This window comes from Paenibacillus sp. FSL M8-0228, assembly GCF_038007385.1.
Lineage (GTDB): Bacteria > Bacillota > Bacilli > Paenibacillales > Paenibacillaceae > Paenibacillus > Paenibacillus polymyxa_D.
Genome location: NZ_JBBOXA010000001.1, coordinates 2,305,932 through 2,363,602 on the forward strand (window position 1 = coordinate 2,305,932; position 57,671 = coordinate 2,363,602).

Genomic DNA, 57,671 nt, shown 5'->3' on the forward strand with positions numbered 1-57,671 from the left:
ACGATAAAACACGGGTCCAACAAAAAGGAACCTGTGTTTTTCTTTATGTTACGTGGGCAATGTGTAAGGTTGGAAAATAGAAGACTTCGGAAAATGGCGCTGTACATTTTTCAAATCTTTTATACATAAATGGATTATTATGGAGGTACTAAATGGCTTTTCTAGAGAATAGTTCTAAAAAAGAAGAAATTCAAGAACGCTATGAGCAATTATGGAGTGAACTTTTAGTTAGAGATGAGGAAGAAGCAGAACATGTTATAAAGAAATTAGAATATGAGTTGTTGCCTACCCGTCAGAGAATCCTAAGACGATGCGGGGAAATCCTGTCTCCATTAAAAAAACGTTTTATCTGGATTATCCTTTTTAGTGTGATTGGGTTCTTCCTTTTAGCTTACGTATTATTTATATATGTATCTTTGTGGGTTGAAGATTATTAAGGACGTTTCTGTGAAACCGGAAGAGTCTTTTTTTATGAGCCTGTTGAAACCCTAAATGCTGGTTTTAACCAGCCGGGATATCTGTAAAAAATAGACTCGCTGATCGGCAAGTAAGGGAGCGAGCAGGACAAGAGTGGGGGAAACAGGCTCATGCTACTGGCTCTAAGGCGGCAAGAGCGGCCACCTAAGAGCCAGTACGCACCGCTGGGCCGCTACTCACGCCGATAACTAGAGCGCCTACGCCGGGAGAAAGCGTCCGGCCAAGGCGCTCTACTTTCCTGGCGCTCGCTTAACGCAACCCACGGAGCGAAGGACCTTGAAAAGGGATTAGGGAGGGCAAAAAACACCATGAACGCTACATTTCGCTCATCATCTCAAAACATATGAATTTTTTGGTATAGATTAGAAACTTTCGAATTATTTCATACGTCTTATGTAAGGGTGCTTATTGAAAAAGGAGGTAATTTATCTTGAAAAAGGTTATTGTGTTTGTGTTTTTCTTCGTACTTATGTTTCAATCCTGGGCGATTGCTGATGCTGCCAATCCGATATCCGTTAACGCGGTGAATGTGAATGGAAAGTTTATAGCAACTGATGTTTCACCTATTATTAAGGACGGGCGTGTTTTGGTCCCTATACGCACGCTTGCTTCACTGGGGGTAACCTATCAATGGGATAGTAAAAGCCAATCTGCTCTCATCACAAAAGGCAAAGATCAAATTAAGTTGACGGCCAACAAAAAAGAAGCATTTAAAAATAACAAAACGGTTCAGGTAGATGTTCCTGTCCAAGTAACTCAGGGAAGGATATTAGTTCCTATTCGTTTTGTGTCGGAGAATTTTGGCTATAAGGCAAGCTATGAGAAGCTTCGGTCTATTCTATTTATTCAAGACGGTAATTATAAGGTAGACCAAGAGAACTTACAGGCAGAAGATTTACAAACCGCTCGTCAGGCTGCTATATCGTTGCCGGTTCAATCCTCCTTCAAATCGCTTTCTTCATTAGAAAAACCCAGTGCTAATAAAGACTATGGTTACGCCTTCCCGAGAGGGGATTCGTCCAGATACATGTATTCAAACAATGTTGGACACACGGTAGTCGAAATAAAAAATGGAATAGCCAAAGCAGTTTGGCAATTTACAGAAGGAAATGGTCTGGATGATATTGTATCTAGTGCTGGCCAAAGACCAAGTTATAATTACGTCGGATGGGTAACAGACATTACAATGGGTAATGATAGAGATGGAAATTTCAAGATTATATACAAAGATGATAAAGGTCAACAGAAAGATTTCACTGTAAAAGCTGAATCCTATAAAGATGTTATCCAACCTATTCCTAATGAGACGAGAAAACAATAGTAACTGAACCAGTTTATTAAGGACGTCCTTAGCAAGGGATGTTCTTTATTTTGCTTATGAATTCAAATTATAAGCAGCAATGGATTTTTAGTGAATTACAAATTATTGGAGGTTAGTTGGGTATGAAAAAAATCTTTCTTTCATCTATGCTTACTTTAGGTATGCTTTTAACATTTGCTATTCCGCTTTCTGCTGCACCATCCATTCAATTGGTGATCAATAGTGAGGTCGCTAATTCAGATGCTCCACCTGTTTCCGTTGCAGGAAGGACTATGGTTTCTTTAGCTTCCTTAAAGCCGCTAAAGCTTAATCTAGTCTGGAACGCGGACAAGAAGACGGTGACTGTCAATGCTCCTGGGGTAAAAGAAAAACTTGTACTTACGATCGGCAAAAAAGAAGCTTTTTATGGAGAAAAAACACTTACTTTGGATGTGCCTGCTCAATTAAACAAGAATCGCGTAGTTGTACCATTGCGCTTCATCAGCGAAGCCTTTAAAGCAGAGGTAAAATGGAAAGCGGACAAAAATACTGTCATTATTCGGAGTGCTGACCAAGCAGAAAAATATAAGAAGTTGTATCAAGGTACGGATTTGGTGGCGGCACGTAAAATCGCTGTAAATCTTCCTTCTAAGGATGAAAATGCGCTTCATAATACCGAGGAGGGTGTTTATTATCAGTATATCTTTCCTGAAGGAGAAGCATTGAGATATTATTATGTTGTTGGGAATTTATATACTTACTATGAAATTAAGGATGATGTTAAACATATAGTTTGGGAAGGTGTAGAAGAAGATTCGAGGAAGAAAATGAAAGAAAAAGGAAAGCGTCCATCGGAAGACAAAACACAATATTATTTTTTACAAGAACGTGTGGATCATAGTGTCACATATGGTAAAGTGGGGACCGAGAAGCCAGTAACGCAAGCTTTGCCTAAAAATACTACAGGATTAGCAGATATTATTGTACCTATTTCCGGCGAAGTAAGGAAAGATCAAATAAAATAGATTTTTCACTTCATTTTGGACGTTCTGAGCAATAAGGGACGTCCTTTATCTATGCTTTCCTTTTAAGTTTTCTGATCCGAGCTTCAGGAAGTCGATAGGCTAAAAAAAACAATTAGTAGGGGGCTAGAGAAATCTAGGAGCACCCCTTTTTTCTGATTTTGATAAGATTAACGCACACACCAATAAGTAAATATAGCTCTGCAAGCAGAAAAATTAATTGATCTGACCATAAAAAGTCTTTAGTTGAAAATATGGATATGATAACTCCGAATGAAATGAGAAGCATAAATAATTCTACAACCCAATCAGTTATCCTACTGGTCTTCCCATTTTTCTGATATGTTGCATGAATAGCGCGTACAATTAAACGGATTATTAATGATGCTAACAACCAGTTATAAAGAGTGTTCGGATAATTATATGAAATTCGCAAAACTAGACTAGCTATGAGCCATACCAAAAGAACAAAAGTTAAATAATAAGGATTTTTTAGCATCGTTCTCTCCCCTCACCTAGTTTACAGTTATACAATTATTATACAGTTTTTGCGTGCAAGTTTACAAAAATGAGCATAATTCGTAAAGGAAAGTAATTTCGGAAAAGGTCATTGTTTAGAAAAGGCGTTTTTGGAGGAATCCAAGAGCGTTCTTTTTTAATGGCCGGTTGTAACCCTAAAGGCTGGTTTGAACCAGCCTGGATACTGTAGCAAGCGGCTGGCTTCCAGATCGGTGAGCAGGAGAGTAGGCAGGATAAGACAGGGAAGCAGGCTCATTGCTACTGGCTCTAAGGTGGCAAGACCCACGGAGCGAATGAAGGACCTTGAAAAGGGATTAGGGAGGGCAAAAAACACCATGAACGCTACATTTCGCTCATCATCTCAAAACATATGAATTTTTTGGTATAGATTAGAAACTTTCGAATTATTTCATACGTCTTATGTAAGGGTGCTTATTGAAAAAGGAGGTAATTTATCTTGAAAAAGGTTATTGTGTTTGTGTTTTTCTTCGTACTTATGTTTCAATCCTGGGCGATTGCTGATGCTGCCAATCCGATATCCGTTAACGCGGTGAATGTGAATGGGAAGTTTATAGCAACCGATGTTTCACCTATTATTAAGGACGGGCGTGTTTTGGTCCCTATACGCACGCTTGCTTCACTGGGGGTAACCTATCAATGGGATAGTAAAAGTCAATCTGCTTTCATCACAAAAGGCACAGATCAAATTAAGCTGACAGCCAACAAAAAAGAAGCATTTAAAAATAACCAAGCAGTTCAGGTAGACGTTCCTGTCCAAATGACTCAAGGAAGGATATTGGTACCTATTCGTTTTGTGTCGGAGAACTTTGGCTACAAGGCAAACTATGAGAAGATTCGGTCTATTTTATTTATTCAAGACGGTAATTATAAGGTAGACCAAGAGAGCTTACAGGCAGAAGATTTACAAGCAGCCCGTCAGGCTGCTATATCGTTGCCGATTCAATTCTCTTACAAATCGCTTTCTTCTCTAGAAAAACCGGGGGCTAATCTAAGCTATACTTACGTTTTCCCGAGAGGGGATTCATCCAGATATATGTATTTAAACAGAGTTGGTAATACGGTAGTCGAAGTTAAAAATGGAGTAGCCAAAGCAGTTTGGCAATTTACGCAAGGAAATGGTATGTCTGATATTGTGTCTAGTGCTGGCCAAAAACCAAGTTATAATTACGTCGGATGGGTGACTGATATCTTGATGTTTAATGATGAGCATGGGAATATCAAAGCTGTATACAAAGATGATAAAGGTCAACAAAAAGATCTCACTGCAAAGGCGAAATCCTATACAGATATTATCCAACCTATTCCTAATGAGACGAGAAAACACTAGCTAATACTGAATCGATGTATTAATACTACTAAGCTCAATTTAGTTTGAAATGCTGACAAGAAGACACTATTGAGGTGAATATAATTATGAATACATTTTTCAAAGCGGCTTTTGCATCAACAATATCTTTTAGTATGCTTGCTAGCGGTGTTTCTGGAGCAGCCTCCAAGTCCATTATTGTGCAAGTGAATAACGTACCCATGCCAGGGGATGTAGACCCCTATGTTCAGAATGGTTCCACATTAGTAGCATTGAATATGATAAGATCGATTCCTGGTGTAACGATCAACTGGAACAATACTTCTAAAACGGTAACTGTAGATAATAACGGAACAAAATCAACACTGGTGGCTGGTAAAAAAGAGACAATGGTAGGTGATAAAAAAGTAACGCTGTCTACCTCTTCTGCAATGAAAAATGGTCGTGTTATGGTACCGCTGCGTTTCATTGCAGATGCGTCCGGTTCTCAAGTGTACTGGGATGCCCCAGATCGTACAGTTTACGTAGCTAAGCCGACAGAAGAGATGCTGAAAGAAATCCAATCTAGCGATATTTCTGTAGCTCGTCATGGTGCATACAGTCTTCCACGTATTGCCAAAGTTAATGTACTGTCAGGTAAAGAAGGGGATAGTATGGCTTATATTCGCTACTTCCCAAAAAACCAATCCAGTGAATTTTTTGAACAACACATGGACAGTGTGAATTACTATCGTATCATTGACACACATGTAGAACTGCTCTGGTCTGCAAGGCTGAACCTGCAACAGGAAGCTAAAAATGCAAGCCTGCCGTTCCTCACCAACAAAATTGTTGAACAAAGCGGCAAAATGCCAACGATCCAAAAGGGCGTAGTTTATTATAATTATAGCGTTCCGGGTGGCACCACGTTCGGGACTATTGATAAAGCTGGCAAAAAAACTCGTCTGGGGGAAGCGACTGAAGATCAGGCGAAGCAAATGTTTTTCTCTATTCCAGAAGAAGAACAACTATAAAAGGGAACGCAGGGATAACGACACATTGTATTGTAAGGAGGAAACTATGAAATTCGTGCAGATTATGTCTGTAGGTGCGATAGTGATGTTAGTGATTTCAGGGTGTAGTGGTAAGGCAAGCTCAAATCATCAACTACCTCAGACCGAAGTGAATAATACCGGGGTAAACAGCACAAAGGAAGGTGTAAAAAAAGTAGACGAAAAAGCAACTGTAGAAACATCTAGAGCAACTGTTAAAAAGGTGAATACCTTAGATTATTCTCAGTATGATAATAACCAAGACAAATCTAAGGTTGTAGTTTCGGGGAAACAGATTGTATGGAAAAATAAAGACGTTACTTTTACAGCAAAATTAACTAACGCTAAAGGGGAAGAAGCCGCCGAAGCCAATGAAGTTGTGAATTCTATGAAAATAAAAGGTAAGCGTGGAGAGCAACTCGTTAAGCTCAACCCACGACCTTTGAGAGTTAACTCACTTTCCTTATCTAAAAGCAACCAGGTAGCTCTTCATGTAAGCGATCACGAGGGGAGTAGACTTATTTTAATTAATTTATCCGATGGGACTCAAACTATTGTAAACATGTTTGAGATGAATAGTGACGGAGCCGGGAGCGAAAAGATTGATGCCTATAACTGGTCGCCTGATGGAAAAAAGATTGCGTTTGGAATCGGTGATCTAGGTTCAAGTTATATCGGACTATACAATGTTGAGCGTAAGAGCTATATGCATGTGTCCGATAAGGACTTTACATTGATTTCATCTATAGTTTGGCATAAAGATGGGAAAAGTTTTGACTTTGTGAGTAAAGGTGACGATTCTCCACAAGCAGTACTCTATACTTACTCAGAAACAAAAAAATCAATTTTAAAGAAGGGTTCTTTAACTAAGAATGATGAGCAGAAGATATCTCAATTAACACCGAAATCTTGATTGACATATACAGAGAGAGTATTTTGAAACCGTATCATCTATATAGTCATAATTTTAAACTCCACTTTTTTCAACTTTAATGCACTCTATCAACATTATAGATTTACTTTTGAATATTTAATGATTGCTTGTGGTCAACAAAGGGCTGAAAAAAGCATATGTGATGGAAATTAGCCGCGCTGATCATGGGACGAAAGTATGTGTGGTTCGCAATGACGCGCAAATACTCGATATCAGCAATGCAATCTGTCTAGAATGAAGAGGCACAAAGTTAGAGAATGCGGTCGGAAGGATATTCACAGCTAGGAGAAACAATTACGGAATTTGTGTTGATAATTGATACCAAACTTTTACAATAATTGAAGTATAAAATTAACCGGGGAGTTGCTTATGAGCATTTTCATGAGTAAGTTTCTAAGGCGTTATGCAGCGATTTTATTGAGCTACGCAATAGGTATAGGCTTATTTTACGCTTTGGGGTATAAGATGAGCGCTATGGGAATCTATGCAATTTTGACAGGAATTGTGACTGGAGAAATAATCAACTTTGCATTATCAAAGCGAGAGAAATGACCTATGTATCCCTTGATTGCATCAACATCAGGGGATTTTTCATGTAATTAAAAGGTCCAACAGAGTTTCTGCATGGGATCTCTATATCATTTACTGGTGAGAATGCACATAGGGAAATGCTATAGTCATGTCAACATTGTGAAACCTTTTACTTGGAACCATCCAATCATTTCAGGATGTCGTTCGTCCAATATGTCTCAATATGTGTAAGTTATGCTGAATTTTCGTTATGAACATTAGTTGCATAATATATTGACAGATGGTTAATTATGGAGAAGAATAGAGGGTGATTTTTAAAATAATGGAATTTTTATGTGAAGGGTGGTTATGACTTGAAGCATACACCTACGATTTCAGCGGAGTTTGAGTATTATCTAAAACAAAATGATATGACGTTGAGTCAATTTGCCGAATATTCAGGGGTACATCAAAGAACGCTTAGTAATTGGATTACTCAGCATCGTCCTGTTTCCGTACAGCAGCTGGACCGAATTACTGTGGCTATGGATTTGCCAGAAGGCTATTTTTATGACCTATACATAGAAAATTACATCATTGATCTTTCCCCGAATTTTAGGCGAATCGAGCCATTATTGTATCGTTGTGCAGAACTGGACAAGCTGGATGCAATCCGTCGAATGGTAGGGCATATCATGGATAATCCGCTGTATGCGTCCAGGCTATTTGATGTTGCAGAAGCATTATTTGAACAGGGACGACATGCTGCTGCGCTGCCTCTCTATGAGAATGTCGCAGAAGTGGAGAAATATCAGCATTCTGAACGCTTGGCCACCTGCCAATATCGTATATTCTCGATTCAAGTTGGAGACGACCAAAGCCGTAATCTCAAGGCAGCAACGCTATTTGAACCCTTCGTGGAACGCCTGGATGAAATAGACCAACTTGATGCGCTAAAAGATTTGGCGAATGTGTATCGTTCTTTGCGTTTATGGGATCGGCTTGATGTGACTGCTCGAAAAATGAGAGATAAAGCGGAAATCCAATATACATTAGAGCATCAGCAGAAAAAACGAAAGCCTGCGGAAATTGAAAAGAGGCTGAGCCGTCCATTATTTGTGTACATTACATATTCTGATTTACTGTGTGCCAGTGTATATGAGGCCAAAGGCGATTATGAGCAGGCATTAGAATATACATACGCCTATGCTAATTTAGATTGGGTCAAAGAGACTGACGAGGATACTCTGCATTGGATTAAACAGTTTCAAGATTGGGCAGAAGGTAATATCTACACCTATAAACTATTATCTGGAGATATAAGTGTACTAAACAATTATGTTGAATATATTGCTGCATCGCCAGATGCTTCTGAAAAAGAAATGGTTACAAAAGTGTTGAATGTTATGTCGGCGGCAAACCAGTATAGTATAGATGTAGATCATATACTTCGAAGGTTTAAAAAGAAAATTGACTTATTTGCCCAACACAATCCGTCATCTGATATGTATACCCAACAAGTGATACCAGAACAGTTTGCACGTCTTGGATACGAGTTAGCTTATTACTATTTGCATCAAGGGAGGTATAACGATGGTTTTAAACACTTGATGTATGCAATGCTAAAGTCACATATAATAAATAATGAAACTTATTTTATAAACTGCATGGGATTATTCTTACATTTCAGAATGAATGCAGCACATGAAACAAAGACGCAGTTTTTAAATTTCATTGAAAAGGTGTGGTTAGACAATGTTAAGAAAAATGGTTCTTCTGATCGTCGCAGCTAGCTTTTTATTTATCGTGGCTGTACCTAATCATGATTATAACCAACACCATATTATTCAGCTTAACGATACTATTGGAGGTGCTTAAAGGTAAAATAAGAATTAACATTCACTAAACTTTTTTGTTAATGGGTGGTGTTGTTGATTGAAACTACCCTGTGAACAACTTGAAACCAACTAAAAATAAACATATACCGACAAAAAGTGCCTCTGGAATATTCCAGAAGCACTTTTTTTTGGTAAGCGTATTTTAAAAAAATCCAAAAATTTACGTTTTGCATTAAGATATGACACAGAAGGGGGAATCATGCTGATGAATCCAGGTGTGACTTTACTTCGTGTCGAACGGGCCAGAAAAAGACTGTACCAAGTCCAGAAGAAATACGGATTTTTAACGCATCCCAAAGTGATTGAACAATCCATGAAACTGGATGAACTATTGAATCAATACCAAATATACAAAATGAAATCCTAACAAATGAGTTCATGCCATATTGCTAAAGGAAGAGCGTGAAATCCAATCTCCAAACCCCAATCAAAATCCTAAATCCTAAATCTTATACTATGAAGAGGTGATAACGTTGTTGAACAAACGAAATCCTGTAACCCCTTTTGGCTGGAAAATCAAAGAAAAGCTAGTCGAGAGGCAAATGGATCAGAGAACATTTTGTGATACCTACCATATTCCTGCTAGCCGCTTGTCTAATCTCATTCATGGAACACGTAAGGCCAAAAAATATAGAGTACAAGTATCTCAATTGCTGGGGATCGAAGAATAACTCCCTTTCTCTTTTATGGATACAAGACATCCTAATGATATGTAAGCTACAGTGGCAAAGAACTCCGGGTTTATTTAATATAGATTATACATAGGATGCTTAATACAAGGAGTGGAAAGGGTCGATGGGAATGTTCTCCAGAATGGCAGAGCAGAAGATTGCGGAGGCGATGGCCAAAGGGGAATTTGATCATTTACCGGGAGAGGGCAAGCCACTGGTGATCGAGGATTTGTCACATGTTCCAGAGGAGCTGCGGATGTCGTACAAGCTGTTGAAGAATGCAGGCATTTTACCGGAAGAGCTTCAGCTGCAAAAGGAATGTGTCCAGCTACGTGATTTGCTTCACGCTTGTCATGAGGCGGGAGAGCAAGAGCGGATCAGTCGCAGGCTGACTGAAAAATCACTTCGTCTCCGTATGCTGCTGGAGGAAAGAGGGCTGAATACGTCGTCTGTATTTTATGAATATGAGTCCGCTATGCGTAAGCGACTGGAGGAATAGAAACAAGAGGAGCGAAGGGCGGAAGGCCCTTGCCCGTACACTTTAATTTCTACGCTTTACCTCATTACTGTTGCAGTGCAGATAATCTCGTGAGGCATTGCTTCGTCAGGATGACGGATTCTTTGGGCAGTTTGTCTAAATGAAAGTCATCGATTAAATCTACTGCCTTCACAGGCTCGGGTGAATCCAGCAGCCCTGAAAAATAGGCGAGCCAGCCAATGACTGCTTCCGGTGAGACCCCTTGTCGACGCATGGCTCGGAGTGCTACGCCACCATGTCGTTTGGCCAGCCTTCGTCCATCAGGGCCTAGGACAAGGGGAACGTGTGCGAAACGTGGCGGCTGCAAGCCCAAAGCTTGGTACAGCAATAGCTGACGGGGCGTTGAATCGAGAAGATCATACCCGCGGAGTACGTCGGTCATATGCATATCCGCATCATCGACAACGACAGCCAGCTGATAGGAAAACATGCCGTCCGCTCGTTTAACGATAAAATCGCCGCCTTCTGCCGCACCGAAGGTCACATGACCTGCTACCTGATCATGAAACGAAATAACGGCATCTGGACTTTGCGGTACTTTAAAGCGAAGTGAAGGGAGTTTATGCTGTGCTTTGGCTACGGCATCTTGAGAGCTAAGATTACGACATGCCCCTGAATATGCGGGTCCTTCACCAGACAGTCCATGTGGAGCATGAGAGGCAGCCAGAATGTCAGCCCGACTGCAAAAACAAGGATATAGCAAATCATGCCCCTGTAGCTTCTCCAATGCAGATTGGAAGCGATCCAGCCGCTGGCTTTGAGTGTAGGGACCGTAGGCACCGCCTACGTCGGGTCCTTCGTCCCAGTTCAGACCGATCCAGCGCAAATCTTCCATTATCCCTTGCGCCAACTGGCTGCGAGCTCGCGTCATATCAATATCTTCCATGCGCAAAATATAGGTTCCGCCCAGGGAACGAACGTGCAGCCAGGATAATAAGGCGGTACGAGCATTTCCTAAGTGTATCCATCCCGATGGTGTTGGGGCAAATCGCCCTCTGATGGGTTGGGCCTGTAATTCCATACGAAAGTGACCTCGATTCTGTGTTCCGTCCTTCAGCAATCCATATCAACTATATTATAAAACGATCTTGCCGTGAGTGCATCCCGATAGGTATAGAAGCTAAAGACGAAGCATACATAGCCGCGATGATCAGACGGGAAATTTAAATATCTGTATAATAGATTTAGAAGAATTATGTATGACAGACCGAGGAGAAGTTCCAGAGGGCAGCTTAACCTTTTCTATTCAATAATTACAGGTAATGAAAAATTCACAATAATAAAAGAACTAAAACTTAGATTCTACGCATCAAGCGTATCATTGGAGAGATTTCATTGACAGATAAACAACTGCCTATTATGCAAGTGATCCCCGAGCTTAAACATACACTGCAATCTCATTCGGCGGCGGTACTGATTGCACAGCCGGGAGCGGGGAAAACGACGGTAACACCGCTGGAGCTACTGCATGAGCCGTGGCTGGTAGGGCAAAAGATAATTATGCTGGAGCCGAGGCGTTTGGCAGCACGTGCAGCAGCAGCACAAATGGCAAAAACGCTGGGAGAGCCCACCGGAAAGACGGTGGGCTACCGGGTTCGCATGGATACAAAAGTAGGGCCAAACACGCGGATTGAGGTGGTTACGGAAGGCGTACTCACCCGGATGTTGCAACATGATCAGGCGTTGGAGGGAGTCGGGCTGATTATGTTTGATGAGTTTCATGAGCGCAGCCTGCATGCAGACTTGGGATTGGCACTTGCCCTGCAAAGCCAGGCGCTGCTGCGACCGGATTTGAAGATATTGATCATGTCTGCCACCTTGGAGGCAGAGCCTGTATGTAGACTATTAGGGGATGCGCCATTACTGAAATGTCCAGGCACCGTATTTCCGGTAGAAACCTTCCATATGTCCAAGCCTTCGTCAACCTCATTAGAGTCCTTTACGGCTGAGACAGTAGAAAAGGCGCTTCATGCTCATGAAGGCGATCTGCTGGTGTTTTTACCAGGGGCCAGAGAAATTCATAGAACGGAACGAGAATTGGCTTCAAAGCATTTACCAGCACACGTCAAAGTAATTCCGCTGTACGGCAGCATGAAGCTGGAGCAGCAGGATGAGGCAATACGACCATCGGCTTCGGGCAGTCGAAAAGTGGTATTGGCCACCTCGATTGCCGAGTCCAGCTTGACCATCGCCGGGATCACGGTGGTGATCGATAGCGGACTGTCGCGGGAATCGTTGTTTTCCGCGCGAACTGGCATGAGCCGTTTGACTACCGTCAAGGTGTCCAAGGCCTCCGCCGACCAGCGGCGCGGACGGGCGGGGCGTCTCCAGCCGGGCGTATGCTACCGGATGTGGAGCGCGCAGGAGCATGCAGCGCTCCCCGAAGCCAGCCGCCCGGAGATCGCGGCGGCGGATCTGGCCCCGCTCGCGCTGGAGCTGGCGGCCTGGGGCGTGCGCGAGCCCGCCGAGCTGGCCTGGCTGGATGCCCCGCCTGAGGCCGCGTACGGCCAGGCCACAGGTCTGCTGCACCAGCTCGGCTGTCTGGATGAAGCAGCCGATGGCACTACAGGCGTCATCACCGCGCATGGGCGCGAGGTGTCCGCCCTGAGCACGCACCCACGCCTCGGGCACATGCTGTTGCGTGCAGCAGCCCTTGGCCTGGCCCTGATTGCCAGCCGTCTGGCTGCGCTGCTGCAAGAGCGGGACCCGTTCCGCGCCCATGGCGGAACGGATTTGCGCCCGCGGCTGGATGCCCTGCGCGAGGCGACCCATGCCCGCAGCACGCACAGCCTGCTGCGGACGGCAGACGATACGGTGATTCGCCGTATCGTGCAAGAGAGCCGGCAGTTGCTAGCCTCGCTGCCGACAGTAGTCGCAGCGCAGGACGAGCCTGACGGCTCCGCGGCTTGCGGGCTGCTATTGGCCTTTGCGTATCCGGATCGGATCGCGCAGGGCCGAGGGGACGGCCGCTTTTTGCTTAGCGGCGGCCGGGGCGCGCGACTCCGACAAGTGGAGTGGATGTCGCGTTCATCCTATCTCGTCGCCGCCGAAGTGGACGACGAGGGAGCAGATGGTGCCATTCAGTTGGCGGCACCGGTTGAACTGCAAGAGCTGACCCAGCATTGCAGCGATTTGTTGCTGGAACAAGCCAGCGTATACTGGGATAGCTCCGCCTCAGCAGTGAGAGCCCGCAAGGTACTGCGACTGGGCTCACTCGTCTTAAAGGAAACGTCCTATGAGCGACCTCCGGCAGAGGAAGTTGCTGCCGCCTTGATGCAGGGTGTCCGTGAACGCGGTCTGAAGCTGTTGTCATGGAATCGGCAAACCCTCCAGTTGCAGGCTCGTTTGATTTTTATGCACTTCTCAGCGCCTGAAGACTGGCCGGACTGCACGGAATTGGCATTGCTGGATTCACTGGAATCGTGGCTGTTGCCTTTTGCTCTAGGAGCCAAAAACGTATCCGATCTGCAACGGCTGGACAGTGCTGCATTGCTGCTTGGCAGGCTGGACTGGGAACAGCGGCAGCAGCTTGATCAGGAAGCGCCGACGCATATCCGTGTACCCAGCGGTTCCCGCATTCCTGTCGATTATTCGAATCCTGAGGCACCAGCGCTGGCCGTACGACTACAAGAATTGTTCGGTATGAGGGATACGCCTCGTATTGGACGCGGACGTGTGCCCATTGTATTGCATTTACTGTCACCTGCCCAGCGACCTGTCCAAGTGACATCCGACTTGTCCAGCTTCTGGAGCGAGGCTTATTTTGAAGTCAAAAAGGACCTGAAAGGCAGATATCCCAAGCATTATTGGCCGGATGATCCACTGGAAGCTGTGGCGACCAACAGAGCAAAGCCAAAGCGTTAAATAGAAGCTGTTTTATGCTAATCGACTTTTTGAATTTTTGTAAAATCGTTTAAACGTCATAATAGCGGGGTAATGAAAAACGAACCACTCAACACTAAAATATTGGGAGGCAACTATCATGGCTAATAACTTAAACGATTATAATGAAAAGAAGATTGTTGGTGTTTTTGATACAGAGCAGGAAGCATCTCGTGCGATAGGACAATTGCAGAGCAAAGGAATCCCAAGCAGTGAAATTTCTGTGATCACCCGTGACCGTGACGAGTTGAGGACGATTAGTGAAGAGACAGGCACCAAAGCACCGGAGGGTGTAGCGACCGGTGCGGCTACCGGCGGCGTTGTAGGCGGCGTTGCTGGGTTGCTGGCGGGCATCGGGGCCTTGGCTATTCCAGGTATCGGACCAATCCTCGCTGCTGGACCTATCGCGGCTACCCTTACCGGAGCAGCTGTCGGAGCGGGAGCAGGTGGCTTGGTCGGTGGACTGGTCGGGCTGGGTATTCCGGAAGATGATGCACGTCAATACGAGACTTACGTCGATCAGGGCAAGATTTTAGTGCTGGTGGACTCCGCTGACCATAACAGGGATGTTTATGATATTTTCCGCACCAACCGTTCGCTGAATGCGGATCGTTACAGAACGTATGATGATACGTTGGCAGACACGCCGCGTACAGATGCATACACAGATACGAGAAGGAACCTGTAAAAACCTAACGGCTAGTTGAGAACGTGATTTAACAGGCTTTCCTATCTCCTTTGTATATGGGTTGTTTCTACAGCAGCAGTCTCCCCGAGAGGGAGGACTGCTGTTTTTACATATTTGTGGATCATAGAATAAATCTGAGATAAATGATGCTAAGCTTGCCGTTGGCACGTTTAACCTTCTATATATTTTTACAGAATTGTCGTTATAATAGATTGAGGATTTTGAAAAAATCCTGGATTTATAAATTGCTAGATGTAACAGGAGAGTGGCATGAGTCAAAAAGAGAGAATTTCCGAAGTCGCTTTGCTGAGAGGGCTGGCTTTTGCGGCCGTTGTTCTTCAGCATTCCGTCGCACACTATGCGGTTGCGCAGGGGGCGCGCGTCCAGGACGGGGTATTGATGACACTTTTACTGCTGTGTTCCAAATTTGCAGTTCCTGTGTTTGTATTTATCACTGGAATGGTGCTATTTTACAATTATGATGGAGCCTTAAAGTACGGAACGTTTTTACGTAAAAGATTCCTGGACATCATCGTTCCTTATATCATATGGTCTCTTTTATACGAATTGGGAAATCAGCTTGCTCAAAGTGGAGGATATATTCACCCGCTGGATTTTTTCCAGAAGCTGTTGAACGGGAAAAGTAGCTATCATCTGTGGTACATCGTAATGATTATTCAATGTTATGTGTTATTTCCTGTGTTTCGTTATGCTGTCCGTCGTTTGTCTGCGCTACTGCCATCAACATGGCGACCCGCTGCATTGGCTGTATTCGGCGTGCTATATATTTTGCTCATGTTCGCCGTTGGACCCGTATACCAAGCGATGGATAAGCTCCAGCTTCCGGTCATTACCTCTTGGTTTACCCTGTATGCTGACCGGAATGTGATCTACTTTTTCTTTTATTTTGTGCTGGGAGCGGCAGCCGGGATGAACGTCAAGCGTTGGAATGCATGGGTAACCAAAGCACAAATGATATACTGGCCGTTGTTTATCGTAATTACTGGCTACTTGCTGTATGAGATGATCGGTCAGTTCCAGACACCGCAAGGTACAGTTCTTTCCTTTAACTATTTGTCTCTGCTGCGTCCGGTCATGGCTGTATATTGCGTCGCGTCTATTTTTGTAGCTTATCGGGTAGCGACGTGGATTGCTCATAAGGGGGGACGTGCGGCGAGTATGCTGACGGCCATCGGAACGTTGTCCTATGGAGCGTATCTCATGCATGCCTTTATGCTGCGTGTGACCTATTATTTTGACGAGACGTTGTTTGCAGACTGGAGCCACGTTCTTCGTATGCTGGCTTCATTCGTTCTCTGTATGATCTTTTCCGTTGCCGGAACATGGCTGCTGGCACGTTTGCCTCTGGGCAAATGGATCGTGGGGCTTCGGGTTCGTCCTCGCCCGACTGGGAGTCCGCCAGCCGTACAAAAGCAAGCTTGATTTGATAATCCAATCACATATGTTCACAAGAGTATCCCAAAGCCAAGAAATAAGGCCAAGGGATACTTTTTTAACTGATATTATATTATTTCAACATATGAAAAGTTCATAATAGTAAACCATAAACTCATTTCTCAGCACTTCGCACACTACTCTATATCGCCTCATTCTATATCTCTCGCCATCTTAAAACAGGTCACAAGGGATGGAGAGTTCTCATAAGCTCTCATATCATCAAAGGAAATAGTCTATGGACGCAGAGTGGTTTATAATGGAAGGTAAGGTGTATGAATAAGGTGTGGAGGAGGCTGTGAAATGGCGTTTATGATATCCCAGCGGGCTTTTATCAAAATTTATCTGATCACAATGGTGGAGAGGCATCGCGGTTATGGATATCAGATGCTCGAATCGATGAAGGATGAGTTTAGTGGGTTTGGATATGTTCCGCCTCAGAGCGAAGTTTACCGGGCGCTGCATGAGCTGGTACAGGAAGGCGTTTTTTACCGTACCAAGCGATTGAAAGGAACAGACCCGCGCGTGGATTTTCAGGAGATTGTACTCTATCACTTTACAGATGATGGGGAGGAGAAAGCCCGACTGTACAAGAAGCAGGTCAAAGCTGATTTGGACCGTTGCTTAGGTATGCTGCACAAAGCGGAACAAGACAACTATTCCTAACCACGAAAGGATGAGAATGATGGGTAGAAAGCTGAAATGGGGAATTTTAGGCACTGCGGAGATCGCCCAAATCGCTGTAATTCCTGCGATTCAGCAATCCGAACGCGGAGAAGTGCTTGGGATTGCTAGTCGTAATGCGGATAAAGCCGCTGAGGCCGCCCGGGAGTTCGATATTCCAAAAAGTTATGGAAGCTATGATGAACTGTTGGCTGATCCCGAAATCGGAGCGGTGTACATTCCGTTGCCAAACCATCTGCATGAAGAGTGGACCATTCGGGCGGCGGAGGCTGGGAAGCACGTTTTGTGTGAAAAACCATCTTCTCTTAGCTCGGCCGGTACAAGCCGCATGATTGAAGCATGTCAACGTGCAGGAGTGATCTTTGCAGAGGCTTTTATGTATCGTTATCATCCCAAACATCGAAGAATTAAGGAAATTATCAATAGTGGGGAAATTGGTGACATTCGCGGCATCCATTGCACGTTTACGTTTAACAATACCGATCAGGCAGATAATGTGCGCTTTAATAAAAACATGGGCGGCGGCTCGCTATATGATGTGGGTGTCTATCCGATATCAGCCGCTCGTATGTATTTGGATCGGGAGCCGGAGGCAGTGACGGTACATGCCTTATTTTCCCCGGAGCATGACAACGTCGATATGATGGCTTCCGGCTTGCTGGAATTTCCGGGTGGAATCAATCTTACTTTCGATTGTGGCATGTGGGCAGCCAATCGTTCCAACATGGAAATTCTCGGTAGCAAGGGTACGATTGCGATGCCCAAAATGTTCGGCTGGGAAAGAACGTCTGTGGTACCGCAAATTTTCGTCCACGTCGGTTCGGTTACGCGTGAGGAACGTCTGAAAGGTTTTAATTCTTTTGAACTGCAAGCGGATGCTTTTGCTAAAGCAGTGCTTGACGGTGTCCCGTTGCCGTATGAGCCAGAAGATGCGGTGAGCAATATGAAGGTGATCGATGCTTGTATTGAGTCAGCTCGCAGTCGGAAACGGATAGAAATTGGATAAGCGGTGTACCGTATTCCTAGAAGATCTAAAAAAGCAGCCTTGTCAAAAGGACAAGCTGCTTTTTTAGATGACAAATACATAGGTATTTTCAATAAGTCTTTGGGCATTCGAGCATCACATATTTTCATCATAATCTGTGACATCACGCTTGGCGGCAGTTGCAGGTGAGTTCGATGTACCGTATTTTTCCACGGCGTCCCATGCGCCCGCATCATCAAATCGTCCTGCATTCCGTTGGCGAACCTCACCTGCACCCTTGGGCGGCGGAGTCATGACCTGTTCCTCTACCGGACGGTCATTCGATAATTCTCGAGTTGGCGTGTGCTCGACGGTATAGGCTGTATATGGAATGGCTTGTAACCGTTCAAAAGGAATTTCTTCCCCGCTCTCCACACAAATTCCGTATGTCCCATCCTTTATCCGCTGAAGGGCTGCATTGACTTGCTCCAGCTCGTCTTGCAGCGAATCATTAATCGCCATATCACGGGACCGTTCAAAGGTTTCTGTCCCTATATCAGCGGGGTGATTGTCATAGGACGAGAGCTCACCTGTGGAATCTGTCAGTGTTTCTCCCAATTGAGCGTTTGCCTGACCGTTTTGTTCAAAATGCTTTTCTAAATCCTTTTTCTGCTCCAACAACATATGTTTCAGCTCTGCAAGCTGCGAATCGTTCAAATGATTCATGATCATCTCTCCCCTTCGTGGTCTGGATAAGTGACACGTATGCTCTTTTATACCCGTTCCTAGGGCTGGGCAATCAGCAGAGACTTTTATTCCCAGCCTAGAATGTGATATAAAAAGAATAGTGTGTTAAGGAGGGAATAACCGATGGATGAACATATGAAGCGTCGTCTGGATAAGCAAAAGCAGTTGTTTAAGCAACTGGGCATTCAGCTGGACGCGCTCTCCATTCATGAGAAACAGTTTAAGAATAAGATGCGCGGCTATGATCCGGACGAGGTGGATGCCTTTCTGGATGAAGTGATCAAGGATTATGAACGCTTTTATGCGAATATAGCCGACCTGATGGACAAGTGGCAGGAGCAGCAGGCAACCATACGTGATTTGAAAAATGCACCTAAGCCTGCCGCCGACCTTAATGGACTTGACCGTCGTCAACTGGAGGATATCGTTAAGCAGTTGGAATATAGTGTACGCCAATTAAAAGTGCGAGTACGTCCTGAAAATGACTATTTTCCGGAGTAAGGTGCAGTAAGCACTGTGTTGGTGCCTCTATTGTGGTATGATGGAAACATGCATTTTACCAAACATTTAATGAGGCACACACATAAAGGTGGTTAACATGAGTACCCATTTTTCCGTTAGTATCCATTGTCTGCTTCTTCTGGCTGAAGGGGCACCGGAGCGAATGACATCGTCACTTATTGCTTCCAGCATCAATACAAACCCGGTAGTTGTGAGAAGGATTATGAGCCGACTCAAGCAAGCGGGTTTGGTGGATTCGTCGCCTGGAGCACGCGGCTTTCGTCTAAGTATGTCCAGTTCAAACATCAATCTGAAAATGATCTATGAAGCGACTAAGGATGAAGGTCCGTTGTTCGCCATCCACACCGATAGCAATCTTAATTGTGAGGTAGGCAGGAACATAGACGCATTGTTGGATGGCTTATATACCGTGGCAGAGCAGAAAATACAGACGTTTTTCGAGACCGTTACGCTGCGAGATTTGGAGCAGGCACTTCAGCAGCGCGTGGGGCAACAAAGTTCATCTGTGTAAAGACGCTGGTAAGGAGCAATTAATATGAAAATCATCGTACTTTCAGACACTCATATGCCGCACAGAGGCAAAACACTGCCTAGTCGACTGGTACAGGAGTTAAAAGGCAGTGACCTCATTCTCCATGCCGGAGACTGGACGGATTGGTTCGTATATGAACGTCTAGCTGAGTTTGCGCCTGTGCAAGGCATTGCCGGAAACAATGATGGAATGGACATCGTGGAGCGTTTAGGCTATCAGCGAATCGTTGAAGTTGAAGGCAAGCGGATCGGTATGGTTCACGGTCACGGCTGGCGAGGAACGACAGAAAATATCGCATTGAATACGTTTAAGGGAGAAACGCTGGATTGTCTGATTTATGGACATTCGCATATTCCGGTGGTCAAAACGATTGACGGTCAGCTTGTCCTTAATCCCGGGTCTCCGACGGACAAACGTGGCGAAGACGAATATTCATTTATCGTGCTGACGATTGAAGCTGATCAGATGGAAGCACAGCTTGTTCTTTATCCAGATAAACATTGATTTAAAACCAACAACTGTTGATTAAAGGGGAAGCTATGGCTATTTTTGAATTAGAACCAATGAAGCATCATGTGTTGATCTGCAATGGAGGCACATGTATGCGACATGAGGGTGAAGAAGTTACACAGGCAATTCGGGATGAAATTCGTAAACAAAATGCAGAAGCATATATTCACACGACCAGAACTCGCTGTAATGGGCGTTGTCATGATGCTGCGGTTGTGATCGTATATCCTCAAGGGGACTGGTATGGTCAAATGACCCCTGACTCGGGGACTCAACTGGTGCAGAAGCTCGTAACGGGAGAGAAGCTGGAACCTCATCTTTTTCATGAGTGTACAGGTCAATCCAGTTCGGAATAATTCAATCAACCATCTATAAGTACATGAGTAGAGAAAATCTTTGCAGAGATTTTCTCTTTTTTGCGTTTAATCCCCGATGTGAAAGGTAAAAGTATACTGTGGACACCAATCCGATAGGGAGGGAAGTAAAATGGCCCCATTTGAAGATAACCTGCACGATCAGAATGAGCAGAAAGGACAGACGGGGAAAGGAACAACGGAGTCTCAACATCAGGAACAGTCGATCAATCGAGATCATGCAGAGCAGTATCCGACAGAGCAGGAAAGCTTGTTCGACCGTTTTGAGATCGAGCAGACGGTAGACGCCATTCCTGTAGAGGATTTGAAGATGGAAAGACAGGAGGAGAGAAACAAGGATGCAACCAAGCACACCTCTTCCAGTGAGAAAAAATATAATAGTGGCGTATAATTATCAACTAACTGGTAATATTTAAAAAGAAAACTCTTGACTTTAAGATATATGTAATATATATTAAGTTACGAAAAGTAATTAATTTTTCTCAGGAGGTAACAAAATGGCTAAAGACTTCTTCACAGCTCTGAAAGACAGACGCTCCTATTATGGTATTAGCAAAGAACAGGTCATTTCTGACCAACGAATTCAAGAGATTGTAGAGGAAGCTGTAAAGTACACACCTACCTCGTTCAACTCCCAAACTTCACGCGCCGTAGTGTTGCTTGGAGAACATCATGACAAACTGTGGAATATTACAGAAGATATTTTGCGGGAAGTGGTAGGCAATGAAGAACAATTCAAATCTACTGCTGAGAAAATGAACGGTTTCCGCAGCGGTTACGGAACGGTCTTGTTCTTTGAAGACAATAACGTGATAGCTGGTCTGCAACAACAATTCGAAGCCTATGCGGACAATTTTCCAATCTGGGCTAACCAATCTAATGGTATGTTGCAATTGGTTGTATGGACAGCTCTGGAGCAAGAAGGACTGGGGGCATCCCTTCAGCATTACAACCCATTGATTGATGAAAAAGTGAAAAACGAATGGAACATTCCTGAGCATTGGAAACTGATTGCTGAAATGCCATTTGGTAAACCGACATTCCAACCAGGTGAAAAAGAATTCCAGCCTGTTGAAGAACGCGTAAAAACATTTAAATAATTATAATTTTCACGATAAAATGACGATTCAGGCTCGACCTGGTAAAGCACTGTGGGTATCCACAGTGCTTTTTGTCATTCCATTTTTAAGGCATATAAGCTTTGATATGTACGGACACAGGGGTTAATTCATCCGTTAGTGGGTGATATTATGTTTAAAATTGGATGAGAAGTTTACATAGATGTGATTGCGGTTTTATACAGCTGTCTAGGATAACGCGCATTCAAAGGAGGAAAAGTGATGAACTATGATTGCATTATTGTTGGCGGGGGAATTGCCGGTTTGCAAGCAGCCATTCAATTGGGAAGATACAGCAGTCATCGGGTGCTGGTAATAGATTCCTGCTATGGTCGGTCTACGCTGTGTCATCAATATCATAATATTTTGGGATTTCCTGAGGGAATTTCTGGTGAAGAGCTGCGACGGCGTGGACGTAGCGAGGCTACGAAACTAGGAACTGAGTTTGTTGAAGAAAAGGCGGTCAAAGCCGTCAAAAGGGATGAGCTTTTTGACATTCAAGTGGAGGAAGGCTCCATGTATTCGTCAAAGACGCTGCTGTTGGCGACAGGGCTAACGGATCGTTTTCCAAAACTGGATGGGTTACAAGCTTGCTTGGGCAACAGTGTATATGTGTGCCCGGATTGTGACGGTTATGAGGTTCAGGATCGCAGTACGGTCGTCATGGGGGCTGGCAAAGCAGGAGCTTCCATGGCTCTGATTTTATCAGAGCGCACCGATCAACTTGTATATGTCAATCATGAGCGTTCAGAGGTGCCGGACGAGCTGAGCGAAAAGCTGTGGGAAAAAGGGATTGGCTATAAGGAAGCCGCTATTTCTGAGATTATAACCGGAGAACCGGGCTGTTTTGAAGGAGTGCGACTGGCTGATGGACAAGTAGTTCGAGCAGAGCGGGGCTTTTTAGCTTTTGGCAGCAATCATGTTCATTCAGAGCTGGCAGAGCAACTGGGTGTACATCTGCTGCATAATAAGCACATTGAAACTCATCCTCGCAGCAAAATGACAAATGTGGAAAATGTGTGGGTAGCCGGGGACTTAGGAGTTCATGCCGAGCAAGCGACTGTGGCGATGGGAGAAGGAGCTATGTCAGCGATTTGGATACACAAGGTATTAACGGGTATGAAAACAAAAGTACCGCAGCTCTGAGAGCTGCGGTTTAGAACGATGGGCGTGTACTCGTTGGGAGATGAAGTTCAAAGCGTTTTAATTGATCGCTCATGCCGTACTTACGTAAAATTTCTGTCTGTTTGTTGCCGATAAGATCAAAATGCGGATAGGCCTGACGTTGATGAATATATTGGGGGTCCAATCCGTTATGGTTGCACCATAAGCGCAGCTTGTCCAAATCAGAACATCCCACCTTGGTGACGGTTGTAATGCCTGGAAAGCGATCATCCAGCCAGTAATGTGTCAGAAAAGCAATTTCACCACGACTGACCTCTCTTTTCCAGGCCATAAGCTCCTGCCGGGTAATGCCAAATGCCATCGTTCTCTTCCTTCCTTGGCTCAGACTGAAATCATGAGCTGCTGCGTGGTTGTTCCATTATTTTCGTACTGTAGTCTGTATTATGATCCACATGGGGTAACACAATAACAGGAGACCATGTGTGACGATCTCCTGTTAGAAGTTAAAGCCATCTCTCGGCCCAGCTCTCCACACCATTCAATGCATCACCTAGCTCTTTACCCTTGCGTGTCAGCGAATACTCGGTACGCACAGGCCGCTCTGTGATGACATTGCGAAGGATCAGGCCGGAAAGCTCTAGTTCCTTGATGCGTTCGTTCAGCATGCGTTTGCTAAGATCGGGTATGGAGACGTGAATTTCACTAAATCGTTTGGGATGTTCCATCAAAGTATGAATGATGAGAGCGGTCCATTTTTTGCTGATGATCTGAAAGGACTGTTCCACCTTACCGCACAAAAGCTTAGGCTGCCTGTCGTCGCTCATCTGAATCCCCTCAATTTCATTGTTGTTTTAAACAGTATACTAAAAGTAACTCTGTATACCAATAGTAACTATAACGCTTTGTGTCAACTGTGACATATTTAACATTTTTTTCTCTTTCCTTTCGTCAATCATACCACAGAAAACGTTATCATTACAGGATATATCGAATGTTCACGATTTCGCTAAAATTTGATTGACTTGCCCCTTATTTTGGGTGTATTATGGGTTACGTTAATTCCTCAGGTAACTTTTAATAACCTCATCTTTATAATGGGAAGAAGGAATAATTCATGGATTCAATGACATTTGTCTTATTTGGAGCGACAGGGGATTTGGCTAAACGTAAAATTTACCCTGCCTTGTATAATTTGTTTGTAGAAGGTAAAATTCCGGCTTCCTTTTCTGTAATTGGGATGGGGCGTCGTGAAGTGGCAGACGAGCAATTTCAAAGTAATGTAGAGCAATCCATTAAGGATTTTTCCAGACACGTGAATGAAGACCGTGCACAGATGGATCAGTTCTTAAGTGCTTTCCGTTACAGCGCATTGAACGTCAACCACCCGGAAGATTATAAAAAGCTGCTACAGCTTGCTGAGCAACGTGAAAATGACTTGGGAATTCCGGGGAACCGCATGTTTTACTTATCGGTGGCACCGGAATTTTTTGATGTGATTGCCCTCAATATTCGGGAGAGTGGTTTAGCTGAAACAAAGGGTTGGAAACGGCTCATTATCGAAAAACCATTTGGTCACGATCTGGAATCCGCACGTGAGTTGAATGATCGTCTGAGCAGAACCTTTGCTGAGGATGAGATTTATCGTATTGACCATTACTTAGGCAAGCCCATGGTTCAAAACCTTGAAGCCTTAAAATTCGCTAATCCGTTGCTTCAAGGAATATGGAACAATCAGTACATCGCCAATGTGCAAATTACCGCTTCTGAGACTGTAGGAGTAGAGGAGCGAGCAGGATACTATGATCACTCCGGCGCTATTCGTGATATGGTACAAAATCACATGCTGCAGGTATTGATGATGGCGGCTATGAACAAGCCGGGACATGTCACGGCTGACCAGGTGCGTGACGAAAAAAGCAAGGTTATGGACGCGCTTCGTGCACTTGATCCTTCTGATATTGCTTCCAGCGTGGTTAGAGGCCAATATACCAACGGTGAGATCAACGGAAAAGCAGTTCCTTCCTATAAAGAAGAGCCGGATATCGGACCTGATTCGCAAAATGATACTTTCATTTCAGCTCGCCTATGGATTGACAACGAACAATGGTCGGGTGTGCCGTTCTATATTCGTACCGGCAAACGCATGAAAGAAAAATCTACTCGTATCGTCGTGGAATTCAAAAAGGACAGCACAGATCCTTATGCCGCTCAAGGGCAACCGACTGACCCGAACCTGCTGATCATCCATGTTAACCCGGATGAAAAGGTAACGCTGCGTCTGAACAGTAGAGACCCGCTGAACAATGGTCAACTGGAGACGGTTCTGATGAATTATCATTCCGAGGCCAAGGATGTACCAGAAGCCTATGAGCGCCTCATCTTTGATGCGCTACGCGGCGATTCCACCTTTTTTGCTCATTGGAACGAAGTTGAGCTTTCGTGGGTGTGGGTTCAACCTGTACTGGAAGCTTTTGCTCGTGGTGAGGTTCCACTTCACACGTATGCAGCAGGCTCTTACGGTCCAGAAGCTTCAGATCAATTGTTAGAGGAGCAAGGCTTTACATGGTGGTTGGATGAAAAGTCCGAAAGCTCTGAGAAAGCAGTCGTTCGTTCTTAACACTTTAAGAAAGTATATACAAAATATGTTTGCTATGGCAGGAGGCCTTTACTATGCAAGTAGGATTAATTGGTTTGGGAAAAATGGGCTTGAATCTCGGAAAAAATTTGATCGATCATAAGCATGAACTTGTCGCTTACGACGTCAATGCAGCCGCAATCCAAGAAATGAAGGATTATGGAGCTAAAGGTGCTTCTACATTGGAAGAGCTTGTACAGGCAACTCAATCCCCTAGAGTATTGTGGATTATGGTTCCTCACCAAATTGTTGACTCTGTGCTGGATCAGCTTCAACCGATGTTGTCCAAAGGGGACATCATTATTGAAGGTGGTAATTCCCATTACAAAGAGTCAATTGCTCGTCATGCCCGTCTAAAAGAATATGGTATCAGCTTCATGGATGCCGGAACCTCAGGCGGGATGGAAGGCGCACGCAATGGCGCTTGTTACATGATCGGTGGCGATCCGGAAGCTTGGGCGGTTGTTGAGCCTGTTTTCCGCGACACAGCAGTGGAAAATGGATATCTGTATGCAGGTAAATCCGGAAGCGGACATTTTCTGAAAATGGTTCATAACGGTGTGGAATACGGCATGATGGCTTCCATCGGTGAAGGATTTGAAGTGCTAGAAAAAAGCAGCTTTGACTTTGATTATGAACAAGTAGCGCGTGTGTGGAACAACGGTTCTGTTATTCGCTCTTGGCTGATGGGCTTGACTGAACGTGCATTTTCCAAAGATGCAAACCTGGACGAAATTCGTGGGGTTATGCACTCTTCTGGTGAAGGAAAATGGACGGTTGAAGAAGCGTTGGACATTCAAGCTGCAACTCCAGTCATTGCTTTGTCCCTGCTGATGCGCTATCGTTCTCTTGATGCGGACACGTTCAACGGGAAAGTGGTTGCTGCGCTGCGCAATGAATTTGGCGGTCACGCGGTAGAAAAGAAGTAATAACAATATAAGCTAGTATCTATCCCCGTAGCTTCACAACTGCGGGGATATTGCTATGTGTTTTGGCGTTTATTGGATTTTAGCAAAACCTGTATATGCATATTTTTCCTTGTATATCCGCACAATAGGTGAAAAAGGCGGAAGGATGAATAGCAAATGTGCAAAAGGTTTTCGTTATCGGCTGATTTGGATGAGGTAAGGGATCACTTTGGTATACAACGGGTGATGTATTATTACAAAACACGCTATAACATGAGTCCCACTCAGCATGTACCAATTGTGCTGCATCAGGATGGAGAACGGGTACTTGATGAATTTCGCTGGGGATTTATTCCCTACTGGGGCAAGGATTGTGTCAATGCAGATTTGAATACGGTTCGGGTAAATCCGAGTTATCGCAAGATGGCCGAAACCCGGCGCTGTATCATTCCATGCAATGGATTTTATTACTGGAGAAAATTGGGTAAACGCATGTGTGCTGTACGGGTGGTACTGCCGGAACAGAAGATGTTTGCGGTCGCGGGGCTATATGAAGTATGGCAGGATAGTCGTAAGGAGCCTTTACGCACCTGTACGATGATGACCGTTCAGGCCAATACGGATATACGTGAATTCGATACCCGTATGCCAGCTATTTTGGAAGCTGATCATATAGATTCATGGCTAGATCCGTCTGTCCAGAACATAGATGAGCTGTTGCCTCTACTGCGCACGTATGAGCAAGGCGACATGAGCATCTATCCAGTGACCCCACTGGTGGCCAATGATGAACATGATAACCGTGAATGTATTCAGGAAATGGATTTGCAGTGGTCCTGGATTAAACCTTAAACGTATGAAGATTTTCATCCATTATTGATCATAAGCTTCCCGCCACCTGCATAGGTATGTATTGGGGAACAAGCGTCATGATCCGGGGAGAGGGGAAACGGCCGAAGGAGTATCTCATATGGGATGGAGGCGATTGGAATGAGTAACGATACACTCATCCAGCTGCTGGTGCTCATGGTGACGATCATCGGTCTGGTCCAAAACCGGTAAGTGGCAGGTTCCAGAAGGCGGGAGAATTGCCGTAGGCAATCTTCCGTTTTTTTCTGTGTTAAAAAGCTCGCAGATTAAGGAAGCTTACGGTACAATAGATGCTAGGCTACAGGTGACAAGACACCTGAATATACGTCTACATACGATATATTTTTAAGGGAGAGCAAATCATGAGTGAATTAACTTCATTACCACCAGCCAAAAAAAGAAAATTGCTGTTTAGCGCAGGGCTTAGCTGGTTGTTTGATGCTATGGATGTGGGGCTGCTTTCATTTATAGTCGCAGCGTTGGCAAAGGAGTGGCATCTGGGATCTGAGCAAATTGGACTGCTGACTGCAATGAATTCGATAGGAATGGTGTTCGGAGCCGCTATGGCGGGGATTTTGGCTGATCGTTACGGCAGACGCGCCATTTTAGTGTGGACATTGTTGATCTTTTCTATTGCCAGCGGCTTATCAGCTTTGGCGACAGGCCTCGGAATGCTGCTGGTGCTGCGTTTTATTGCTGGTGCAGGCTTGGGCGGGGAATTGCCGGTTGCTTCGACGCTGGTGTCAGAATCAGTGCCTGTGAAAGAACGAGGGAGAGCGGTTGTGCTGCTGGAAAGCTTCTGGGCGGCAGGCTGGATCCTTTCGGCTCTTATTGCTTATTTTGTTATTCCAAAGTATGGTTGGCAAATGGCATTTATTCTCGGCGCAGTACCTGCGCTGTACGCTCTTTATCTGCGTAGAGCTATTGATGATTCACCGCGTTACAAGCTGCAAAGCGTTAAACTTCCGCTGCGTGCACGATTGGCTTCGATTTGGTCGGGACCTAATCGCAAGTCTACGCTGATGCTGTGGATTTTATGGTTCACAGTTGTATTTTCATACTACGGCATGTTCCTGTGGCTGCCTAGCATTATGTTTATGAAAGGCTTCGAACTGGTTAAAAGCTTTGAGTATGTGCTGATCATGACGCTTGCCCAACTCCCAGGTTACTTTACCGCCGCCTATCTAATTGAAAAGCTGGGCCGCAAATTCGTACTGATCATCTACTTGCTGCTCACAGCCGTGTCTGCCATTTGGTTTGGCACCTCGGAAACGGCGGGAATGCTGCTAGCTGCTGGTATCTGCTTGTCCTTTTTTAATCTCGGTGCATGGGGAGCCATGTACGCCTATACACCAGAATTGTACCCGACATCCGTCCGTTCAACCGGTGTGGGTATGGCGGCTGCGTTTGGTCGTATTGGAGGCGTTATCGGGCCTTTTGCAGTCGGTATACTCGTAGGACAGGGCGTAGCGTTACCATCTATCTTTGTGATTTTCTTCGTAGCTATCTTGATCGGAGCAGCGGCTGTATGGTTGCTGGGTACGGAAACCAAAAATCAAGAGATTGACTAACCTTTACATTCACCTGTGTGAAGATTCATAATATAAGAGAGAGGAGTGACCTGAAATGGAGCATACCTTTCTGCTCAAGGCAGACTGGAACGGGGGGCGCAACAGTGACGGTCGTATTGAGGCTGGACAGTTGCGGACTGCAATTTCGATCCCGGCCGAGATGGGAGGCCCTGGTGTGGGCACCAATCCAGATGAAATGCTGCTCGGTGCCGCCGCTACCTGCTATTTGATTACTTTGGCGGCGATGATGGAGCGCGCGAGTCTCCCGGTGGCGTCACTGGCGCTGAAATCCGAAGGGATTGTCGATGTAACGAACAATATTTTTACATATCGCCGAATTGTGCATCGTCCGCAGGTTCAATTGGCCGCCGATGCGACAGAATCGCAGATCGAACAAGCATTGCGACTGGCAGAGCAGGCAGAAACCTCATGCATGATCTCGCGTGCTGTAGCGGGAAATGTGACGTTGTCCACAGAGCCCGTGGTGGAGCGCGCCTCTTAAAGCGATATCTGTAACAGGAGCAATCATTCTAATTGCCCATCATTTTTTTAATCCAAGGAGGACACAACCATGACAGCGCAACAAAAATTGCTCGTATTCGCAGGCTCTTACGCCGAATTGGAAGGTAACGGAGTTTATTCGTATACTTTTAATGAACAGACAGGAGCACTTACACTACAGGATGAGTTCTCCGGCTTGAAAAATCCTACATTCCTGAATGTGGACGTCAAAAATCGGAAGCTGTATTCCATTGGGGAGACGACTTCTGCTGCAGGAGCAAAAGTAGGCGAAGCTTCTGCTTTCGAAATTGATCCAGTTAAAGGAACATTTACATTGCTGAATCGTGCGGAAAACGTGGGTGCAACAACTTGCCACATTCAGCGTGATCCATCTGATCGTTACCTTATTGTAGTCAGCTACCACGGAGGTATGGTGGGACTGGTGTCTCTGACTGAGGACGGACGTATTGGTGAGTTGCTGGATGTTAAACAGCACGAGGGCAAAGGAGCGCACCCTGAACGTCAGGATCGTCCACATCCACATTCCAGTTTCTTTAGTCCAGATGGTCGCTTCCTGTTCGTACAAGATCTCGGTCTGGATCTGATCCGTGTTTATACCATTGATGACAGCAAAGGACAACTGGTGCTTCATGGTGAAACGAAAACCCATGCAGGTGCAGGTCCACGTCATTTGACGTTCCACCCAAATGGTAAATTTGCTTTTGTCATTAACGAAGTGGATTCTTCCATTACTTCTTTTGCATATGATGCAGAGGCTGGTAAGCTCACTGAGCTTGAGAGCGTACCGACATTGCCGTCTGACTTTACAGGTGAAAACACAACTGCTGAAGTTGCAATTTCGGAGGATGGAGCTTATCTGTACGGTTCCAACCGTGGGCATGACAGCATTGTGGTATACGCTGTAGACGGAGCAACTGGCAAGCTGAGCTTGGTGGAGCATGTATCTGCCGAAGGAGAGCATCCACGCCATTTTGCATTGACTCCAAATGGTAACCATATGCTCGTGGCCAACCGCGACACCAATAACATCGTTACGTTCAAAGTGGACAAGGCAAGTGGACGCTTGACCTACACCGGGCAACAAGTAACCGTGTCCAAGCCAGTATGCGTACAGCCTTTTTACTTTTCTGTATAAAAATTAGGAAATGCCCCCAGATTTCTTGTTTGTATGTTCAAGGGTAGAAATCCAGGGGCAAAGGCGAACGCTCCGTTGCTTTAATGCTTTGACAGCCATTGAATATGTATATGTTGATGGTACTAATAGATTAACCAAGCATAGTAAAATTGTTAGTGAAAACGGCTCGTAGGATAACCTACAGCCGTTTTTATTTTAGGGCTTAGTCATTTCTAAAGAAGTCACTAACTACGAAAATAAACTAAAATTTTAAGGTTACAAATAAGATACGAATAATATCGGTAGGAAAAGGGTACATATGTTATAAGCGGGACAAGAAGCCCTCAAGCACTCCGATAATGTAAATCTAGGACAAGCATTGCGAGTTCCATATAAGAGGTAGAGGCTTTAAATAAAAGTATTATATTTGACCTACCATCTGTTCGCGTAGTGGGCCACACAAATCGACAGCGTTGGATTGCATGTATTTCTACAGGAGGAGGAATTCTCATGAAAATTATCATTACACAAAAGGAAGCCGTCGACAAAGGAATATGGACAGAGATCATGGGGATGTTTGCTGTAACCAAAGAGGACGAAGTATGGCAAAATGAGGAGTTTATTCTCACCGAAGAACAGGCACGTCAGGTCGGGTTATTAAGATAGCAAAGATAAATAGGACATGTTATCAAGTTTTAAGACCAAGTCTTAAAAAATCGTAACTTCTTTTTTATGTATCTGATACACTTTTTAACCGTGCAACGTTTATGATAAGTACACAAGGGTAATGAAGCTTACAGACACCGTGTACATACCCAAACGGCAAGGAGAGATCAGACATGATGAAACTAGCTTCGAAATGGACCGTATTGGCTTTAATGATGATGCTGATTACGACGGCAGGAGCAACAGCGCAAGGCTACACGCCTGTCGCAGCTGCTGAAAATCAGGAGACCGTATATATAAACCAAATGGAGATTCGTGACGGACAAATTTATTTGTCGGCAGACCCGATTGAATGGTATGAAGGCGCGGCGGCAGACAAAGCATTTGTGGAGCATGAAGGAAATACAGGATTGGATGGAGCGCCGGATGGCTACTACATCGTAAACAATTCCGTGCAAAATGACGTGTATCAGGTTGCACCAGATGCTTCGGTAGAGGTGCAGATTTATGATCACACGGGTAACATAGAAGATACAGACGTACAATGGAACGAATCGATTCCGCTGACACAGTTTGAGAAGGATTTTGCAAAAAAGGACGTTCTGGACCTCAGTCAATTTCCATACCATGTTACGCTTCGTGACGGTAAAGTTGTAAAAATCGTGCAGCAATTCATTCCTTAAAATAGAAGTAATCGTAATCTCATATCACAAACACGTGCTTCACTTGATTACAGATCAGGGGAGCACGTGTTTTTATATTTTATAACAAAAAAGAGGATATCCAGCCCATATAGGGCGCGGATATCCTCTTCCCTTCATAATATATGATTAGAACGATTTTGCTGTGTCTACTGCACGTTGTACAGCAGAAGCAACGATTTCTTGTGCTTGATCTGGAGCTTGGTTATGTCCTTCCAGTACAACCTTCACGATGTCTTTCACGCCGAAGAAGGTTAAAATGTTACTCATGAAGTTCAAGGACATTTCAGCTGCAGCAGCTGGTCCTTCGGAATAAACGCCGCCTCTTGCATTCAACAGGGCTACTTTAGTTTCAGTTACAAGACCCACAGGACCCTCAGCAGTGTATTTGAATGTTTTACCAGCTTGGTTCAGGTAGTCAATGTACGTATGCAGTACAGCTGGAATCGTCATGTTCCAGAGCGGGAAAGCAAATACGACTTTGTCTGCTGCCAGGAATTGATCCAGGTAGCCATTAGCGATGTTTGCCAGGCGAGCTTCTTCTGCGTTCAGCTCCATGCCTCTAGCGGATTTGAACGTGCCGTTGATCATGTTAGCGTTCAAATAAGGAAGCTCGACGGAGAACAGGTCCAGCTCAGTGATTTCATCAGATGGGTGGGAAGATTTGTAGCTTTCCACGAATGCGTTATACAATTTAACTGTTGCAGATTCTTCAGCTGTACGATCATTAGCTTTGACAAATAATACTTTAGACATAATTTATTTCCCCCTAAGTAAGTTGAATAAGTAAGTTAAGTTAGTAAGTTACCATGTAATATTACAATATAAAGATAATATCTGTCAACGCTTTTATATTAAATTTACTTTGAAAAGCTACTTTATTTTTTACACTGTAAAATTCAAGTGTTTCTTTTGCAAAATATCAGTTTTGCGGTAAAATTTAAATGTAAAGTCTAATGAAGAGAATAGTTTAAGTAGGCGAAGAAGGAAATGAACATGGTGCCAGCAAGATTTGGCACCATAGTTGAATGAAAAAAGGTGAGTAGCTTGAAGATAGGTTTTTTTGATTCAGGATTGGGTGGAATTACAGTATTGTCCGAGGCACTAAGACGTTTGCCAAACGAAAATTTTGTATACATGGCGGATACCCTTCATGTGCCTTACGGGACGAAAACTCCCCAAGAGGTGCTTGGTTATGTCAAGGCTTCAGTGCAAACGATTCTAAAAGAAGATGTTAAGGCACTGGTGATTGCCTGCAATACGGCTACAAGTATCGCGGTTGCGGAGCTAAGGAAGGAATATCCTATTCCGATTATTGGTATGGAGCCAGCTGTGAAGCCAGCGGTCGAGATGAACCGGGCTAATGGTAAAAGAGTTCTGGTGTTAGCCACACCATTGACGTTGAAACAATCTTGTTATGCAGCACTCGTATCCAGAGTTGACGATCATGGGAGCGTGGACTCACTACCTCTGCCGGAGCTAGTACATTATTGCGAACAGTTGAATTTTGACCGGGCAGAAATGTCCGCATATTTTAACCGTGAGTTGTCTTCGTTCAATCTCGACATATATGGTACGGTGGTATTGGGATGTACTCATTATCCTTTTTATAAGGAAATTCTAAGGGAACTACTGCCTTCTCATATTCAGTTAATTGACGGGAGCCAGGGAACAGTTAGACGGTTGAAACAGGTGTTGTCTGAGCGTAATTTGCTGGAACCTTCGCCAAAATCCAGTCCATCGCAGGCGGGACACATTACATTTCTATGTTCTAGTCAGGATGAGGCCTATGTGCGTAAGATGGAGCGGGCGCTTGAAATCTATACGGAGCATGAAAAGATTTATTTTTAAAAGAAGAGCGGCTGGCGAACGTGTGGGATTATCTTAATGAAATTATCCAAAAAATCGCCAGCCGCATTGTGGATCAGACTCACGGAGGGAGGCGTGAAATGGACGTTCAACTAATCCTGAATGAGCTTTATGCAGCAGGCGTGCTTGAAGGCCATATGCAAAATCTCAAACCGCTGACCGGCGGTACTTCGAGCGAAGTGGTTGTTGTCATGGATGGTACCAGGCCTCGATATGTGATTAAGCAAAATGATCATGTGATTGTAAAAGCCGAGGCGGAGTTTTTACATACCTATGTACAGATTGAGAAACTATCGCGTTTGGTTTATGTAGATCCGTTGCACCGTTATTTGGTATACACGTTCAGGTCAGGGCTCACACAGTATCATGGACGAAACAAAAGCAATTTGTTGCTTCATCTGGCGACGGAGGTGATCTCGCACTATAAGCCTTTTGGTGAGGAACGTCATTATGGTTATCCGGACCACCCGTTTGTGGAATGGAAAGATTTTCTGCTGCACAGAACGAAGGAATCTGGAAAGATCATACAAGACATTTTACCCCGTGAGGATCATCGTTTCGTTCATACCCTTGTGGCTGGATCGCCGCAACGGAATATTAAATATTTGCTTCATGGCGACTGTGGAGTACATAATTTTGTGTTTAACGAAAATGGCACATTGACGGGTATTATTGATCCTGATCCCGTGGTGGGAGAACCCCTATATGATCTGATATACGCCTTTTGTTCTTCACCGGATAGGCTGACCATCGATACCATTTTGCCTTCCTTAGAGAAGCTTGAGCCGGAGATGACAGGGGAATACGAGCTAAACAGGGAAGTGTTACTGGGACTATACTTTCGTATAGCTACCTGCATTCGTCATCATCCGGAAGATCTCGATCAATATACAGAAGCGTGGGCCTATTGGCTGAACAGGATTCGCTGTAAGGAAGAGGGATAAAAGCATACAAGGAAGGATCATATTTTCTTTTCGGTACATCAAAAAACTTGATTTTTAACCCAATGCAGATAGATGCAAGCACAGAAATAATACTCCACTCCAGGTAATCAGGTGTGTTCCCATCTGTGATAGAAACCATCCGCCTAAGGTGGTGCCAATCGTGACACCTAAATTTGCAAAGGAGACAAACAAGCTATTAGCAAATTCAGGTGCTTCTGAGGCCTCCGAAGTTAACCAAGTTTGACTTACAATCAGGCCGCCGGTAAAAAAAGCCCCCCATATAATTATTATTATAATCATGGGAATGTAGTAAGCTCTTTTGGGAAAAACTTTGCAAGAGAACGTTTCCATTATTCAGCGTCGGAGCTGACAAAATCCATCCTAGCCGGTGAAGCACTTCCAGCAACCGCGTAGGAACATGCAAAGATTAGGATACCCCATGTTTTACACTGCTGTCCCGAATTTCTAACTGATGCGATATGGACCAGTGGACAGCCGCCAATTCCTCTCCTTTAATAAGCTTAATGAGATTGCGGGCGGCGACCATGCCCAGTTCGGATGCTGAATATCGGACAGTTGACAATTTAGGCCGGATTATTGTAGCCATATCAATGTCGTCAAATCCCAAGAAAGAGACCTGTTCAGGTATTTTCACCCCATTCTCGGTCAGAAAGTTCATAGCGCCTATGGCAATTCGGTCCGTCGCGCAGAACACCGCACTGGGCAATGGGCCTGAATGATAAAGTTTTCTCATAGAGGTTACGCCGTCTTCAACTGAAAAGCCGCTTTCCAACACACGTTCAGGACGTACTGGCAGGTGAGCGGTCTTCAATGCCTGTTCATAGCCCAAAAAACGCTGACTGCCCACTGAAATATCTCCCGCAGCTCCCCGCAGCATCGCGATATCCTGATGTCCCTGCTGAATTAGATAAGTTACCGCTTCAAAAGCAGCCGTTATGTTGTCAACATGTACGGAAGGAATGGATTTGTCTCGAAAATCCCGTCCGACAAGGATGCAGGGAATTCCCGCCGCTTCAATGAGCGCGTATAGCGCATCCCGGATTCCGTCTACCGATATGATAATTCCGCTCGCCTGCATTTCACGGAACATATTGTAATAGTGTATTTCAGAGTCCGCGTCCCCCCCTGACAAGGCGATTATGACATCGAAGCCGTATAGATGCGCTACTTGATTGATGCCTTCAACCATGTTATCAAAGACATTGTTTTTAATCTCGGGCAGAAGTACTCCAATCAGAGATGTATTATTCTTTACCAGTGTCCGCGCTATGGCATTTGGACGGAATTGAGTGGCTTCAAGGACATCTAGAACTCGTTTGCGTATTTCACTGTTCACCGTCTGGCTGTTATTGATCACTCTGGAAACCGTTGAAATGGAGACGTTGGCCATTCGAGCCACATCTTTTATAGTCATTTTCATTGTACACACCGACTTTCAAGCAAGTATTTATTTAGAAAAAGGTTCTCAAAGTCAATTGAATTTATTATATCAGTTTATTGAGTTTAACAAAGATTCCAGAGCAAAGAAAGCGCTTGACCTTGGTTTATAGGGGGAGTATAATCAACTCCGGAAAACGTTTTCTAGTATTTTCTGGAGATAAATGATTGTTTTTACCAAATAACTAGCTGAATTCAAGGTATTTCGGCTTGTTTTTTTGATTATCAAGAAAACGTTTTCCTTATGGCTTGGGATTGTAGAGAATAACAAGGGAAAAGGAGCATGAGCATGAGAAGTTCGAGCGATATTGTTGTAATGGGAAATGAGGCTTCAAAGCAAACCGATTCAAATATTACGCTGAAAGAAAAGATGGGTTATGGATTCGGTGATTTTGCCAGCCAGTTGCTGTTTGCCGCCGCAATGACTTTTCTGTCCTACTTTTACACAGATGTAATCGGGATCAGCGCCGGGGTCATTGGTACTTTAATGCTAGTTGCGCGTGTACTGGATGCGTTTATTGATGTCGCGATTGGGGCTTTGATCGATAAAACGAAGAGCAGACACGGGAAAGCCCGTCCTTGGTTACTGTGGATGTCCGGGCCATTTGCGTTGTCTGGAATTCTCTTGTTCACGGTTCCAAGTGGAAATATGACGATCACTATTCTATACATTTACGTTACCTATCTGCTGATGAACATTATCTATTCCAGCATTAATGTCCCTTATGGTGTGCTTAATTCCATGATAACGCAGGATTCTTACCAGCGCTCTCTTCTTAATATTTTTCGTATGTCTCTGGCGAATATTGGTGCCTTGTTAATTAATTATTTCACCCTTCCGTTAGTGAAGTCGTTCGGCGGCGGTCAAAAGGGGTGGATTTTCACCTTTATTCTGTTTGGTTTGCTCGGAACCTTCTTATTTCTCGTTACCTTCTTCAGTACCAAAGAAAGGGTTACTCCATCTGTTGTACAGAAGCCAATTCCGTTTGGACGTGCTTTTGGAGCGCTGATGCGTAATAAGTATTGGAAATTGATTCTTGGGTTTGCTGTGGTCTATTTCATAAATAACTCACTGGGCACAGGTATGAATATTTACTACGCACGTTATGTGTTAAAAGACGCCAATCTGATTGGGGTGCTCGGCATATCCTTACTCCTTCCTTCCCTGCTTGGTTATCTGTTATTGCCACCCGTCGTCAAGCGGATCGGGAAACGAAATTCATCCATTATCGGAAGTATCCTCCTGATTGTGGGATCGCTTGTTATTGCCGTCAGTCCCGCAAGTCTTATGGCGGTCTGCCTGGGACTCGTTATTAAAGCGCTTGGACATGCCGCTATTCTCGGAACCTTCTTTGCCATGTTGTCAGATACCATTGAGTATGGCGAATGGAAGACAGGGATGCGCACCGAAGGACTGGTGTACAGTGCGGGTAGTTTCGGCACAAAAGCGGGAGGCGGTTTCGGAGCGGCACTCATCGGTTGGGGACTGGCATTGGGAGGATATGCTGGTGGACAAGCTACAATCAGTGCCACAGCGCTAGCGTCTATTCATTTCATGTTTATCTACGTTCCAATTATCTTGGCTGCCCTGCAAATTGTATTGCTGGCATTTTACAACCTAGATAAATTATTTCCCGGTATTGTCAAAGAGCTTGAATTCTTAAAAAACGCTAAATAAGGAGAGGAAAGCAAATGGAGAAGAAATGGTGGAAAGAAGCCGTATTCAAACCATTATCCACTAAAATTTTTCCTGAATTCTTTGCTTCCTTTTCAGTTTCTATTCTTTGAATCTCATATTTATCAGAACTACAAGGTAGGTCAACTAAGTTTATGAAGCTCATTGTCTGAGAAGCCCATACTTTAGGCTTAGGAAACGTTAGCTGAATTAAAGAGCGGTAGTCTAGAATTTAACTATGAAAACCAAGATGTTTTTTTCTTGACCAGTTTTAAAAAAAGGACTATAACATCAATCTTGATGATGTTATAGTCTTTTTTTGATAAGAAATTATTATTTTAACGAGGTCTACCTGAACGAAAACCACAAGAAGGACGTTCTGCAATGGACAATCGAATCATGTTGAATACCACGCTTATCAAGCTGAGAACTTTTAATGTCATCATTTTGTCCGGACGAGAACGGAATGAACAGGACAAAAGGCCAGTCTATTTTACAGATCCAGACGGACATAAGTATGAATTCCACACAGGACAATTGCGGGACCGCCTGGAATATTATAAAATGAAAAAGCATATGACTTTTTTTGAATGAGTAATTGTTATCGATATAAATGATATAAGTAATAAGTAAGTAATGATTGGGTTCGCATTTAGGAGGAATACGAAAGGATGTCACTGTCTCAGGAAAACGCTTCCAAGCAAGCGCAAGTCGTTAAAACGATGACGGTTTTTGCAATCACTTGGCCGATCTTTATAGAGATGTTGTTTCACATTTTGATGGGTAGCGTGGATACGTTCATGCTAAGCCATGTTTCTGATGAGGTTGTATCGGCTGTGGGTGTGTCCAGACAGTTGATTGAATTTACGATTATACTTTTCAATCTGCTTGGTCTTGGTGTAGGTGTGATCATTGCTCAGCTATTGGGGGCGCAAAAGCATGTGGATGCAAGCCGTGTTACGGCTTCGGCACTAACCTTTAATCTGGTGTTTGGTCTGGCATTGAGCTTGATGTTTATTGTCAGTCGGGATTTTTTGCTATCCTTTTACCATATTACTCCGACGATTAAGGAAAATGCAGAGATTTATATGATGCTGGCAGGGGGTTCGCTGTTTCTGGAAGCGCTCATGCTAACCGCGGGTCCGGTTATTCGATCGCATGGTTTTACTAAAGATACGATGATCGTGGGCATTGGTATGAATATTTTACATATTACAGGAAATGCATTGCTCATTTATGGCTGGTTTGGTCTGCCGCAGATGGGAGTGGCGGGAGCAGCGATTTCAACGGTTATTAGCCGTGTTGTAGCATGTGTCTGGATTTTTCTACTGCTGTACAAGCGTGTAAGTGCGCCGATTCGCATCCGGTATTATGTACAGCTACAATGGAGTAAGCTGGTAGCCATTCTGAAGATTGGTATTCCTGCCGGGCTGGAATGGTTGTCTTATCAGCTTAGCCAAATGATGGTGACCCGGTTTGTCAGCTTTATGGGTACAACGGCAATCGCAACCCATTTTTATTCGAATACAATTGTGTACTTTTTTATGGTATTTGGAATGGCTGTAGGGGAGGGGACGGAAATTATTGTTGCCCGCCTGATTGGAGCAGGAGACAAGGAAAAGGCCTATCATCAACTTTTACGGAGCCTGAAATGGTCTTTGATCATTACGATTGCTGTAATCGTGGTAGTATCCTTTTTCCGATATGAAGTGATGGCGATCTTTACAGATGAGCCGGCGATCATTCAATTAGGGGCAGCGATTTTGCTTTTCTGTATATTGCTGGAGCCGGGCCGAGTGTTTAATCATGTTGTCATTAACTCCTTGCGAGCAGCGGGAGATGTTCAGTTCCCGTTAATGATGGCCATAATTTCAATGTGGGGGATTAAAATCCCGTTAGCATATGTGCTGGGCATTCATATGGGATATGGAGTGCTGGGTGTGTGGATTGCACATGCCTGCGATGAGTGGGTACGAGGCATTTTCCACTATTTACGCTGGAAGGGCCGGAAATGGCAGCACAAATCGCTGTTATCCAAGGCTGAACTTCAGGCGGAATCCGTCTAAGGCTGATAGAGAACCTACAACAGACATTCTCCAAGCGAATTGGGGGATGTCTGTTTTTTTTACAAAAATAAGCAAAATGGGGATGTTCAAAGTTTTCAAAAATTGCTAGAATATAGTAACCTCGAATGTAGTAGAGGTTTTCAAAGTTTCATAGTTTCAAAGACGGGTGGTTTCCGATTGAATCCATGAAGGAGGGAATAGGATGGAACGTAAAGTGCATATCATTCCTTACCAAGTGATCAAGCAGGAGCAACAAGTGAATGAAATACCGCGAGGTGTAGAGCTGATTCAGGCTCCTGCGGTATGGAACCAGACTCGAGGCCAAGGCGTGAAGGTGGCGGTGCTGGACACGGGCTGTGATTCGGACCATCCTGATTTGAAGGCGCGCATTATTGGCGGACGGAATTTCACGGATGATGATCAAGGTGATCCGGAAATTTTCAAGGATTATAACGGTCATGGCACGCATGTGGCAGGAACCATTGCGGCAGCAGAAAATGCGGATGGTGTCGTGGGTGTTGCTCCAGAGGCAGACCTGCTCATCATCAAAGTGCTAAACAAGCAGGGCTCCGGTCAATATGACTGGATTATTCAAGGCATCTATTATGCGATTGAGCAAAAGGCAGATATCATATCGATGTCACTTGGCGGTCCTGAAGATGTGCCAGAGCTGCATGAAGCAGTAAAAAAGGCTGTAGCTAGCCAAATCTTGGTCATCTGTGCAGCTGGAAATGAGGGAGACGGTGACGACAGAACGGACGAGCTCGGCTACCCCGGCTGCTATAATGAAGTGATTAGCGTAGGCGCTATCAATTTTGACAGGCACGCCTCAGAATTCAGTAATTCTAATAATGAGGTGGATTTGGTTGCACCCGGAGAAGATATTTTGTCCACCGTTCCGGGCGGCAAATATGCGACTTTTAGCGGAACTTCGATGGCTACTCCGCACGTAGCAGGTGCATTGGCGTTGATTAAGCAGCTGGTAAGTGCGAGCTTTGAGCGTGATCTCACCGAACCGGAATTATATGCACAACTCATCAAACGCACGATTCCACTTGGCAATTCTCCTAAGCTGGAAGGCAACGGTCTATTGTACTTGACGGCAGTAGAGGAGCTCTCGCGTATTTTCGACGCACAGCGTGTAGCAGGAATACTAACTGCAGGATCATTGAAGGTTAAATAAACCGTAACTTCGGATATATAGCGGCTCTCCTGTAAGGAGAGTCGTTTTTTTGGATTTTAAATCTTAGGAAAAACTCCATTTACATTGCATTCAAATGTCGGGTAACATATATCTCAAAGATAGGCATGAGTCAGAAGTGGAGGATTAATATGAACGATATCATGGCGCAAGCTGGCGAGCTTAGACGAACAGGGCAAGCAGAGGAAGCACGAAAGCTTCTTTTGAAGGCATTAGAACAGCAGCAAAATGATGCAGAATTGTGGTATCAGACCGCTTGGACACAGGAATGGACGAATTTCCGGATTACAGACCGTTTCGGGTATTTTACGCGATGGTATTATATAATCTGGGGGAATTCGGGAAAGCCATGCAGGAGCTGCTAATGGAGGTGGCTGAGACGACCTCGGATTTATCTACACAGGAGTACTCACGTGCCATTCAATATTATGCAGATAAACTGGATCAGATCGAGACATAGGTGGACCGGAGTGAGAGCATAAGCAGTAACGTATATATACGCTCGTACATAAAAAGATCACAGTCAGAGAGCAGTAATTCTCTTTCCTGACTGTGATCTTTTGCTGTTTATTGTTTGGCTATAGGGTCTGTAAATTGATGAGTTAAATAGCTGCGATTACTGCGCACCTTCAGTAACGGCGATTTCCTTCTCCAGGTTTTCTCTGGACAGGTTGGCCTTCAAGTAATCCGGGGTATCGGGCAGGACCAGGTGCAGATTGGATTTTTGACAAATGCGGATGGTGCACTTTTCGACGATAAAATCAAAGACATGCCCACCCCCAGTGCGTTCATCGTTAATAAAATGCAGATGAAATCCGGCTACCCCAATACCTTGAGCATAGGCAGGTGTCCAAAAACCTGTAATCACCCCAGAAGCGTCGTTAAAAGAGAACGTAGGCTGAGATTTGGTCGCTTCGATAAAAGGTTTGTAAGGCTTCACCTGGTGAGGGACGGTACGTGTCTTTACTTCACGAAAAGTGCCATCCATACGGAAGGCATAGAACAGATTACGGCTTGGAAACAACTTTAACAGCAGAGCTTCCAGCTCTTCACGATGCATGGGGCGGTCAATAGTATATGTGAAATCTTCATGGAAAAAGGTGACGGTGGAAAAAGGTGTGGTTTCTTCCGGTTTTACGCGATGGGCCGTACCGTCTGGAAGCAAGTGATAGAATTCACCATCGAACGCGATCATCTCGCCATTCAGTTGATCAAAGGTACCAATCCCAAAATCCCCGTGCTTTTGCAACTCCTCAAAGGCAACAACTCCGTCATAAAGACCATCTAATAGAGCGAGCATAGTGGACGTTTGGTAAATATCATGGTCAGTTTCTTGCTTGGTTTCCAGTCCTGCAACGGTCATGGTAATACACTTCCTTTTGTAATTGTATGCATTTATTTTCTTTCTTTTTCAATAATAAACGTAAATTTTCAGTAAATAACGAGAATAACTCAAAAAAATCATAAAAAATAACGTTTTGCTCCATAATTGTCACGAAAACGTCACGAGTAAGTCTTGGTAAAGGTTAGTTTAATTGATTTGGCAGCAGTTTACGTCCCAACTGGATATTATCTTGATAATTAATCGGGATATCAACAACCACAGGACCATCCGTATGAAGTGCCTGCTGCAATACACTTTCCAGTTCTTCAGGAGAGTGCACGCGTAATCCGGTGGCCCCGAAGCTTTCAGCATATTTCACTACATCAACATCTCCAAATTTTACACCGGAAGTTCTGCCATATTTAATCTGTTGTTGAAATGCGACCATGTCATAGGTACCATCTCTCCATACGATATGCACTAGCGGAGAGTTAAGACGTACAGCGGTTTCGAGCTCCATGGATGAAAACAGAAATCCTCCGTCTCCAGAAATAGAAACGACTTTTTGACCGGGGTTGACGAGTGTGGCAGCAATCCCCCAAGGCAGTGCTACGCCCAACGTCTGCATTCCGTTGCTGAATAGAAGGCGCCGCGGTTCATACGAACGGAAATATCGTGCCATCCAAATGTAGTGTGAACCAACATCACAGGTGACAGTGACATTATCGTCGATCAGGCTGCGCAGTGTACGAATAAATTGTAATGGATGAATCAGATAATCGTGACTGTGTACAGGAACAGCTTCTTGCTCGTTTAGATCATGACGAAGACGATTTAATTGGTCGCAGGAGGCTTTAGGTAGCTTTAAGGTAGGCAATTCTTCTGCAAGGCCACTCACAATTAGGGCTATATTCCCGATAAGCTCGTGATCAGGTTGATAATCATGATCAATATCTGCTTGATGATCATCCAGATGAATAAGGGTTCGGTTCGCAGGAATATTCCAGTTTTTTGGATCATATTCAATAGGATCATAGCCAATCGTCAGTACCAGATCTGCCGCTCCAAGAAGCATGTCACCCGGCTGATTATGGAACAGACCGACTCTCCCAAAATAGTGGCTTTCCAGCTCCCGGGAAATGGCTCCAGCGGCCTGAAAGGTTTCAACCACAGGCAAATCCGTGTTTCGAATCAGTGCACGGATGGCTGCTGTAGCTTCGGGTGTGCTGGCTTTCATACCGAGAAGGAGTACGGGCAGCTTGGCTTTTTTGATTTGGCCTGCAACTTGTTTGATGAGCTCGGCGGGTGCGGTTCCAAGCTGGGGAAGGGAAACCTTCTCAATGGCGGTTACTTCGGATGACGAAGTCAACACGTCCTGCGGCAGACTGACAAATGTGGCTCCAGGCTGGGCTGAGGTCGCAATCCGAAATGCATTAGTAATTGCTTCCGGTACACTATCAGGATGTTCTACTTCTACACTGTACTTGGTGATGGGTTCGAAAAGTCCGGCGTTATCCATAGATTGATGCGTGCGTTTCAGGCGTTCTGATCTTGGGACTGCACCAGCAATGGCGACGACAGGATCACTCTCTGCATTAGCGGTGACAAGTCCTGTCGCCAAGTTAGACGCGCCTGGACCGGAAGTAACAATGCATACGCCCGGTTTACCTGTTAAACGACCGACCGCTGCTGCCATAAAGGCGGCATTTTGTTCATGACGGCATATGATCAATTCTGGACCCCGATCTTGAAGAACATCAAAAACAGAATCGATCTTGGCACCTGGAATGCCAAAAATATGCGTAACCCCTTGCTTGATCAAACAATCGACAACAAGGTCGGCTCCTTTTGTATCGGATTTGGTTTTAGTTTTAGTTTGAACAGCTTGAACTTTGGTACTCAATGCTACCACCTCTTCTTTTCATCTTTGAAATAAACCAATGAAATACTTTCAATGTAAAACAATGGATGTATATTACAATTATAATGCAATAACTGGTATTTTCAAGAAAGAAATTTTCTGAAAAAAGAGAAAAACACATAAAACGTTTTCAAAGTTTGATTTATCGGGGAAAATTAAAAATTGTAGAATTTTCTTTTGGTATCAGCTATCGGGAAAATATAGAACAGATCTGCTCCAAATGGCAGTAGGCCATTTTTTTTATTCGCTCACATGATAAAAATCACTTTCGTCTACAAAGGATAGCGGTTACAATGTAATTGTTGTTAACGTAAACATTAAATTTAAAGTGAAGTAATCCGGCTTGAAATGATGTGCAGGTATCGTATTACAGCTATATCATCTTGCCTAATCACGAGATCTGCTATGTGGTGGAGAATGCTATTATTGAAAACGAGTACAGTACAAGCATTTTTGTTAACGTTAACAATTTGTTGAGAAACACGATTATAGAAGGGATGAGAAAGTAATGACTAAAGCGTTTTTAGACGAAAACTTTTTGTTGAGCAATCCAACGGCTGAAATCTTGTATCATCAGTACGCCAAGGATATGCCGATTATTGACTATCATTGTCATTTAAGTCCACAAGAAATTTATGAAAATAAAGCGTTCAAGAATATTACGGAAGCTTGGTTGTACGGAGACCATTACAAGTGGAGACTTATGCGGGCCAATGGGGTTGAGGAACGCCTGATTACGGGGGATGGCGAAGATTATGACAAGTTTATGGCTTGGGCCAAAACCGTACCTACACTAATCGGCAATCCGCTGTACCATTGGACGCATTTGGAGCTTCAACGCTTTTTTGGTGTCTTTGAGCTGCTGAATGAACAGAACGCACCAGTGATCTGGGAAAAGGTAAACCAAAAGCTGCAGGGAAAAGGCTTTGGCGCACGTGATCTGATTGTGAACTCGAAGGTAACTGTGGTGTGCACCACGGATGATCCGACAGACCATCTCGAATACCACAAACAAATCAGCAAGCTGACCGATTTCCCAGTCGCAGTGTTGCCAAGCTTTCGTCCCGACAAGGCTTTGGAGATAAATCGCGAAACTTTCCGGCCTTGGGTGGCTCGGTTGGGTGAAGTCAGCGGACTGGATGTTTCTGGCCTGGAAGGATTTTTGAATGCGCTGGCGAGCCGGGTGCGCCATTTCCATGCTGCCGGAGGCCGAGTATCTGATCATGCGCTGGATACTGTAGTCTATGAAGAAACGACACGGGAGGAAGCTGCAGCCATATTCAATAAGGCGCTGGAGGAAGGCCATGTGACTCCTTTAGAGGAGGCGAAATATAAATCGTACGTTCTGGTTTTCCTTGGCAAACAGTATGCAGAACATGGCTGGGCTATGCAATACCATATCCACGCACTGCGTAATAACAACACTACTATGTTCCGTCAATTGGGACCGGATACAGGCTACGATGCCGTAAATGATGGCTCTATCGCTCGTCCATTGGCGGCATTGCTGGACGCACAGGAGCTGGCAGGAGGATTACCGAGAACCATTTTGTATTCGCTTAATTCGGTTGATTATCCAGTACTGGCAAGTCTCGCGGGTTGTTTCCAATCCGGTGGAAATGTGGGGAAAATCCAGTTTGGCACGGCATGGTGGTATAACGACCATATCGAAGGTATGCAGGAGCAGATGAAGTTGCTGGCTAACTACGGGGTGCTGTCCCGCTTTATTGGTATGCTGACGGATTCCCGCAGCTTCCTCTCCTACACACGCCATGAATATTTCCGCCGTATACTCTGTGACTTAATTGGAACGTGGGTTCAGGAGGGTAAGGCGCCTGAGGATCTGGAGCTGCTCGGAGCCATGGTACAAAACATTTGCTACAACAACGCCGAGCAATATTTTAATTTCCCAACGGTTGTTCATAGTAAGTGAAACTACGCCCTAAGGCGAGGACTCACTAACTTCATAAGAAAGGGCTCTTACCGGGAGCTTGTTTCAAAACTCCCGGTAAGAGCAATTAAAAATAAAATAGTTATCAACTGAGGATTTTGCAAAATCCAGAACTAATTTTGTGAAATTAATTACAAACAAAGAGGAGTGTGTAGGTATGGGAGTGCCTATCGTGCAGGAGAACGTCCAAACTGACAACAAGACAGGCGAGCATATTAGCCTGAAAGAAAAGATTTCGTATGGTATGGGTGACTTTGGAAACGGATTCATGTTTGATTTGGGGCAGTTGTATTTGCTGAAATTTTTTACAGATGTAGCAGGGGTTTCTGCAGGAGCCGCCGCAGGCATTTTCTTGGTCAGCAAGCTATTTGCCGCCGTCTGTGATCCCATTGTCGGGTCCTTTGTTGATTATCGCAAACATATCGGTACACGTGGAAAATTTAGACCTTTTCTTATTGTTGGAAGCGTTATCCTTGCAATTCTTACGGTTCTAACCTTTATATCGCCGAATATTTCACCCACAGGAAAACTCATTTACGCCTATGCGTCCTATATGATCTGGGGGATCGGCTACTCTATTGTAAATATTCCATACGGCTCGCTAGGTGCCGCTATTACACAGGATACTCATCAGCGTGCTTCATTGTCATCTTTCCGTCAGGCGGGATCGCTGGGCGCATTATTCGTCACCAGTGTCGTTGTCATGCCGCTTATTTTACTATTTCCTAACCACCATGTTGGCTATCCGGTTGTGATGGGGATTATGTCACTCATTGGTGTGATCGCTTTCATCATATGTTACCGAGGAACGAAAGAACGTATTATTAGCCAGTCCGGGCCAAAAGAGAAGCTATCTATAGGCGTTATTGTGCATACTTTTACGAATAACAAGCCTTTGCTGGTGCTCGTTTTGATGACGATTTTCACTATATCCGCGTACAATATTAAGTCCGCTCTGCTGATCTATTTTGCCGAATATAACTTGGGGCATGTAGAGTTAATGGCTTATATGAATTTTATTATTATCGGTTCGTCGCTACTGGGTGTATTGTTCCTGCCCAAGCTGGTACGGCGTTTCGGTAAACGAAAAACAGCCATACTGGGGATGCTGGTTAGTGTCATTGCCGACTCCATTAACTTTTTTATGCCTTCAAATGTATACATTTTCACAATCCTGGCCAGTATTTCGTTCATTGGTATTAGTATTCCTAATGGGGTGACCTGGGCATTCGTGTCCGATATTATTGATTATGGCGAATGGTCATCTGGAGAGCGTAAAGAAGGGATTACTTACTCGTTATTTAACTTTTCACGTAAGTTGGCTCAATCCTTGTCTGGCTTTCTATCGGGTATTGGACTAGCGCTCATCGGGTATGTTCCGAATGTGGTTCAGTCCTCTGGAACCCTGCTTGGGATCAAAGCATTACTTTGTCTCTATCCGGCTGTTGCCCTGGCTTTGGCCATGCTGGTCATCGGTAAAATGTACAAGCTGACGGACAGCAGACATGCAGAAATGGTTCGAGAATTACAGCGTCGACATGCGGACAACCGCGTATAATTTGTGAAAGTCTTCTTTTCCGGGCGGCTCCTGTGGTATGGTGGGTATATAATTTTTTTTAGAGCCTCACTAAGGAAAGGATACGTATATGGCAGCTACCATTAAAGACATTGCCAAATTGGCTAATGTTTCCCATACAACCGTCTCCCGGGCGCTCAATAACAGCCCGCTGATTAAAGAAGATACGAAACGCAAAATTATGGAGTTGGCAGAGCAACTCAATTACATTCCAAATTTTAATGCCAAAAGCCTAGTTCTCCAGCGCTCGCATACGATTGGCCTGTTTTTCACCAGTATTTCAGAAGGCACCAGCTCCAGTTTTTTTGCCGATACCATCCGCGGTGTTAATCATGTCATTGGGGTAGATTACAATCTGTTTGTGCGAGGAATTGACGATTACGCTGATTTTTCGGCCATACACCGCAAGCGTTTTGATGGTATCATTCTGATGAGCCAGAGCGAGGCGGACAACCCTTTTATTTATCATGTGCTCGGTCAAGGCATTCCGCTTGTTGTTCTGAATCGGCAGGTGTCCGGGGCGGGGATTGTAAACGTGATTTCTAATGATAAAGAAGGGTCCTATGAAGCGGTCTCCTTTCTCGTTGAAAGTGGGCATGAACGCATTGCGATCATCGAAGGGGTAGAAGGCTTCAAGTCTACCCAGCAACGCCGCGAGGGTTTTATGAATGCGTTGATTGATAGTGGTAAGCCCATTCGACATGAATATATCGTGCAAGGTCATTATGATACTGAAAGTGGTAGCCAGGCAATGAAGCAATTGCTTTCCTTGCAGGAGCCGCCGACAGCGGTATTTTGCTCTAACGATGATATGGCTATTGGGGCAATGAATGCGGTATTCGAAAACGGCTTGAAGGTACCAGAGGATATCTCTGTCATTGGTTTTGACGATATCGGGTTCTCAATGTATACGACTCCACCGTTAACAACAGTCAAAAGACCGATTGAGCAGATTAGCGAGCGCGGAGCCGCCTGCATTCTGGAACGAATTCAGTCACCGTCCAATGAGGGCGAGCTTATATTTATGGAGACCGCGCTCATGAAGCGGAAATCAACGGCAGGCAAACCACACTAAGTTTCGTTTGATTAACAGGCAGGCCAAAGGGGCAGAAACCATGCTAGATATATGGTTTCTGCCCCTTTTAGGCTGAAATGCGTTCTGCCTCGTTTATATTTAACGAAAGAGATTGGTTTTAGCCAGTTCTATAATCTCGTCACCACGTCCGTTCAGCATCGCTTTCATCATCCACAGTGTAAATCCTTCTGCTTGTTTAAGATTAATTTTGGGTGGCATGGATAGCTCCTGACGGTTCACCATCACGTCTACCACAACAGGGCCATCATGAGCCAATGCTTGCTGAATGGCATCTTCCAGCATGGTCGGATCTTCAACCCGGATGCCCTTGAGTCCCATGGCTTGCGCTACAGCACCAAAATCAGGATTCACCAGTTCAGTACCGTTTTCCAGAAATCCGGCCGCTTTCATTTCCAGCTCGACAAAACCGAGAGCGCCATTATTGAAAACAATGACTTTGATAGGCAGATGATGCTGCTTCAGGGTGAGCAGGTCGCCCATCAGCATCGTGAGTCCGCCATCGCCTGAGAGGGCAATCACTTGTCGGTCAGGCTCAGTGGCCTGTGCTCCAATCGCTTGTGGTAACGCATTTGCCATCGTACCATGGTTGAACGATCCGAGAAGCCGGCGCTGACCGTTCATCTGCAAATAACGCGCCGCCCATACAGTGGGAGTACCGACATCACAGGTGAAAATAGCATTTTCCTGCGCGACGTCACTGATGACCTTGGCGAGATATTGCGGATGGATCGGCGTATGACCTGGTTTACCGACAGCAAGGTCATCCAACTCCTGGCGTACCTTGGTATAGTGGGAGACGGTTTTCTCTAGATGCTTGGAATCATGCTCTGATGTTAAATGCGGTAGCAGCATTTCCAACGTGGCTTTTACATCCCCACATAAACCATACGTTAACGGAGTACGTCTGCCAAGATGGGCTGGCTCTATATCTACCTGTAGGACAATCGCATCTTCAGGGTAAAATTGTCTGTAAGGGAAGTCTGTTCCGAGCATAAGTAGGACGTCACAATCCATCATCGCATGGTACCCGGAAGAATACCCGATTAGTCCCGTTAATCCAGCATAATAAGGGTTGTCATACTCCAGATATTCCTTGCCTCGCAGAGCGGATACCATGGGGGATTTTAACTTGTCACATAGCTGCATGAGCAATTCATGAGATTGTGAACAGCCGGCGCCGCATAGTAGCGTAATTCGTTTGCCTTGATTCAAATATTCGGCCAGTCGGGAAATTTCGGAAGCTGACGGATGCACTACAGGTGTAGTGGGATGGTAGACATGTTCAGGGACGGGTACCTTTTCCGCCCCCAATGCTGCTACATCACCGGGAAGAACAATGACGGAGACACCTGAACGTGAAACTGCCTGTTGAATGGCCATGGTCACCGTTCTGGGAATTTGACGCGGTGTCGTAATAACTTCACAGAAGTGACTGCATTCTCCGAAAAGATGTTCAGGATGCGTCGCTTGAAAATATTCGCTTCCGATTTCGTCGCTTGGAATGTGAGCGGCAATAGCCAGTACAGGCACACGATTGCGGTGACAATCATATAAACCATTAATCAGATGCAAATTTCCGGGACCACTGCTTCCGGCACATACAGCAATGCTGCCACTAAGGTCAGCATCCGCTCCGGCTGCAAAGGCAGCCACTTCTTCGTGCCTTACATGAATCCATTCGATTTGACCATTGCTGCGAATGGAATCCACCATATTATTTAGAGAATCTCCAACAATGCCATAAATCCGCTTGACCCCTGCATTGACCAAAACTTGTACAATAGTATCTGCAATTGTCTTCATAGATGTTCCTCCTGCCTAGTAAGTAGTGTTATCCTGCCCGTGCTTTCTTGCGTCTATTCTCCTGAAAAGTATATAAGGACAAGGTCTCGGATAGGGTGATAGTTAGCCTTAACCGTCTTGGCTCAGCAGCGAAACAACAGAAAGAGGTCCATATACTTGCTGGTTGTTATGCAAAACTCTTATGTTAACGTGTTCATATTATTGTCATTATTATTTTTATAAAGTAAAAATGTTGAGAAAACTATTTTGTTAACGTGTGCATTATGCTAAAATAACGTTGAAATCATTATGGTAATAGTGGGAGGATACTCCGGATGAAAAAAGTAGATGCATTAGATCAATTAAACAGAAAAAGCTTTATCGTTACAGACCCGCATCCTGTGAGGGTGATGCAATTCGGGGAAGGGAACTTTCTGCGTGCTTTTGTAGACTGGCAATTTGACAAAATGAATAAGCTGGCAGAATGGAATACGGGAGTTGTGATTGTACAACCGCAGCCAGGAGGCCTCGTGGAGAAGCTTAACGAGCAGGATGACCTGTATACGGTTATTCTTGAAGGGATTAAGGATGGGAAGGCCATGAAGGAGCATACCGTTGTGGAGTGCGTCTCTCGTGGGATTAATCCGTACGGCTCGGACTTTTTGGAGTATGAAGCACTATCCCAAAAGCCGGAGCTGCGTTTTGTTGTGTCGAATACGACGGAAGCGGGGATCGCTTATGCCCCAGACGATCAGCTAGAAGATCGTCCGCAAAAGAGCTTCCCGGGCAAACTGGCTGCCTTTCTGTATAAGCGCTTTCAATTTTTTGGGGGCGATCAGAGCAAGGGATTGGTCATCATTCCATGCGAGCTCATCGACCGTAATGGAGACGCTCTCAAGGAAATCGTACTGAAATATGCGGACCAATGGAAGCTTGGAGCTGAGTTTATTGCATGGATAGAGGAAGCAAATACGTTCTGCAACAGTTTGGTGGATCGAATTGTACCTGGTTATCCCAAAGACCGAATTCATGAAATCCAAGCGGAATTGGGTTACAAGGACGATTTGGTTGTTGTGGGCGAACAGTATCATTTATGGGTTATTGAAGGGCCACAGTGGCTTAAAGAGGAATTACCTGCTCATTTGGCCGGATTGAATGTCCTGATTGTCGACGATATGGCGCCATATCGTACACGGAAAGTGCGTATTTTGAATGGAGCACATACGGCGCTTACACCTGTAGCTTATTTATATGGCCTGGACACAGTGGGGCAGGCGGTTGAGCATGATATTATGGGCAGTTTTATCCAGTCGCTGATTCGAGAAGAAATTATTCCGACGCTGGACTCACCAGAAGCGGAATTGAATGTATATGCCGACGATGTTATTGAGCGGTTCCGTAATCCATATGTAAGTCATTATGTTATGAGTATTGCGTTGAATTCGGTGTCAAAGTTCAAGACACGGAACTTGCCATCCTTGCTCCAGTATGTAGAACAACGTAAGGAGCTGCCTGCCAAAATCGTGTTTTCACTGGCGTCCTTACTCGTATTTTACCGGGGTGATAGAAATGGCGAGTCGATTGCGTTGGCAGACGAAGCTGAAGTGTTGAGCACGTTTGGTGAACTGTGGAGTAAATATGACGGTACTCTCGCCGGGGCGAAGCAATTGACTGAGCGGGTACTCGGCAAGCAAACATGGTGGGGTCAAGATTTGAACCAGATCGAAGGGCTGGCTGAACAAACGGCACAGCACGTGTATGAAATTACAAGCAGAGGAATGAAGGAGACGCTCGATTCTCTAACCGGGAACAGCGTGCCCAGAGCATAAGCAAGGAGGAAACCGGAATGCTGGAATTCATTCAAATTCATAATCAAGATAACGTGGCTGTCGCCTTGCGTGATTACAAGCAGGGAGAAACACTGGCATGGGGAGCACAAGAAGAACAACGGGTGGAGCTAGCCGAGGATGTAGCACGTGGGCATAAAATCGCCTTGCAGGATATACCTGTAGGTGGGCATGTTCTGAAATACGGATATCCCATCGGTCATGCCATTCAGCCCATTCAGGCAGGTCAGCATGTGCATACGCATAATACGAAGACGAACCTGACAGGCGTAGAAGAGTACACTTATAAGCCTAAGCCAGCTCCTCATTTATATGAACAGGAGAGTCGTACGTTTCAAGGGTTTCGGCGAAAGGACGGTCGTGTGGGGATTCGCAATGAGTTGTGGATTGTGCCGACGGTCGGCTGTGTGAACGGGATCGCTGAACTTATTTTAAACCGTTTCAAGCAGGAAGTGGGAGATATTTCACCTTTTGAAAATGCACTTGTGCTCAAGCATAACTATGGTTGTTCTCAGTTGGGTGACGATCATGCACATACGCGCACGATTTTGATCGATGCCGTGAAACATGCGAACGCAGGTGGCGTACTTGTACTGGGTTTGGGCTGTGAAAACAATGAAATGAAAGAATTTAAGGAAGCCATCGGGGAATATGATTCGGAGCGGGTAAAGTTTTTGCTTTCCCAAGATGTGTCGGATGAAGTAGAGGAAGGGGTAAGGTTGCTTCATGAAATTTTTGCGGCCGTGCAAGAAGATCGGCGGGAACCTGTACCATTGTCTGAGCTGAACATCGGCTTGAAATGCGGTGGATCTGATGGCTTATCGGGTATTACTGCCAACCCACTACTCGGACGATTGTCGGATTATATGGCAGCGCAAGGTGGAACAACGGTATTGACAGAAGTACCTGAAATGTTCGGCGCGGAAACGATTTTAATGGAGCGCGCTGCCGATGAGCAAGTATTTGGTAAGATCGTACATCTGATTAACGATTTCAAACAATATTTTCTGGATTACAAGCAGCCAGTATACGAAAATCCGTCACCGGGCAATAAAGCAGGGGGCATTACGACGCTGGAGGATAAATCACTGGGCTGTACGCAAAAATCCGGGTCTTCCACGGTCACTGATGTCATTCAGTACGGGGAACGTCTCAAGACCAAGGGACTCAACCTGCTCAGCGCGCCGGGCAACGATCTAGTGGCATCTTCAGCTCTCGCCGCAGCGGGCTGCCAACTCGTCATTTTCACAACTGGACGCGGTACGCCGTTTGGCTCCTTTGTTCCGACGATGAAGGTATCAACCAACTCGCCGTTATATAAGGCTAAACCTCATTGGATCGACTATAACGCCGGTTCATTGGTGGAGGATGTCAGTATGGAAGATGCGCTCCGCAACTTTGTCGATTACATCGTCGATGTAGCCAGCGGAACATGGGTGAACAATGAGAAAAACAATTTCAGGGAGCTCGCTATTTTTAAAAACGGTGTTACGTTGTAAAAGGCTGTAGTCTAAGGGAGGCGGAATTACTCCGCTTCCTTTTTTGTGTTTGTATGCTTCTAAATAGGCATGTTAGACTTACTGCAAAACATGCAATATCGATATTTAAATAAGGGGGAAGTACCGTGCAAAATGAAATTGTTGCTTATCGGGAAGAAAATCATGATCAACTCGTTGATATTTGGCAGCGGGCTGTACGCCGGACGCACACATTTTTGGCGGAAGAGGACATTCAATTTTATCATCATATCGTACGCAATGGTGTTTTAAGAGAACTTGAAGTTTGGATGGAATGGAATACAAGTCAAGAACCAACAGGTTTTATCGGGCTGGACGGATTAAAAATAGAGATGCTGTTTGTGGACCCTGAACACCATGGGCAGGGCATAGGCAGCCGACTCATCCAGCATGCTGAAAAAATAAAAGGGAAACACCTCAAAGTGGACGTGAATGAGCAGAACGAGAAAGCGTATGCTTTCTACAGACATTACGGCTTTGTACAAACGGCGCGTTCTGCACTGGATGGATCAGGTAGGGCATTTCCTTTGCTTCACATGGAATTGAACAAGTGAACGATCTACTTTCGTTGGTATTTTAAAAATGGAATATATTATCATAATGCACTTGTCATATGTTTGAATTCATGGTATAACTTAATTACGTAATAAATACGTAATTAAGTTATTTTTAGTTAAGGTTTAGAGCTTGCTTTTGTTTGGTGAATATAAAAAGTCAGACAAGGAGGCGGGAATAGTGGATGATCTTGTTCACTCCGACATCACAGATCTAGACACACTTGTCAACATGATTAAGCTGTCTTTTTCATTTGCGGACGGTGCCAATATGATTGCTTTATGCGACCGGCTGTATAGCCATGTCAACCAAAAGTATCAGGAATTGCAGCTCTACAAAGCGCGCAAGAAACCTATACAACCCATACATACCAAACGGCCGCTAGTCTACTACTACGGCTACAGTCATCTCATGAAAGGCATGGCTTTCCAAAAACAGGGCAAGTATGAGGCCGCTCGCGATTGCATCGAAAAATATGCAGAATTGGGCTGGTTTAATGGTCTTGATCAATATGGGGAAGCAGAGGTGGAATATTACCGCTATGCTGCCAGAGCTAATTTGTATGCCCTTGATATTTTGTCAGGCCATGCCGAAGTGTTGCAGGAATATATCCAATTTCTTCGTAACAATCCGGAAGAGCTGTTACCGGGGCTTCTTTCCATCGTTGAGGGAGCGTCGAGATACGACTATTCTTTAGAGGCTGTGCTGGAATCATTTGCCGAACAAATTGAAGGTTTTAAATATTTTGAAGAGCCTGTGAATGTATCTTATTATTTTCGCTTCTGCTATCAACTGGCTCTTTACTATATCAAGCAACAACAGTTTACGGTTGCGTTGGGCTATATCCTGCAATCTCTCATGCTGTCCGATACCCTGGGTATGGAACATGAACATGAGTTTAGGAAATGTACCGCTGTATTTGAAATTTTCAGATCCCAAGCTACAGCAACACAGCAAGACCAATATATAACTATTTTAAAAGGAGTGTTAAAGGATGAAAAAATTGATTTCACGCCCTCTGTCGCTCAGTCTGTTTAGTTTGCTAGTGTTTGTTACAAGTCATGATCTCATCACGGTGTTTTATCATGGAGCCAATCATTAAGAAGGCAGAAGTACAGTAGAAAATTAGTTGTTTTAACAGGTAGGTAGTTGATTGGAAAATATGATGTGGAAGTACACCCAATAGCAAGTAAGCTCATTAAGGTCAGGGCTTACTTGCTATTTGGCGTATGATGAAGACCGATCATACCGTATATATAACGCGGTACATGTCCCAACAATATTTAAGCTGTCGTAGGTTTATGTAGTAAACCCTGTTCTGATGGATGCAATGAAATCCTTGTCTGTTGGTAAACCGGGAATGGTTCTTCCGTACTGTATGATCTGCTTTTTAACGCTGCATCCAGTGCCCGTAGCAAGGAACCTATAAATTGCTCTGGAGAAAAGAAAATGCTTTTTCCGACCATATGAATGTGAAGCTCGTTATGGTCACGGTTGCTTACGGACAGCAATATACCTTGACCTTGAAAACCCGTACCGATGGCGCGTATTTTGTTTATACCCGAGAGTAACATTTCCGTCTTCACCGCACGCCCCTGTTCCTCCACAAATACAGAAATCAGGCGTTTGTCTGTAACGATAACAATTTGGTTACCCCGAAATGTATGACTCAGGTGTAGAAAATCTTTATATACACCAATAGTCTGCTCATGCGGAGAAACAATCCCCATCCGTACAAACTCCTCCAGCTCAGTGACATCGGGTTCCTGATGATTTTTAATTCGTTTTTTGATACTGAACTGAATAGTCAGGATACCCAAGATAGCAATGAGAAAAGCACTAAGTCGGACGTTAAATATAAAGAACATCAGGACAATAAGGCCGCCTACTAACCACTGTCCCCAAGTTAGATAGCGCAGCTTTTGTTGTACCGTACGGCGATAATAACCGTAGCCCTTTCCCGGTTGATACTCTTTAGTAAACTTCGTCATACCACGCATCATGGTTAACCCATAGATTGATAAGACTGTCATCCCGAGTGACAGGAGCGTCATAAGCCATTCCTGAGCTGCAATGCCAACTAAAGTACACAGACCAAACATGATGAGCCCCGCCCAGCAAGCAAACTTTTTAATTCGAACCTGTTTCTGAATCGAACGAACCAATTCTTCCATTCTTAATCCTCCTGATCTAGGTATATAGGTAATGATTGGAATCACATATAGTCTTATCGTACCATCTGATAGTCTTTTTCGTAAATTAATAGATATGAAAATCCAAAGTATGGAAGAAAATTCTCGCCTATAGTCAGATCCCCACCTGAACTTTAGATACCAAAATCAAAAAATCCAGTACTACTCATACGAAGCAGAAGCCTTTAAAATAATAAATGTAAGTGCTTACATTACAAAGAAAGGAGGTCTTCGTATGAGTACAGGAGGGAAAAATCCGCAGCCACAGCCGCCGGTTCGATCGGGAAGAGGAGCATCACTAGCGCGCAAATGGGTTCAACAAAGACATTTGCAGACTATGGCGCTGCTTGGGGTGGTATGGATGATTATTTTCCATTACATTCCGATGTACGGTATTTTAATTGCGTTCAAACATTTTGACATCATTGGAACCATATCAAGCGCACCTTGGGCAGGGTTAGAGCATTTTCGGGCCTTTTTGGAGGATGATAACTTTTGGTACATTGTCAAAAACACACTGGGCATTAGCCTGCTCAAGCTGGCGATCGGGTTTCCGTTACCTATTGTATTTGCTCTGTTTCTGAATGAGATTCGGTCTACACGGTTCAAAAAATCTATTCAGACCATTTCGTACCTTCCGCACTTTTTATCTTGGGTCATTCTTGGCGGGATCTTAACGACGTGGCTGGCAGATACCGGGATGATCAATCAACTGTTGCTAGCCTGGGGGTGGATTGACCAGCCGATCAGTTATTTGGCAGAGCCGAGCTATTTTTGGGCTATCGTCGTTAGCTCGGATATCTGGAAAGAGCTTGGATGGTCAGCTATTATCTATTTGGCAGCCATGGCGGGGGTATCTACGGACATGTACGAAGCGGCCAC

At 44.6% G+C, this 57,671-nt stretch carries 55 protein-coding genes and 2 pseudogenes (1 of these 57 only partly in view); 46 read left to right on the forward strand and 11 right to left on the reverse strand.

Annotation, left to right across the window (positions count from 1 at the left end):
• The first annotated feature begins 152 nt into the window (after positions 1-152).
• From MKY98_RS10840 to MKY98_RS10890, 11 genes are all read left to right on the forward strand, one after another.
• Entirely contained in the window at positions 153-437 is a 285-nt protein-coding gene (locus tag MKY98_RS10840) for a hypothetical protein (RefSeq protein ID WP_069011430.1), read from the forward strand.
• Between the two features lie 470 nt (positions 438-907).
• The gene (locus MKY98_RS10845) at positions 908-1,798 is read left to right on the forward strand and encodes a copper amine oxidase N-terminal domain-containing protein (RefSeq protein ID WP_208332488.1); all 891 of its coding nucleotides are present in this window, start codon (positions 908-910) and stop codon (positions 1,796-1,798) included.
• A gap of 122 nt (positions 1,799-1,920) precedes the next feature.
• The gene (locus MKY98_RS10850) at positions 1,921-2,802 is read left to right on the forward strand and encodes a copper amine oxidase N-terminal domain-containing protein (protein WP_069012758.1); all 882 of its coding nucleotides are present in this window, start codon (positions 1,921-1,923) and stop codon (positions 2,800-2,802) included.
• 973 nt (positions 2,803-3,775) lie between these two features.
• On the forward strand, positions 3,776-4,666 hold the full coding sequence (locus MKY98_RS10855) for a copper amine oxidase N-terminal domain-containing protein (RefSeq protein WP_208332490.1): 891 nt from the start codon (positions 3,776-3,778) through the stop codon (positions 4,664-4,666).
• 86 nt (positions 4,667-4,752) lie between these two features.
• Positions 4,753-5,658 carry a copper amine oxidase N-terminal domain-containing protein gene (locus MKY98_RS10860; RefSeq protein WP_069010250.1) on the forward strand — a complete coding sequence of 302 codons (906 nt, stop codon included), beginning with the start codon at positions 4,753-4,755 and terminating at the stop codon, positions 5,656-5,658.
• A gap of 46 nt (positions 5,659-5,704) precedes the next feature.
• Complete coding sequence (locus tag MKY98_RS10865) at positions 5,705-6,589, forward strand: PD40 domain-containing protein (protein ID WP_069010249.1); 885 nt, start codon at positions 5,705-5,707, stop codon at positions 6,587-6,589.
• A 390-nt stretch (positions 6,590-6,979) separates the two neighbouring features.
• The gene (locus tag MKY98_RS10870) at positions 6,980-7,162 is read left to right on the forward strand and encodes a hypothetical protein (RefSeq protein WP_069010248.1); all 183 of its coding nucleotides are present in this window, start codon (positions 6,980-6,982) and stop codon (positions 7,160-7,162) included.
• A gap of 332 nt (positions 7,163-7,494) precedes the next feature.
• A complete protein-coding gene (locus MKY98_RS10875; protein ID WP_208332492.1) occupies positions 7,495-8,913 on the forward strand; it encodes a helix-turn-helix domain-containing protein in 1,419 nt (472 codons plus the stop codon).
• A gap of 304 nt (positions 8,914-9,217) precedes the next feature.
• Complete coding sequence (locus MKY98_RS10880) at positions 9,218-9,385, forward strand: aspartyl-phosphate phosphatase Spo0E family protein (RefSeq protein ID WP_071558834.1); 168 nt, start codon at positions 9,218-9,220, stop codon at positions 9,383-9,385.
• A gap of 109 nt (positions 9,386-9,494) precedes the next feature.
• On the forward strand, positions 9,495-9,689 hold the full coding sequence (locus MKY98_RS10885) for a Rha family transcriptional regulator (RefSeq protein WP_029517081.1): 195 nt from the start codon (positions 9,495-9,497) through the stop codon (positions 9,687-9,689).
• A gap of 124 nt (positions 9,690-9,813) precedes the next feature.
• Positions 9,814-10,188 carry a DnaJ family domain-containing protein gene (locus tag MKY98_RS10890; protein WP_069010246.1) on the forward strand — a complete coding sequence of 125 codons (375 nt, stop codon included), beginning with the start codon at positions 9,814-9,816 and terminating at the stop codon, positions 10,186-10,188.
• A 64-nt stretch (positions 10,189-10,252) separates the two neighbouring features.
• Here the strand turns inward: MKY98_RS10890 and gluQRS are convergent, their stop codons facing one another.
• Positions 10,253-11,248 (reverse strand): tRNA glutamyl-Q(34) synthetase GluQRS, encoded by a 996-nt coding sequence (gene gluQRS / locus MKY98_RS10895; RefSeq protein ID WP_069010245.1) that lies wholly within the window; start codon positions 11,246-11,248, stop codon positions 10,253-10,255.
• A 314-nt stretch (positions 11,249-11,562) separates the two neighbouring features.
• On the opposite strand from gluQRS, the gene hrpB reads away from it, so the two are divergent.
• From hrpB to MKY98_RS10920, 5 genes are all read left to right on the forward strand, one after another.
• Positions 11,563-14,091: an ATP-dependent helicase HrpB gene (hrpB, locus tag MKY98_RS10900; RefSeq protein ID WP_069010244.1), complete on the forward strand. Its 2,529-nt coding sequence runs from the start codon at positions 11,563-11,565 to the stop codon at positions 14,089-14,091.
• 118 nt (positions 14,092-14,209) lie between these two features.
• Positions 14,210-14,797 (forward strand): general stress protein, encoded by a 588-nt coding sequence (locus MKY98_RS10905; protein ID WP_029519034.1) that lies wholly within the window; start codon positions 14,210-14,212, stop codon positions 14,795-14,797.
• Between the two features lie 270 nt (positions 14,798-15,067).
• Positions 15,068-16,240, forward strand: coding sequence for an acyltransferase (locus MKY98_RS10910; protein WP_029519036.1), 1,173 nt, complete (start codon positions 15,068-15,070; stop codon positions 16,238-16,240).
• 315 nt (positions 16,241-16,555) lie between these two features.
• Positions 16,556-16,918, forward strand: coding sequence for a helix-turn-helix transcriptional regulator (locus MKY98_RS10915; protein ID WP_013310011.1), 363 nt, complete (start codon positions 16,556-16,558; stop codon positions 16,916-16,918).
• Positions 16,919-16,937: 19 nt separating this feature from the next.
• A complete protein-coding gene (locus tag MKY98_RS10920) occupies positions 16,938-17,942 on the forward strand; it encodes a Gfo/Idh/MocA family protein (protein ID WP_029519037.1) in 1,005 nt (334 codons plus the stop codon).
• A gap of 114 nt (positions 17,943-18,056) precedes the next feature.
• Here the strand turns inward: MKY98_RS10920 and MKY98_RS10925 are convergent, their stop codons facing one another.
• Positions 18,057-18,626, reverse strand: a complete 570-nt coding sequence (locus MKY98_RS10925) for a TraR/DksA C4-type zinc finger protein (protein ID WP_029519038.1) — start codon at positions 18,624-18,626, stop codon at positions 18,057-18,059.
• 144 nt (positions 18,627-18,770) lie between these two features.
• Here MKY98_RS10925 and MKY98_RS10930 point away from each other — a divergent pair, with 144 nt between their 5' ends.
• From MKY98_RS10930 to MKY98_RS10960, 7 genes are all read left to right on the forward strand, one after another.
• Positions 18,771-19,148 (forward strand): DivIVA domain-containing protein, encoded by a 378-nt coding sequence (locus MKY98_RS10930; RefSeq protein WP_023988297.1) that lies wholly within the window; start codon positions 18,771-18,773, stop codon positions 19,146-19,148.
• A 97-nt stretch (positions 19,149-19,245) separates the two neighbouring features.
• Positions 19,246-19,680 carry an Rrf2 family transcriptional regulator gene (locus MKY98_RS10935; RefSeq protein ID WP_029519039.1) on the forward strand — a complete coding sequence of 145 codons (435 nt, stop codon included), beginning with the start codon at positions 19,246-19,248 and terminating at the stop codon, positions 19,678-19,680.
• Positions 19,681-19,704: 24 nt separating this feature from the next.
• The gene (locus tag MKY98_RS10940; protein WP_069010243.1) at positions 19,705-20,205 is read left to right on the forward strand and encodes a metallophosphoesterase family protein; all 501 of its coding nucleotides are present in this window, start codon (positions 19,705-19,707) and stop codon (positions 20,203-20,205) included.
• A 35-nt stretch (positions 20,206-20,240) separates the two neighbouring features.
• The gene (locus MKY98_RS10945; protein ID WP_061830316.1) at positions 20,241-20,567 is read left to right on the forward strand and encodes a (2Fe-2S) ferredoxin domain-containing protein; all 327 of its coding nucleotides are present in this window, start codon (positions 20,241-20,243) and stop codon (positions 20,565-20,567) included.
• A gap of 130 nt (positions 20,568-20,697) precedes the next feature.
• On the forward strand, positions 20,698-20,976 hold the full coding sequence (locus MKY98_RS10950) for a hypothetical protein (RefSeq protein ID WP_069010242.1): 279 nt from the start codon (positions 20,698-20,700) through the stop codon (positions 20,974-20,976).
• Between the two features lie 106 nt (positions 20,977-21,082).
• The gene (locus MKY98_RS10955) at positions 21,083-21,685 is read left to right on the forward strand and encodes a nitroreductase family protein (RefSeq protein WP_069010241.1); all 603 of its coding nucleotides are present in this window, start codon (positions 21,083-21,085) and stop codon (positions 21,683-21,685) included.
• A gap of 240 nt (positions 21,686-21,925) precedes the next feature.
• Positions 21,926-22,849 carry an NAD(P)/FAD-dependent oxidoreductase gene (locus MKY98_RS10960; protein WP_069010240.1) on the forward strand — a complete coding sequence of 308 codons (924 nt, stop codon included), beginning with the start codon at positions 21,926-21,928 and terminating at the stop codon, positions 22,847-22,849.
• A gap of 10 nt (positions 22,850-22,859) precedes the next feature.
• Here MKY98_RS10960 and MKY98_RS10965 read toward each other — a convergent pair whose 3' ends face one another.
• Together MKY98_RS10965 and MKY98_RS10970 are read right to left on the reverse strand one after the other, a co-directional pair.
• Positions 22,860-23,189, reverse strand: coding sequence for a hypothetical protein (locus MKY98_RS10965; protein WP_069010239.1), 330 nt, complete (start codon positions 23,187-23,189; stop codon positions 22,860-22,862).
• A 142-nt stretch (positions 23,190-23,331) separates the two neighbouring features.
• On the reverse strand, positions 23,332-23,652 hold the full coding sequence (locus MKY98_RS10970) for a winged helix-turn-helix transcriptional regulator (RefSeq protein WP_007430161.1): 321 nt from the start codon (positions 23,650-23,652) through the stop codon (positions 23,332-23,334).
• A gap of 290 nt (positions 23,653-23,942) precedes the next feature.
• Between MKY98_RS10970 and zwf the strand changes: the two genes are divergently transcribed.
• From zwf to MKY98_RS11010, 8 genes are all read left to right on the forward strand, one after another.
• Positions 23,943-25,445 (forward strand): glucose-6-phosphate dehydrogenase, encoded by a 1,503-nt coding sequence (gene zwf, locus MKY98_RS10975; protein ID WP_069010238.1) that lies wholly within the window; start codon positions 23,943-23,945, stop codon positions 25,443-25,445.
• A 53-nt stretch (positions 25,446-25,498) separates the two neighbouring features.
• Positions 25,499-26,392: a phosphogluconate dehydrogenase (NAD(+)-dependent, decarboxylating) gene (gene gnd, locus MKY98_RS10980; RefSeq protein ID WP_069010237.1), complete on the forward strand. Its 894-nt coding sequence runs from the start codon at positions 25,499-25,501 to the stop codon at positions 26,390-26,392.
• A gap of 156 nt (positions 26,393-26,548) precedes the next feature.
• On the forward strand, positions 26,549-27,223 hold the full coding sequence (locus tag MKY98_RS10985) for an SOS response-associated peptidase (protein ID WP_069010236.1): 675 nt from the start codon (positions 26,549-26,551) through the stop codon (positions 27,221-27,223).
• Between the two features lie 380 nt (positions 27,224-27,603).
• Positions 27,604-28,812 carry an MFS transporter gene (locus tag MKY98_RS10990; protein ID WP_069010235.1) on the forward strand — a complete coding sequence of 403 codons (1,209 nt, stop codon included), beginning with the start codon at positions 27,604-27,606 and terminating at the stop codon, positions 28,810-28,812.
• A 55-nt stretch (positions 28,813-28,867) separates the two neighbouring features.
• Positions 28,868-29,314 carry an OsmC family protein gene (locus tag MKY98_RS10995; RefSeq protein WP_069010234.1) on the forward strand — a complete coding sequence of 149 codons (447 nt, stop codon included), beginning with the start codon at positions 28,868-28,870 and terminating at the stop codon, positions 29,312-29,314.
• A 69-nt stretch (positions 29,315-29,383) separates the two neighbouring features.
• Complete coding sequence (locus tag MKY98_RS11000) at positions 29,384-30,469, forward strand: lactonase family protein (protein WP_039273468.1); 1,086 nt, start codon at positions 29,384-29,386, stop codon at positions 30,467-30,469.
• Between the two features lie 489 nt (positions 30,470-30,958).
• Positions 30,959-31,114: a hypothetical protein gene (locus tag MKY98_RS11005; RefSeq protein ID WP_023988309.1), complete on the forward strand. Its 156-nt coding sequence runs from the start codon at positions 30,959-30,961 to the stop codon at positions 31,112-31,114.
• Between the two features lie 173 nt (positions 31,115-31,287).
• Positions 31,288-31,797 (forward strand): hypothetical protein, encoded by a 510-nt coding sequence (locus MKY98_RS11010; RefSeq protein WP_029519055.1) that lies wholly within the window; start codon positions 31,288-31,290, stop codon positions 31,795-31,797.
• Between the two features lie 147 nt (positions 31,798-31,944).
• Here the strand turns inward: MKY98_RS11010 and MKY98_RS11015 are convergent, their stop codons facing one another.
• Positions 31,945-32,571 (reverse strand): FMN-dependent NADH-azoreductase, encoded by a 627-nt coding sequence (locus tag MKY98_RS11015; RefSeq protein WP_029519056.1) that lies wholly within the window; start codon positions 32,569-32,571, stop codon positions 31,945-31,947.
• A gap of 291 nt (positions 32,572-32,862) precedes the next feature.
• Here MKY98_RS11015 and murI point away from each other — a divergent pair, with 291 nt between their 5' ends.
• The gene (gene murI / locus MKY98_RS11020; RefSeq protein ID WP_029519057.1) at positions 32,863-33,666 is read left to right on the forward strand and encodes a glutamate racemase; all 804 of its coding nucleotides are present in this window, start codon (positions 32,863-32,865) and stop codon (positions 33,664-33,666) included.
• Between the two features lie 98 nt (positions 33,667-33,764).
• Positions 33,765-34,628 carry an aminoglycoside phosphotransferase family protein gene (locus tag MKY98_RS11025; RefSeq protein WP_069010233.1) on the forward strand — a complete coding sequence of 288 codons (864 nt, stop codon included), beginning with the start codon at positions 33,765-33,767 and terminating at the stop codon, positions 34,626-34,628.
• Positions 34,629-34,665: 37 nt separating this feature from the next.
• Here MKY98_RS11025 and MKY98_RS11030 read toward each other — a convergent pair.
• Positions 34,666-34,943 (reverse strand): annotated as a pseudogene (locus MKY98_RS11030) (MFS transporter); the annotation flags it as partial.
• Between the two features lie 112 nt (positions 34,944-35,055).
• A complete protein-coding gene (locus MKY98_RS11035) occupies positions 35,056-36,069 on the reverse strand; it encodes a LacI family DNA-binding transcriptional regulator (RefSeq protein ID WP_081317510.1) in 1,014 nt (337 codons plus the stop codon).
• Positions 36,070-36,375: 306 nt separating this feature from the next.
• On the opposite strand from MKY98_RS11035, the gene MKY98_RS11040 reads away from it, so the two are divergent.
• The 5 genes and pseudogenes from MKY98_RS11040 to MKY98_RS11060 all read left to right on the forward strand — a co-directional run bounded on the left by MKY98_RS11040 (position 36,376) and on the right by MKY98_RS11060 (position 41,393).
• Positions 36,376-37,764 (forward strand): MFS transporter, encoded by a 1,389-nt coding sequence (locus MKY98_RS11040; protein ID WP_039273459.1) that lies wholly within the window; start codon positions 36,376-36,378, stop codon positions 37,762-37,764.
• A 432-nt stretch (positions 37,765-38,196) separates the two neighbouring features.
• Positions 38,197-38,355: pseudogene (locus MKY98_RS11045) on the forward strand (metallothiol transferase FosB); the annotation flags it as partial.
• Positions 38,356-38,432: 77 nt separating this feature from the next.
• Positions 38,433-39,827, forward strand: a complete 1,395-nt coding sequence (locus MKY98_RS11050; RefSeq protein WP_069010230.1) for an MATE family efflux transporter — start codon at positions 38,433-38,435, stop codon at positions 39,825-39,827.
• Positions 39,828-40,029: 202 nt separating this feature from the next.
• On the forward strand, positions 40,030-41,010 hold the full coding sequence (locus tag MKY98_RS11055) for a S8 family peptidase (protein WP_029519069.1): 981 nt from the start codon (positions 40,030-40,032) through the stop codon (positions 41,008-41,010).
• A 149-nt stretch (positions 41,011-41,159) separates the two neighbouring features.
• Positions 41,160-41,393 carry a tetratricopeptide repeat protein gene (locus MKY98_RS11060; protein WP_245231564.1) on the forward strand — a complete coding sequence of 78 codons (234 nt, stop codon included), beginning with the start codon at positions 41,160-41,162 and terminating at the stop codon, positions 41,391-41,393.
• A 251-nt stretch (positions 41,394-41,644) separates the two neighbouring features.
• Here the strand turns inward: MKY98_RS11060 and budA are convergent, their stop codons facing one another.
• Positions 41,645-42,391 (reverse strand): acetolactate decarboxylase, encoded by a 747-nt coding sequence (gene budA, locus MKY98_RS11065; RefSeq protein WP_029519072.1) that lies wholly within the window; start codon positions 42,389-42,391, stop codon positions 41,645-41,647.
• A 163-nt stretch (positions 42,392-42,554) separates the two neighbouring features.
• Positions 42,555-44,264 (reverse strand): acetolactate synthase AlsS, encoded by a 1,710-nt coding sequence (gene alsS, locus MKY98_RS11070; RefSeq protein ID WP_029519073.1) that lies wholly within the window; start codon positions 44,262-44,264, stop codon positions 42,555-42,557.
• A gap of 517 nt (positions 44,265-44,781) precedes the next feature.
• Here alsS and uxaC point away from each other — a divergent pair.
• The 3 genes from uxaC (at position 44,782) to MKY98_RS11085 (ending at position 48,875) form a co-directional block, all read left to right on the forward strand.
• Complete coding sequence (gene uxaC / locus MKY98_RS11075; RefSeq protein ID WP_029519075.1) at positions 44,782-46,206, forward strand: glucuronate isomerase; 1,425 nt, start codon at positions 44,782-44,784, stop codon at positions 46,204-46,206.
• A 175-nt stretch (positions 46,207-46,381) separates the two neighbouring features.
• Positions 46,382-47,782 carry an MFS transporter gene (locus MKY98_RS11080; RefSeq protein WP_069010229.1) on the forward strand — a complete coding sequence of 467 codons (1,401 nt, stop codon included), beginning with the start codon at positions 46,382-46,384 and terminating at the stop codon, positions 47,780-47,782.
• Positions 47,783-47,870: 88 nt separating this feature from the next.
• The gene (locus MKY98_RS11085; RefSeq protein ID WP_069010228.1) at positions 47,871-48,875 is read left to right on the forward strand and encodes a LacI family DNA-binding transcriptional regulator; all 1,005 of its coding nucleotides are present in this window, start codon (positions 47,871-47,873) and stop codon (positions 48,873-48,875) included.
• 99 nt (positions 48,876-48,974) lie between these two features.
• On the opposite strand, the gene poxB is transcribed toward MKY98_RS11085, so the two are convergent.
• A complete protein-coding gene (poxB, locus tag MKY98_RS11090; protein ID WP_069010227.1) occupies positions 48,975-50,699 on the reverse strand; it encodes a ubiquinone-dependent pyruvate dehydrogenase in 1,725 nt (574 codons plus the stop codon).
• Positions 50,700-51,013: 314 nt separating this feature from the next.
• Between poxB and MKY98_RS11095 the strand changes: the two genes are divergently transcribed.
• From MKY98_RS11095 to MKY98_RS11110, 4 genes are all read left to right on the forward strand, one after another.
• Positions 51,014-52,507 carry a tagaturonate reductase gene (locus tag MKY98_RS11095; protein WP_029519081.1) on the forward strand — a complete coding sequence of 498 codons (1,494 nt, stop codon included), beginning with the start codon at positions 51,014-51,016 and terminating at the stop codon, positions 52,505-52,507.
• Between the two features lie 17 nt (positions 52,508-52,524).
• Positions 52,525-54,024, forward strand: a complete 1,500-nt coding sequence (locus MKY98_RS11100; RefSeq protein WP_069010226.1) for a UxaA family hydrolase — start codon at positions 52,525-52,527, stop codon at positions 54,022-54,024.
• 125 nt (positions 54,025-54,149) lie between these two features.
• On the forward strand, positions 54,150-54,596 hold the full coding sequence (locus tag MKY98_RS11105; protein WP_029519084.1) for an acetyltransferase: 447 nt from the start codon (positions 54,150-54,152) through the stop codon (positions 54,594-54,596).
• A 181-nt stretch (positions 54,597-54,777) separates the two neighbouring features.
• Positions 54,778-55,635, forward strand: coding sequence for a DNA-binding protein (locus MKY98_RS11110; protein WP_165147354.1), 858 nt, complete (start codon positions 54,778-54,780; stop codon positions 55,633-55,635).
• Between the two features lie 245 nt (positions 55,636-55,880).
• Here the strand turns inward: MKY98_RS11110 and MKY98_RS11115 are convergent, their stop codons facing one another.
• Positions 55,881-56,771 (reverse strand): hypothetical protein, encoded by an 891-nt coding sequence (locus tag MKY98_RS11115; RefSeq protein ID WP_029519087.1) that lies wholly within the window; start codon positions 56,769-56,771, stop codon positions 55,881-55,883.
• A 253-nt stretch (positions 56,772-57,024) separates the two neighbouring features.
• Here MKY98_RS11115 and MKY98_RS11120 point away from each other — a divergent pair, with 253 nt between their 5' ends.
• Positions 57,025-57,671: the 5' portion of an ABC transporter permease gene (locus MKY98_RS11120; RefSeq protein ID WP_029519088.1), read on the forward strand. 316 nt of this gene lie beyond the right edge of the window; 647 of the gene's 963 nt are visible here — the first part of the coding sequence; its start codon is at positions 57,025-57,027; its stop codon lies off the right edge, out of view.

Excerpts from the sequence above, each read along its gene's own strand:
- MKY98_RS10920 (WP_029519037.1), top strand. The coding sequence starts at position 16,938 with ATGGGTAGAAAGCTGAAATGGGGAATTTTAGGCACTGCGGAGATCGCC.
- MKY98_RS10880 (WP_071558834.1), top strand. The coding sequence starts at position 9,218 with ATGCTGATGAATCCAGGTGTGACTTTACTTCGTGTCGAACGGGCCAGA.
- MKY98_RS10850 (WP_069012758.1), top strand. The coding sequence starts at position 1,921 with ATGAAAAAAATCTTTCTTTCATCTATGCTTACTTTAGGTATGCTTTTA.
- uxaC (WP_029519075.1), top strand. The coding sequence starts at position 44,782 with ATGACTAAAGCGTTTTTAGACGAAAACTTTTTGTTGAGCAATCCAACG.
- MKY98_RS10965 (WP_069010239.1), bottom strand. The coding sequence starts at position 23,189 with ATGGCATTTGGCATTACCCGGCAGGAGCTTATGGCCTGGAAAAGAGAG.
- zwf (WP_069010238.1), top strand. The coding sequence starts at position 23,943 with ATGGATTCAATGACATTTGTCTTATTTGGAGCGACAGGGGATTTGGCT.
- MKY98_RS11060 (WP_245231564.1), top strand. The coding sequence starts at position 41,160 with ATGAACGATATCATGGCGCAAGCTGGCGAGCTTAGACGAACAGGGCAA.
- MKY98_RS11015 (WP_029519056.1), bottom strand. The coding sequence starts at position 32,571 with ATGTCTAAAGTATTATTTGTCAAAGCTAATGATCGTACAGCTGAAGAA.
- MKY98_RS10995 (WP_069010234.1), top strand. The coding sequence starts at position 28,868 with ATGGAGCATACCTTTCTGCTCAAGGCAGACTGGAACGGGGGGCGCAAC.
- MKY98_RS11095 (WP_029519081.1), top strand. The coding sequence starts at position 51,014 with ATGAAAAAAGTAGATGCATTAGATCAATTAAACAGAAAAAGCTTTATC.
- MKY98_RS11005 (WP_023988309.1), top strand. The coding sequence starts at position 30,959 with ATGAAAATTATCATTACACAAAAGGAAGCCGTCGACAAAGGAATATGG.
- MKY98_RS10870 (WP_069010248.1), top strand. The coding sequence starts at position 6,980 with ATGAGCATTTTCATGAGTAAGTTTCTAAGGCGTTATGCAGCGATTTTA.
- MKY98_RS11040 (WP_039273459.1), top strand. The coding sequence starts at position 36,376 with ATGAGAAGTTCGAGCGATATTGTTGTAATGGGAAATGAGGCTTCAAAG.
- gluQRS (WP_069010245.1), bottom strand. The coding sequence starts at position 11,248 with ATGGAATTACAGGCCCAACCCATCAGAGGGCGATTTGCCCCAACACCA.
- MKY98_RS10950 (WP_069010242.1), top strand. The coding sequence starts at position 20,698 with ATGGCCCCATTTGAAGATAACCTGCACGATCAGAATGAGCAGAAAGGA.
- MKY98_RS10915 (WP_013310011.1), top strand. The coding sequence starts at position 16,556 with ATGGCGTTTATGATATCCCAGCGGGCTTTTATCAAAATTTATCTGATC.
- MKY98_RS10935 (WP_029519039.1), top strand. The coding sequence starts at position 19,246 with ATGAGTACCCATTTTTCCGTTAGTATCCATTGTCTGCTTCTTCTGGCT.
- MKY98_RS11115 (WP_029519087.1), bottom strand. The coding sequence starts at position 56,771 with ATGGAAGAATTGGTTCGTTCGATTCAGAAACAGGTTCGAATTAAAAAG.
- MKY98_RS10960 (WP_069010240.1), top strand. The coding sequence starts at position 21,926 with ATGAACTATGATTGCATTATTGTTGGCGGGGGAATTGCCGGTTTGCAA.
- MKY98_RS10910 (WP_029519036.1), top strand. The coding sequence starts at position 15,068 with ATGAGTCAAAAAGAGAGAATTTCCGAAGTCGCTTTGCTGAGAGGGCTG.
- MKY98_RS10890 (WP_069010246.1), top strand. The coding sequence starts at position 9,814 with ATGGGAATGTTCTCCAGAATGGCAGAGCAGAAGATTGCGGAGGCGATG.
- MKY98_RS11080 (WP_069010229.1), top strand. The coding sequence starts at position 46,382 with ATGGGAGTGCCTATCGTGCAGGAGAACGTCCAAACTGACAACAAGACA.
- MKY98_RS11025 (WP_069010233.1), top strand. The coding sequence starts at position 33,765 with ATGGACGTTCAACTAATCCTGAATGAGCTTTATGCAGCAGGCGTGCTT.
- poxB (WP_069010227.1), bottom strand. The coding sequence starts at position 50,699 with ATGAAGACAATTGCAGATACTATTGTACAAGTTTTGGTCAATGCAGGG.
- MKY98_RS10865 (WP_069010249.1), top strand. The coding sequence starts at position 5,705 with ATGAAATTCGTGCAGATTATGTCTGTAGGTGCGATAGTGATGTTAGTG.
- MKY98_RS11000 (WP_039273468.1), top strand. The coding sequence starts at position 29,384 with ATGACAGCGCAACAAAAATTGCTCGTATTCGCAGGCTCTTACGCCGAA.
- MKY98_RS11100 (WP_069010226.1), top strand. The coding sequence starts at position 52,525 with ATGCTGGAATTCATTCAAATTCATAATCAAGATAACGTGGCTGTCGCC.
- MKY98_RS11010 (WP_029519055.1), top strand. The coding sequence starts at position 31,288 with ATGATGAAACTAGCTTCGAAATGGACCGTATTGGCTTTAATGATGATG.
- MKY98_RS10840 (WP_069011430.1), top strand. The coding sequence starts at position 153 with ATGGCTTTTCTAGAGAATAGTTCTAAAAAAGAAGAAATTCAAGAACGC.
- MKY98_RS10985 (WP_069010236.1), top strand. The coding sequence starts at position 26,549 with ATGTGCAAAAGGTTTTCGTTATCGGCTGATTTGGATGAGGTAAGGGAT.
- MKY98_RS11035 (WP_081317510.1), bottom strand. The coding sequence starts at position 36,069 with ATGAAAATGACTATAAAAGATGTGGCTCGAATGGCCAACGTCTCCATT.
- MKY98_RS10945 (WP_061830316.1), top strand. The coding sequence starts at position 20,241 with ATGGCTATTTTTGAATTAGAACCAATGAAGCATCATGTGTTGATCTGC.
- MKY98_RS11055 (WP_029519069.1), top strand. The coding sequence starts at position 40,030 with ATGGAACGTAAAGTGCATATCATTCCTTACCAAGTGATCAAGCAGGAG.
- MKY98_RS10990 (WP_069010235.1), top strand. The coding sequence starts at position 27,604 with ATGAGTGAATTAACTTCATTACCACCAGCCAAAAAAAGAAAATTGCTG.
- MKY98_RS10905 (WP_029519034.1), top strand. The coding sequence starts at position 14,210 with ATGGCTAATAACTTAAACGATTATAATGAAAAGAAGATTGTTGGTGTT.
- MKY98_RS10860 (WP_069010250.1), top strand. The coding sequence starts at position 4,753 with ATGAATACATTTTTCAAAGCGGCTTTTGCATCAACAATATCTTTTAGT.
- MKY98_RS11085 (WP_069010228.1), top strand. The coding sequence starts at position 47,871 with ATGGCAGCTACCATTAAAGACATTGCCAAATTGGCTAATGTTTCCCAT.
- gnd (WP_069010237.1), top strand. The coding sequence starts at position 25,499 with ATGCAAGTAGGATTAATTGGTTTGGGAAAAATGGGCTTGAATCTCGGA.
- MKY98_RS10955 (WP_069010241.1), top strand. The coding sequence starts at position 21,083 with ATGGCTAAAGACTTCTTCACAGCTCTGAAAGACAGACGCTCCTATTAT.
- MKY98_RS10940 (WP_069010243.1), top strand. The coding sequence starts at position 19,705 with ATGAAAATCATCGTACTTTCAGACACTCATATGCCGCACAGAGGCAAA.
- budA (WP_029519072.1), bottom strand. The coding sequence starts at position 42,391 with ATGACCGTTGCAGGACTGGAAACCAAGCAAGAAACTGACCATGATATT.
- MKY98_RS10925 (WP_029519038.1), bottom strand. The coding sequence starts at position 18,626 with ATGAATCATTTGAACGATTCGCAGCTTGCAGAGCTGAAACATATGTTG.
- MKY98_RS10930 (WP_023988297.1), top strand. The coding sequence starts at position 18,771 with ATGGATGAACATATGAAGCGTCGTCTGGATAAGCAAAAGCAGTTGTTT.
- MKY98_RS11050 (WP_069010230.1), top strand. The coding sequence starts at position 38,433 with ATGTCACTGTCTCAGGAAAACGCTTCCAAGCAAGCGCAAGTCGTTAAA.
- MKY98_RS10970 (WP_007430161.1), bottom strand. The coding sequence starts at position 23,652 with ATGAGCGACGACAGGCAGCCTAAGCTTTTGTGCGGTAAGGTGGAACAG.